The 56,399-nt window shown below is 66.0% G+C and carries 49 protein-coding genes; 21 read left to right on the top strand and 28 right to left on the bottom strand.

The annotated features are described in order from the left end of the window. Positions 1-48 precede the first annotated feature (48 nt). The 3 genes from D7Y61_RS05865 to purE all read right to left on the bottom strand — a co-directional run bounded on the left by D7Y61_RS05865 (position 49) and on the right by purE (position 2,150). The gene (locus D7Y61_RS05865; RefSeq protein WP_004152082.1) at positions 49-390 is read right to left on the bottom strand and encodes a carboxymuconolactone decarboxylase family protein; all 342 of its coding nucleotides are present in this window, start codon (positions 388-390) and stop codon (positions 49-51) included. Between the two features lie 111 nt (positions 391-501). Further along, positions 502-1,650 (bottom strand): 5-(carboxyamino)imidazole ribonucleotide synthase, encoded by a 1,149-nt coding sequence (locus tag D7Y61_RS05860; protein WP_180865504.1) that lies wholly within the window; start codon positions 1,648-1,650, stop codon positions 502-504. Next, positions 1,647-2,150 carry a 5-(carboxyamino)imidazole ribonucleotide mutase gene (gene purE / locus D7Y61_RS05855; protein WP_005412808.1) on the bottom strand — a complete coding sequence of 168 codons (504 nt, stop codon included), beginning with the start codon at positions 2,148-2,150 and terminating at the stop codon, positions 1,647-1,649. Before purE ends, D7Y61_RS05860 begins: the two co-directional genes overlap by 4 nt. 58 nt (positions 2,151-2,208) lie before the next feature. Here purE and D7Y61_RS05850 point away from each other — a divergent pair, with 58 nt between their 5' ends. The 4 genes from D7Y61_RS05850 (at position 2,209) to D7Y61_RS05835 (ending at position 4,909) form a co-directional block, all read left to right on the top strand. Then, positions 2,209-2,478 (top strand): Trm112 family protein, encoded by a 270-nt coding sequence (locus D7Y61_RS05850; RefSeq protein ID WP_005408847.1) that lies wholly within the window; start codon positions 2,209-2,211, stop codon positions 2,476-2,478. Next, a complete protein-coding gene (nadC, locus tag D7Y61_RS05845; RefSeq protein ID WP_180865503.1) occupies positions 2,475-3,326 on the top strand; it encodes a carboxylating nicotinate-nucleotide diphosphorylase in 852 nt (283 codons plus the stop codon). The genes D7Y61_RS05850 and nadC overlap by 4 nt, the downstream gene beginning before the upstream one ends. Before the next feature lie 181 nt (positions 3,327-3,507). Further along, entirely contained in the window at positions 3,508-4,491 is a 984-nt protein-coding gene (locus tag D7Y61_RS05840) for a DUF2272 domain-containing protein (RefSeq protein ID WP_180865502.1), read from the top strand. 67 nt (positions 4,492-4,558) lie between these two features. Further along, positions 4,559-4,909 carry a DUF3301 domain-containing protein gene (locus D7Y61_RS05835; RefSeq protein ID WP_180865501.1) on the top strand — a complete coding sequence of 117 codons (351 nt, stop codon included), beginning with the start codon at positions 4,559-4,561 and terminating at the stop codon, positions 4,907-4,909. 104 nt (positions 4,910-5,013) lie between these two features. Here the strand turns inward: D7Y61_RS05835 and D7Y61_RS05830 are convergent, their stop codons facing one another. From D7Y61_RS05830 to D7Y61_RS05800, 7 genes are all read right to left on the bottom strand, one after another. After that, positions 5,014-5,466 carry a ClpXP protease specificity-enhancing factor gene (locus D7Y61_RS05830; RefSeq protein WP_164146652.1) on the bottom strand — a complete coding sequence of 151 codons (453 nt, stop codon included), beginning with the start codon at positions 5,464-5,466 and terminating at the stop codon, positions 5,014-5,016. Positions 5,467-5,548: 82 nt separating this feature from the next. Beyond that, a complete protein-coding gene (locus tag D7Y61_RS05825) occupies positions 5,549-6,184 on the bottom strand; it encodes a glutathione S-transferase N-terminal domain-containing protein (RefSeq protein WP_005415948.1) in 636 nt (211 codons plus the stop codon). Between the two features lie 134 nt (positions 6,185-6,318). Next, the gene (locus D7Y61_RS05820; RefSeq protein ID WP_057503585.1) at positions 6,319-7,068 is read right to left on the bottom strand and encodes a cytochrome c1; all 750 of its coding nucleotides are present in this window, start codon (positions 7,066-7,068) and stop codon (positions 6,319-6,321) included. Continuing rightward, entirely contained in the window at positions 7,061-8,320 is a 1,260-nt protein-coding gene (locus tag D7Y61_RS05815) for a cytochrome b (RefSeq protein ID WP_180865500.1), read from the bottom strand. The genes D7Y61_RS05820 and D7Y61_RS05815 overlap by 8 nt, the downstream gene beginning before the upstream one ends. Further along, complete coding sequence (gene petA, locus D7Y61_RS05810) at positions 8,320-8,940, bottom strand: ubiquinol-cytochrome c reductase iron-sulfur subunit (RefSeq protein ID WP_004151998.1); 621 nt, start codon at positions 8,938-8,940, stop codon at positions 8,320-8,322. Before petA ends, D7Y61_RS05815 begins: the two co-directional genes overlap by 1 nt. A gap of 195 nt (positions 8,941-9,135) precedes the next feature. Beyond that, positions 9,136-10,056, bottom strand: coding sequence for a lytic transglycosylase domain-containing protein (locus D7Y61_RS05805; protein WP_180865499.1), 921 nt, complete (start codon positions 10,054-10,056; stop codon positions 9,136-9,138). A gap of 46 nt (positions 10,057-10,102) precedes the next feature. Further along, complete coding sequence (locus D7Y61_RS05800; RefSeq protein WP_180865498.1) at positions 10,103-11,071, bottom strand: helix-turn-helix transcriptional regulator; 969 nt, start codon at positions 11,069-11,071, stop codon at positions 10,103-10,105. Between the two features lie 80 nt (positions 11,072-11,151). Between D7Y61_RS05800 and D7Y61_RS05795 the strand changes: the two genes are divergently transcribed. Both D7Y61_RS05795 and miaB read left to right on the top strand, forming a co-directional pair. Beyond that, positions 11,152-11,772, top strand: a complete 621-nt coding sequence (locus D7Y61_RS05795) for a glutathione S-transferase family protein (protein ID WP_180865497.1) — start codon at positions 11,152-11,154, stop codon at positions 11,770-11,772. A gap of 165 nt (positions 11,773-11,937) precedes the next feature. Continuing rightward, the gene (gene miaB / locus D7Y61_RS05790; protein WP_180865496.1) at positions 11,938-13,356 is read left to right on the top strand and encodes a tRNA (N6-isopentenyl adenosine(37)-C2)-methylthiotransferase MiaB; all 1,419 of its coding nucleotides are present in this window, start codon (positions 11,938-11,940) and stop codon (positions 13,354-13,356) included. An 80-nt stretch (positions 13,357-13,436) separates the two neighbouring features. Here the strand turns inward: miaB and D7Y61_RS05785 are convergent, their stop codons facing one another. From D7Y61_RS05785 to D7Y61_RS05750, 8 genes are all read right to left on the bottom strand, one after another. Beyond that, positions 13,437-14,549: an ABC transporter permease gene (locus D7Y61_RS05785; protein ID WP_180865495.1), complete on the bottom strand. Its 1,113-nt coding sequence runs from the start codon at positions 14,547-14,549 to the stop codon at positions 13,437-13,439. Continuing rightward, positions 14,546-15,469, bottom strand: a complete 924-nt coding sequence (locus D7Y61_RS05780; RefSeq protein ID WP_180865494.1) for an ATP-binding cassette domain-containing protein — start codon at positions 15,467-15,469, stop codon at positions 14,546-14,548. The genes D7Y61_RS05785 and D7Y61_RS05780 overlap by 4 nt, the downstream gene beginning before the upstream one ends. A 20-nt stretch (positions 15,470-15,489) precedes the next feature. Further along, entirely contained in the window at positions 15,490-16,446 is a 957-nt protein-coding gene (locus D7Y61_RS05775; RefSeq protein ID WP_180865493.1) for an HlyD family secretion protein, read from the bottom strand. A 119-nt stretch (positions 16,447-16,565) separates the two neighbouring features. After that, entirely contained in the window at positions 16,566-17,369 is an 804-nt protein-coding gene (locus D7Y61_RS05770; RefSeq protein WP_180865492.1) for a hypothetical protein, read from the bottom strand. A gap of 67 nt (positions 17,370-17,436) precedes the next feature. Next, on the bottom strand, positions 17,437-19,047 hold the full coding sequence (locus D7Y61_RS05765; protein ID WP_180865491.1) for a hypothetical protein: 1,611 nt from the start codon (positions 19,045-19,047) through the stop codon (positions 17,437-17,439). Between the two features lie 225 nt (positions 19,048-19,272). Next, positions 19,273-20,826 carry a hypothetical protein gene (locus D7Y61_RS05760; protein WP_180865490.1) on the bottom strand — a complete coding sequence of 518 codons (1,554 nt, stop codon included), beginning with the start codon at positions 20,824-20,826 and terminating at the stop codon, positions 19,273-19,275. Next, entirely contained in the window at positions 20,823-24,131 is a 3,309-nt protein-coding gene (locus D7Y61_RS05755; RefSeq protein WP_180865489.1) for a phospholipase D-like domain-containing protein, read from the bottom strand. Before D7Y61_RS05755 ends, D7Y61_RS05760 begins: the two co-directional genes overlap by 4 nt. After that, positions 24,131-27,313 carry a type VI secretion system Vgr family protein gene (locus tag D7Y61_RS05750; RefSeq protein WP_180865488.1) on the bottom strand — a complete coding sequence of 1,061 codons (3,183 nt, stop codon included), beginning with the start codon at positions 27,311-27,313 and terminating at the stop codon, positions 24,131-24,133. The genes D7Y61_RS05755 and D7Y61_RS05750 overlap by 1 nt, the downstream gene beginning before the upstream one ends. 417 nt (positions 27,314-27,730) lie before the next feature. Here D7Y61_RS05750 and D7Y61_RS05745 point away from each other — a divergent pair, with 417 nt between their 5' ends. The 6 genes from D7Y61_RS05745 (at position 27,731) to D7Y61_RS05720 (ending at position 33,069) form a co-directional block, all read left to right on the top strand. Then, positions 27,731-28,717 (top strand): PhoH family protein, encoded by a 987-nt coding sequence (locus D7Y61_RS05745; RefSeq protein ID WP_180865487.1) that lies wholly within the window; start codon positions 27,731-27,733, stop codon positions 28,715-28,717. After that, complete coding sequence (ybeY, locus tag D7Y61_RS05740; protein ID WP_032130232.1) at positions 28,714-29,199, top strand: rRNA maturation RNase YbeY; 486 nt, start codon at positions 28,714-28,716, stop codon at positions 29,197-29,199. Before D7Y61_RS05745 ends, ybeY begins: the two co-directional genes overlap by 4 nt. A gap of 99 nt (positions 29,200-29,298) precedes the next feature. Continuing rightward, on the top strand, positions 29,299-29,847 hold the full coding sequence (locus D7Y61_RS05735; RefSeq protein ID WP_180865486.1) for a hypothetical protein: 549 nt from the start codon (positions 29,299-29,301) through the stop codon (positions 29,845-29,847). A gap of 64 nt (positions 29,848-29,911) precedes the next feature. Continuing rightward, a complete protein-coding gene (locus tag D7Y61_RS05730) occupies positions 29,912-30,793 on the top strand; it encodes an HlyC/CorC family transporter (protein ID WP_005408827.1) in 882 nt (293 codons plus the stop codon). Continuing rightward, a complete protein-coding gene (locus D7Y61_RS05725) occupies positions 30,790-32,040 on the top strand; it encodes a DUF4105 domain-containing protein (RefSeq protein WP_180865485.1) in 1,251 nt (416 codons plus the stop codon). Before D7Y61_RS05730 ends, D7Y61_RS05725 begins: the two co-directional genes overlap by 4 nt. Before the next feature lie 6 nt (positions 32,041-32,046). Further along, the gene (locus D7Y61_RS05720) at positions 32,047-33,069 is read left to right on the top strand and encodes a magnesium and cobalt transport protein CorA (RefSeq protein WP_180865484.1); all 1,023 of its coding nucleotides are present in this window, start codon (positions 32,047-32,049) and stop codon (positions 33,067-33,069) included. Between the two features lie 104 nt (positions 33,070-33,173). Here D7Y61_RS05720 and D7Y61_RS05715 read toward each other — a convergent pair whose 3' ends face one another. The 4 genes from D7Y61_RS05715 to D7Y61_RS05700 all read right to left on the bottom strand — a co-directional run bounded on the left by D7Y61_RS05715 (position 33,174) and on the right by D7Y61_RS05700 (position 37,509). Further along, a complete protein-coding gene (locus tag D7Y61_RS05715) occupies positions 33,174-34,538 on the bottom strand; it encodes an NAD-dependent succinate-semialdehyde dehydrogenase (RefSeq protein ID WP_180865483.1) in 1,365 nt (454 codons plus the stop codon). A gap of 66 nt (positions 34,539-34,604) precedes the next feature. Next, positions 34,605-35,447: an ABC transporter permease subunit gene (locus tag D7Y61_RS05710; RefSeq protein ID WP_180865482.1), complete on the bottom strand. Its 843-nt coding sequence runs from the start codon at positions 35,445-35,447 to the stop codon at positions 34,605-34,607. Further along, positions 35,444-36,376, bottom strand: a complete 933-nt coding sequence (locus D7Y61_RS05705) for an ABC transporter permease subunit (RefSeq protein ID WP_180865481.1) — start codon at positions 36,374-36,376, stop codon at positions 35,444-35,446. Before D7Y61_RS05705 ends, D7Y61_RS05710 begins: the two co-directional genes overlap by 4 nt. Continuing rightward, complete coding sequence (locus D7Y61_RS05700) at positions 36,373-37,509, bottom strand: ABC transporter ATP-binding protein (protein ID WP_010486163.1); 1,137 nt, start codon at positions 37,507-37,509, stop codon at positions 36,373-36,375. Before D7Y61_RS05700 ends, D7Y61_RS05705 begins: the two co-directional genes overlap by 4 nt. Before the next feature lie 271 nt (positions 37,510-37,780). Between D7Y61_RS05700 and D7Y61_RS05695 the strand changes: the two genes are divergently transcribed. Next, the gene (locus tag D7Y61_RS05695; protein ID WP_180865480.1) at positions 37,781-39,181 is read left to right on the top strand and encodes a flavin-containing monooxygenase; all 1,401 of its coding nucleotides are present in this window, start codon (positions 37,781-37,783) and stop codon (positions 39,179-39,181) included. A gap of 37 nt (positions 39,182-39,218) precedes the next feature. On the opposite strand, the gene D7Y61_RS05690 is transcribed toward D7Y61_RS05695, so the two are convergent. From D7Y61_RS05690 to D7Y61_RS05680, 3 genes are all read right to left on the bottom strand, one after another. Beyond that, entirely contained in the window at positions 39,219-40,328 is a 1,110-nt protein-coding gene (locus tag D7Y61_RS05690) for a polyamine ABC transporter substrate-binding protein (protein ID WP_180865479.1), read from the bottom strand. A gap of 91 nt (positions 40,329-40,419) precedes the next feature. After that, positions 40,420-41,817 carry a glutamine synthetase family protein gene (locus D7Y61_RS05685; protein WP_180865478.1) on the bottom strand — a complete coding sequence of 466 codons (1,398 nt, stop codon included), beginning with the start codon at positions 41,815-41,817 and terminating at the stop codon, positions 40,420-40,422. Further along, positions 41,814-42,575, bottom strand: a complete 762-nt coding sequence (locus tag D7Y61_RS05680; protein ID WP_180865477.1) for a gamma-glutamyl-gamma-aminobutyrate hydrolase family protein — start codon at positions 42,573-42,575, stop codon at positions 41,814-41,816. Before D7Y61_RS05680 ends, D7Y61_RS05685 begins: the two co-directional genes overlap by 4 nt. A gap of 161 nt (positions 42,576-42,736) precedes the next feature. Between D7Y61_RS05680 and D7Y61_RS05675 the strand changes: the two genes are divergently transcribed. The 3 genes from D7Y61_RS05675 (at position 42,737) to D7Y61_RS05665 (ending at position 47,437) form a co-directional block, all read left to right on the top strand. After that, on the top strand, positions 42,737-44,014 hold the full coding sequence (locus tag D7Y61_RS05675; protein WP_180865476.1) for an FAD-dependent oxidoreductase: 1,278 nt from the start codon (positions 42,737-42,739) through the stop codon (positions 44,012-44,014). 51 nt (positions 44,015-44,065) lie between these two features. Beyond that, the gene (locus tag D7Y61_RS05670; RefSeq protein ID WP_180865475.1) at positions 44,066-45,670 is read left to right on the top strand and encodes an MASE1 domain-containing protein; all 1,605 of its coding nucleotides are present in this window, start codon (positions 44,066-44,068) and stop codon (positions 45,668-45,670) included. A gap of 186 nt (positions 45,671-45,856) precedes the next feature. Then, the gene (locus tag D7Y61_RS05665; protein WP_258010253.1) at positions 45,857-47,437 is read left to right on the top strand and encodes an MASE1 domain-containing protein; all 1,581 of its coding nucleotides are present in this window, start codon (positions 45,857-45,859) and stop codon (positions 47,435-47,437) included. A gap of 112 nt (positions 47,438-47,549) precedes the next feature. On the opposite strand, the gene D7Y61_RS05660 is transcribed toward D7Y61_RS05665, so the two are convergent. Continuing rightward, complete coding sequence (locus tag D7Y61_RS05660) at positions 47,550-47,996, bottom strand: hypothetical protein (RefSeq protein ID WP_345776226.1); 447 nt, start codon at positions 47,994-47,996, stop codon at positions 47,550-47,552. Positions 47,997-48,330: 334 nt separating this feature from the next. Between D7Y61_RS05660 and D7Y61_RS05655 the strand changes: the two genes are divergently transcribed. Both D7Y61_RS05655 and D7Y61_RS05650 read left to right on the top strand, forming a co-directional pair. Next, positions 48,331-49,674 (top strand): diguanylate cyclase, encoded by a 1,344-nt coding sequence (locus tag D7Y61_RS05655; protein WP_097049187.1) that lies wholly within the window; start codon positions 48,331-48,333, stop codon positions 49,672-49,674. An 85-nt stretch (positions 49,675-49,759) separates the two neighbouring features. Further along, positions 49,760-50,221, top strand: coding sequence for a bacteriohemerythrin (locus D7Y61_RS05650; protein WP_004151683.1), 462 nt, complete (start codon positions 49,760-49,762; stop codon positions 50,219-50,221). On the opposite strand, the gene D7Y61_RS05645 is transcribed toward D7Y61_RS05650, so the two are convergent. After that, positions 50,202-51,503, bottom strand: coding sequence for an MFS transporter (locus D7Y61_RS05645; protein WP_180865473.1), 1,302 nt, complete (start codon positions 51,501-51,503; stop codon positions 50,202-50,204). The genes D7Y61_RS05650 and D7Y61_RS05645 overlap by 20 nt on opposite strands. Before the next feature lie 147 nt (positions 51,504-51,650). Between D7Y61_RS05645 and D7Y61_RS05640 the strand changes: the two genes are divergently transcribed. After that, positions 51,651-52,292 (top strand): hypothetical protein, encoded by a 642-nt coding sequence (locus D7Y61_RS05640; protein ID WP_180865472.1) that lies wholly within the window; start codon positions 51,651-51,653, stop codon positions 52,290-52,292. 145 nt (positions 52,293-52,437) lie between these two features. Here the strand turns inward: D7Y61_RS05640 and D7Y61_RS05635 are convergent, their stop codons facing one another. Then, positions 52,438-53,934, bottom strand: a complete 1,497-nt coding sequence (locus D7Y61_RS05635; RefSeq protein WP_180865471.1) for an aldehyde dehydrogenase — start codon at positions 53,932-53,934, stop codon at positions 52,438-52,440. Between the two features lie 104 nt (positions 53,935-54,038). Between D7Y61_RS05635 and D7Y61_RS05630 the strand changes: the two genes are divergently transcribed. Beyond that, a complete protein-coding gene (locus tag D7Y61_RS05630) occupies positions 54,039-55,391 on the top strand; it encodes an aspartate aminotransferase family protein (protein ID WP_180865470.1) in 1,353 nt (450 codons plus the stop codon). A 63-nt stretch (positions 55,392-55,454) separates the two neighbouring features. Then, positions 55,455-56,333: a plasmid replication/partition related protein gene (locus D7Y61_RS05625; RefSeq protein WP_032127886.1), complete on the top strand. Its 879-nt coding sequence runs from the start codon at positions 55,455-55,457 to the stop codon at positions 56,331-56,333. Positions 56,334-56,399 lie beyond the last annotated feature (66 nt).

Raw genomic sequence — 56,399 nt, 5'->3', positions numbered from 1 at the left:
TCGGCTGTCCGGCCAGCCGAGCATGGGCTCGGCTCTACAGATCAGGCATCACGCGCTCTCGTGCGCAGCCACGGCGTCCATCACCCGCGCCGAGTACACCAGCGCCGCACCGGCATTGAGCGACACTGCCACACCGAGCGCCTCGGCGATTTCCTCGCGGCTGGCGCCGTGCTTCAGCGCGGCATCCACGTGCACCGTGATGCAGCCGTCGCAGCGGGTGGTCACTGCCACCGCCAGCGCGATCAGCTCGCGGGTCTTCGCATCGAGATGGTTGGTCTGGGCACCGGCATTGGCCAGCGTGGCGTAGCCCTTCACCGTGTCCGGCGAAAGCTTGCCGATCTCACCGATGCGGCCCTTCAGTTCCTTGCGGTAGGCATTCCAGTCGAGCATGGGGTGACTCCTGTGAAAGGAGCTCCACGCTACCACCGGCAGTGTTGCGCCGATGCCTGCACCGGCGCGTCACAGCGTTGCACTGCCGGCCAGCGGCGGGCACTACCGGGCTCAGCGATTGCGCAGCGCGTGCACTGCGGGTGCGACCTGGGCCTGACGGTCCAGCTCCAGGCCAACCTGGTCCAGCGCATCGGCCAGCGCGGCAGCATCGTCATCACGCAACGTGGCGTGGCCGACCTTGCGGCCTTCGCGCGCTTCCTTGCCGTAGTCGTGCCAGTGGCCGCTGGCCTGACCCAGCACCGGCGCCGGATCGGGCATCGCGCCCAGCCAGTTCAGCATGCAGGCATGGCCGAGCATGCGGGTGCTGCCCAGCGGCAGGCCCAGCACCGCACGCAGATGGTTCTCGAACTGCGAGGTCTCGCTGCCTTCGATGGTCCAGTGGCCGGAGTTGTGCACCCGCGGCGCCATCTCGTTGGCCAGCAGTTCGCCATCGCGGCAGAACAGCTCCAGCGCGAACACACCGACGTACTGCAGGTGTTCGGCGACGCGACGGGCATAGCCGATCGCGGCCTGCTGCTCGGCGTCGGACAGCACGGCCGGGGCCACGCTGGCCGACAGCACGCCGTCGACATGCCAGTTGCCGGTGACCGGCCAGGCCTCGAAGCTGCCATCGCGGCCGCGCACGGCGACCACGCTGACCTCGCGCTGGAAGGCCACGAAGCCCTCCAGGATCAGGCCGGTACGCTCGACCTGCGCACCCAGTGCATCCCACGCGGCGTCGATGTCGGCTTCGCTGCGCAGGCGGAACTGGCCCTTGCCGTCGTAACCGAGGCGGCGGGTCTTGAGGATGCACGGCAGGCCGAACTCGGCGGCCTTCGCGGCCATCTCGTCACGGCTGCGGATGTCAGCAAAGGCGGGCAGCGGAATGCCCAGCTGCTGGAACAGGGTCTTTTCGCTCAACCGGTCCTGGGCCACCGCCAGCGCAGCCGGCGGCGGGTAGACCGGCACGCGAGCGGCCAGGAACTGCGCGCTGTCGGCCGGCACGTTCTCGAAATCGAAGGTGACCACATCGACCTTGGCAGCGAAGTCCGCCAGCGCCTGGCGATCATCGAAGGCGCCGACGGTGAGCGGCGCCAGCGGGCCGCTGCAGGCGTCGGCCGCCGGGTCATACAGCTCGAAGCGTAGCCCCAGCGGCGCACCGGCCAGGACCATCATGCGGGCGAGCTGGCCGCCGCCCAGGATGCCGACGGTCAGGCTCATTGGCGCGGATCGTCGTGGGCCATCACGTCTTCGGTCTGGCGTGCACGGAAGGCGTCGAGCGCCTGCCCGATCGCCGGCTGGTCGCTGGCCAGCATCGCGGCGGCGAACAGCGCGGCGTTGGACGCGCCGGCATTGCCGATGGCGAAGGTGGCGACCGGGATGCCGGCCGGCATCTGCACGATCGACAGCAACGAATCCATGCCGTTGAGGGCCTTGGACTGCACCGGCACGCCCAGCACCGGCACGGCGGTCTTGGCGGCGATCATGCCCGGCAGGTGCGCGGCCCCGCCGGCACCGGCGATGATCGCGCGCAGGCCACGCGGGCCTGCCTGCTCGGCGTAACTGAACAACACATCCGGCGTCCGATGCGCGGACACCACCTTCACTTCGAACGGAACACCCAGGGCTTCAAGCTTCTGGGCGGCGTGCTGCATGGTTTCCCAGTCGGAACGGGAACCCATGACGATGCCGACAAGCGGCGCGATCGGGTTGGGGGTCATTGGCCGTCACCTGCCTTAAAGACGTATTCTAGCCATCTTCCACGCAAGACGAAGAACCATGGATCGCAAGCTGCTCGACCTGCTGGTGTCGCCGGACACCCGCCAGCCCCTGTCCCTGCTGGATGGCAAGGGCCTGGAAGCCCTCAACAAGGCCATTTCCGCCGGTGCGGTGAACAAGGCTGATGGCAACCCGCTGGCGCAGCCGCTGCGCGAAGCGCTGGTCACCCGCGACCGCAAGCAGGTGTTCCGCGTCGACGACGGCATTCCGGTACTGCTGGCCGAGGAAGCCATTCCCACCGCCCAGATCGCCGACTTCCCGGCCGCATGAGCGCGCTGCCGACGCCGGATGCGGCCGTTGTCGCCGCCGATGTCGCGCGTGCGCTGGCCGAGGACCTGGGCAGCGGCGACGTCACCGCCGCCCTGCTGCCCGACCAGGCCGACAGCGCTTACCTGCTGTGCAAGCAGGACGCGGTGATCGCCGGCCGCCCCTGGTTCGACGCCACCCACCGTGCACTCGATCCGGACGTGCGCATCGAATGGCGCATCGAAGAGGGGGATGCGGTCGCCGCCGGTAGCGTACTGGCCCTGCTGCACGGGCGCAGCCGCAGCCTGGTCAGTGCCGAGCGCACCTCGCTGAATTTCCTGCAGACGCTGTCCGGCACCGCGACCAGCACCGCCCGCTATGTGGCGGCGGTGGCCGGCACCGGTACGCGCATCCTCGACACCCGCAAGACCCTGCCCGGCCTGCGCCTGGCGCAGAAGTACGCAGTGCGCTGCGGCGGCGGGGAGAACCACCGCTTCGGCCTGTACGACACCGTGATGCTGAAGGAAAACCACATCCGCGCTGCCGGTTCGCTGGCCGCGGCCGTGGCCGCCGCACGCCGTCAGTGGCCTGCCCTGCCACTGGTGGTCGAGGTCGAGGATCTGGCGCAGCTGCGCCAGGCACTGGAAGCCGGTTGCGAGCGCATCCTGCTGGATGACTTCAGCCCGGACCTGCGCCGCGAGGCCGTGCGCATCACGGCCGGCCGCATTCCGCTGGAAGTGTCCGGCAGCGTCGGCCTGGGTGGCCTGCGTTCGATCGCCGAGGACGGCGTGGACTGCATCTCCATTGGCGGCCTGACCAAGCACGTGCAGGCGATTGACCTGTCGTTGAAGCTGGGCCCGCCGCCAGGTTGAGGCCTACGGGACCTTGTAGAGCCGAGCCCACGCTCGGCTGCCTCTCGATCTGCAGCGAGCCCCGCACGCGCTGCGCGCGATGAGCCGAGCACAGGCTCGGCTCTACTGCATCCGGGGCGCCTTCACGGCTCGGCCACGCCTGCCTCTGCGACGCTGCCGGCATCCCCCACAGGAGCCGCGCATGCGCCGGATGCTCTTGCCTGCCTGTCTTCTGCTCGCGGCAGCCCCCTTGTCCGCAGCAGCCGCCGAAGCCTGCGATGTACCGCCCCGCTTCGGCCTGAGTCCGCTGGCGGTGGCCATCCGCAACACTGCTTGCAACGAGCACCGGCTCTGGTACCGGCCCTTCATCGACCGCGATGGCCGCGCCGCCAGCCTCAGTGTCACCGAAGCCGAAAGCGATCACCTGGCCGACAACGGCCTGATCGCCTGGCAGCGCGTGGCCGGCTACTGGCGCAACAGCGGCACGCTCAACGCGATGGGCAGCATCGTCGGCGCCAGCAGCTGCCTGGCACCGCTGGGCACGCGCTACACCGACAGCGACTGCCGCGCGTTCCTGATCGACAACCCGTGGTCAGCCGCCTTCATTTCGTGGGTGATGGTGCAGTCCGGCGTGCCCGGCTTCAACACCTCGCCGCGCCATATCGACTACATCCGCGCCGCTTACCAGGGTGGGCCTTCGGGCGTGCCCTACCGGCTGGTCGACCCGGCCACCGCCAAGCCCACACCGGGCGACCTGCTGTGCTTCCTGCGTGACCGCAGCACCACGCTCAGCTACAGCGGGCTGGTGCAGGCGCTGGGCAACGGCTCGGTGGGCCACTGGAAATCGCATTGCGAAGTGGTGGTGGCGGCCAACCTGGGGGGCGACCAGACCCTGTACCTGGTGGGTGGCAACGTGATGAACACCGTGGCGATGCGGTTGCTGCCGCTGGACCGCACCGGGCTGATCAAGTTGCCGCCCGCACGCGAACGCAACAGCACCGGCATCGACCCCAGCTGCACGCCCGGCCGCGAGGACGAATGCAGCTTCAACCGCCAGGACTGGGCAGCGCTGCTGCAGTTGACCGCCACATCACCGCTGGTGATGCCTTCGCCCACTGCCACGCCGCCGCAACCGACCCTCGTCCCGGCACAGCCTGCGTCGGGCGAACCTCGATCGACACGCTGATGCCGGCGCTTGATCCAGCGCGCGTTCGCCGCCATCTTTGCAGGATCGATACCTGACGGCTGACGCCATGCCCACCCTGCTGCTGTTGCTGATTGCCGGCGGAATCATCTATTTCTTCTGGAATGCCGCACGTTCGGCCGCCGAGCGCGCGGTCGAACTGGGCCGCAATGCCTGCCGCGCCGCCGATGTGCAATGGCTGGACCAGGCGGTGCACGCCACCGGCCTGCGCCTGTCACGCGGCGAGAATGGTCGGCTCGGTTTCGAGCGCACTTTCAAGTTCGAGTATTCCTACGATGGCATCGATCGCCACGTGGGCCGCATGGTGCTGCGCGGCGACCAGCTGATCTCGTTCACCGGCCCGGGGGCGGCGCGGATCAGCCAGATCCGGCCGGATGTGGATGATGCTGAGGATGTGTAAGGGCTGAAGGTGTGCCGGCCAACGGTCGGCACCCACACAATCCCGGCACCCACCGGTGAATCCTGCAAAGGAAAACGCCGCCCATCGGGGCGGCGTCGGAAACATTACTTGACCACGCGCAGGTTCGGGCGACCCTTCGGCGGCGGGCTGGCCGGCGGCGTATCGTCCGGCGGCGTGCCTTCCTCGTGCAGCAGCTCATCGCTGGTCGGAGCGGTGTCGTTGCCCGGAATATCGTCCGGCAGCGCCATGCCCTGCCCGGTCTCTCGGGCGTACACGGCCAGCACGGCGCTGATCGGTACCTGCACCGGATAGCTGGTGCCGGAGAAGCGCGCCGAGAAGCTCACCATCTCGTTGTCGATCATCAGCCGTACGACGGCACGCTCGGCGATGTTGAGCACGACCCGGCCATCCTTCACCGCCGAAGGCGGGACCTGCACGCCGGGAACGCCGGCGTCGACCAGGATGTGCGGGGTCAGCTGGTTGTCGTTGATCCATTCCACCAGCGCCCGCAGCAGGTACGGGCGGTGGCTGGTCATGTGGAAGAAGTCTTCGGTCATGCGTGAAGTGTACGCGCCCGGCGCCCCGCCGGGGCGGATCGCCTGCACGCCGGTCGGCGTGCAGACGGGTAAATCCCCCGGATCAGACCGGCAGATCGCGCAGTTTCTTTTCCTGCTCGGTCAAACTGCGCACGAAACCGGGGTGGCGGAAGATACGGTTGCCGTAGTCTTCGATCGCCTTGCCGTCCTTCGGCAGCGGTACGTCCAGCGACTGCAGGCGCCAGATGATCGGCGCCATCGCGCAGTCGGCCAGGCTCATTTCCGGATTGAGGAAGAACTTGCTGGCCTTGAACAACGGCAGCGAGGCGGTCAGCAGTTCCTTCAAGCGCTTGCGCCCGGCCTCGGCCTGGGTCTTGTTGCCCAGCTGGATGGCCTGCACCTGCGGCACCCAGTCGTGCTCGATACGCAGCATCGCCAGGCGGATGCGTGCGCGTGAGAGCGGATCAACCGGCATCAGCGGCGGATGCGGATAACGCTCATCCAGGTACTCGCTGACCACCGATGCGGCGTACAGCACCAGCTCGCGTTCGACCAGGGTCGGCACCGAATGGTACGGATTGAGGTCGATCAGGTCTTCAGGCGGGTTCTGCGGATCGACCGGAACGAAGTCGAACGTGACCCCCTTGGCCGCCAGCACCAGGCGCACACGGTGGCACAGCACATCGTCGTTCGAGGAAAACAGCGTCAGTGTATTGCGCATGCGTACGCTCGCCGCCATCAAAGGCTCTCCCACGACAGGAGACCGCCTGCCGCATCGGCGCCGCCGGCACCGTGCCAGCGATCGACTCCTCCCCGAGTGTGCAACCGACCATCACAAAAGCCAATAGGCCCGTGCGATGGTCGGCGGCAGAATCAGTGAACGTCCTTCCAGTATTCCTTCTTCAGCAGGTACAGCAGGAAGGTCAGCAGGGCCAGGAACAGGATCACCCACACGCCCAGCTGCTGGCGCTTGAGCGCGGCCGGTTCGCCGGCGTATTCGAGGAAGTTGGTGATGTCCCGCACCGCCTGGTCGTACTGGCCAGCGTCGACCGAACCCGGCGTTTCGATCTTCAGGCCGGTCACCGGCGGGTCCATCCCCGGCGCTTCAGGCTTGCCGTGCACGGCATGCTGCAGGCCCTGCATCTCCCACAGCGGGTTGGGCATGGACGCGTTGGCGAACAGCGCGTTGTTCCAGCCCAGCGGCCGGCTGCTGTCCAGGTAGAACGACTTGAGGTAGGTGTAGACCCAGTCGCTGCCGCGTACGCGCGAAATCAGGCTGAGGTCCGGCGGCATCTTGCCGAACCACTTCTCGGCATTCTCCTTGGGCATCGCCACCGGGATCGGGTCGCCGATCGCCGAGCCGGTGAAGTTGAGGTTGTTCATCACCTCTTCTTCGGTCAGGCCCAGGTCCTGCGCCATCCGCGAATAGCGCAGGTACTTCAGCGCGTGGCAGCCGGAGCAGTAGTTCATGTACAGCTGCGCGCCGCGCTGCAGCGAGGCACGGTCACCGAGGTCGTTGCCGGCCTGCAGCAGCTTGGTGCCACCTTCGGCGGCGGAGGCCAGGAAACTGCCCAGCATCAGGGTGGCCGTCAGGGCCAGCCGGACCATCCAGCGATCAGTCATGGGTGGTCACCCTCTCCGGTACCGGCTTGGTCTTGTCCAACCGTGTCCATAGCGGCATGGTGATGAAGAACGCGAAGTACAGGAAGGTCAGCACCCGCCCGATGTAGGTCTCGTGCACGTCCGTACCCGGGCCGGAGCCGATCACGCCCAGCCACACGAAGCACACCGCCAGCACGCCCAGCATCACCTTCGAGATCCAGCCGCGGTAGCGCACCGACTTCACCTTCGCCTTGTCCAGCCATGGCACCAGGAACAGGATCGCGATGGCCGAGAACATCACCAGCACGCCACCCAGCTTGTTCGGCACCACCCGCAACATCGCGTAGTAAGGCGTGTAGTACCAGACCGGCTTGATGTGTTCCGGGGTCACCAGGCGGTTGGCCTCGGTGAAGTTGTCGTGCTCCAGGAACAGGCCACCGAAACCGGGCGCGAAGAAGATGATGAAGGCGGCGATGATCAGCAGGAAGCCGGCACCGACGCCATCCTTGAGCGTGTAGTACGGGTGGAATGGAATGCCGTCGGCCGGCGCGTTCGGCGACCAGCGGTTGCCCTTCGGCCCCTTCTTGATCTCCACGCCATCGGGGTTGTTCGAACCCACTTCGTGCAGCGCGCCCAGGTGCAGCACCACCAGCAGCAACAGCACCAGCGGCAATGCGATCACGTGCAGCGCGAAGAAGCGGTTGAGCGTGGCGTCACTGGGCAGGTAGTCGCCCATGATCCATTCGGTCAGGCCGTTGCCGATCACCGGTATCGCACCGAACAGCGAGATGATCACCTTGGCGCCCCAGAACGACATCTGGCCCCACGGCAGCACGTAACCCATGAAGGCCTCGGCCATCAGCACCAGGTAGATCAGCATGCCCAGGATCCAGACCAGCTCGCGCGGCTTCTGGTAGCTGCCGTACAGCAGGCCGCGGAACATGTGCAGGTAGACCACGATGAAGAACAGCGAGGCCCCGGTGGAGTGCATGTAGCGGATCAGCCAGCCCCACTCCACGTCCCGCATGATGTATTCAATGGAACCAAACGCCTCGGCGGCGTTGGTCTTGTAGTGCATCGTCAGGAAGATGCCGGTGACGATCTGGTTGACCAGCACCAGCAGCGCCAGCGAACCGAAGTAGTACCAGATGTTGAAGTTCTTCGGCGCGTAGTACTCGCTCACATGCTTGCGGTAGACCGGCATCAGGCCAGGCGCGCGGGCATTGACCCAGTCGGCGACGCCGCTGGCGGTACGGCTGAGGATATTGGCCATCAGGCAGCCCCCTGCGGATCGACACCGATGATGATGGTGTTGTCGTCCTGGTAGTGGTGCGCGGGCACCTTCAGGTTGATCGGTGCCGGCACGTCCTTGAAGACACGACCGGACATGTCGAAGCGCGACTTGTGGCAGGGGCAGAAATAGCCGCCCTTCCACTGCGGGTCGTAGGGTTCAGGCCGGATCTCGGCGACCATTTCCGGCGAGCAGCCCAGGTGCGTGCACAGGCCGACCAGCACGGAGATGTCCGGCTTGATCGAGCGCAGCTCGGGATTCTGCTTGAGCACGTAGTCCGGCTGCTGGTCCTTCTCGCCGGACTCGGGGTCCTTGAGACGGCCATCCAGCCCGTGCAGCGCATCGAGGATCGCCTTGGACCGCTTGACGATCCAGATCGGCTGGCCACGCCATTCCACGATCAGGCGTTGGCCTTCCTGCAGGGCGCTGATGTCGGCCACCACCGGTGCGCCGGCAAGCTTGGCGCGGGCACTGGGGTTCCAGGATTTGATGAAAGGAACTGCGGTGAATCCGACGCCGACGGCGCCCACCACGGCTGTGGTGGCAGAAAGAAAACGCCGACGTCCGGTGTTGACTGGATCGTGTACCCCATCGTTGGCCATCCGGCACTCCGATATTGATTAGGTAGCTTTAAGGCTGCCAGCGGATCCGGTGGGGGCCAGAGCCGCATTGAATCATGGGCGAGTGTAGCGGAACCGTCGCGCGCCACACAACGCATTGCAACAACATTGAATTGCGGGGTTGCCGGCCAGCGGCCGGCACTACCATTCAAACGCGTGCCGACCAACGGTGGGCACCTACTGGTGACTCAGTGCGGTGCGGTAACGCTCGGCCAACTGACCGACCCGGCGCACGTAGTACTGGGTCTCGCTGTAGGGCGGCACGCCGCCGTGGCGGTCGACCGCGCCCTCTCCAGCGTTGTAGCCGGCCGCGGCCAGGGTCAGGTCGCCATTGAAGCGCTTCAGCAACCACGCAAGATACTGAACGCCGCCGCGGATGTTCTGCCCGGCGTCATAGGAATCGCTTACGCCGAAGCGCGCGGCGGTCGGCGGCATCAGCTGCATCAGGCCCTGTGCACCGGCACGGCTGAGCGCGGTCGGGTTGTAGGCCGACTCAGCATGGATGATGGCGCGCACCACCGCCTCCTCCACGCCGAACTCGCGCGCAGCCGACGTGATCTCGGCCTGGAAGGCCGAGGTGTTCAACCGTACCGTGCCGAAGTCCACGCGCGGGGTGACACCGCAGGCGTAGCAGCGCTCCATGAAGCTGTAGCGGATGGTCCGCACCGGGCCAAGATTGGCCACCTGGGTCGGGCGCGCACTGGTGTAGTGCCGCACGCCGTCCTTCATGAAGGAATAGACCTGGCCGCTGACCATGCGCCCGGTCCGCGAGGGCGTCGGTGCGGCGACGGGTGCTGGCGCAGCCGGCGTCGGTGCGACCTGGGGGGGCGCAGCGGCGCTGGCGGCTACGGCGACCGGATTGCGTTCGATGCTGGCGACAGTGGTCGGCGCAGGCTTCGGTGCAGCCACCACCGGGCGCGGTGCCGGGCGGGTGTCACGGGTATAGCTGATGGTGCTGCAGCGCGCGCCGGCCACCCGCTTGCTCACATAACTGGTGACGCCGTCAGCGCCCTGGCACTTGTACAGGGTCCCGGCGCTGGCCGGCGCAGCGGTCAGCGCAGCGATGATGATCGCCGTTGTCCCCAGTATCCCCTTCATGGCGGCGAGTGTCCCAGCTTCGCCGGGGCTTGCCAAGCGATGTGGCTCAGCCTGTGACCGGCGGCACAGCCAGCAGCTGGCCGAGGCCCGCCAGGCGCTGTGCCAGTTCGTCGCGCAGGCCTGGCGGGGTGGTCCAAAGCGCCACCGGTATGTGGTCCAGGCTGAGGATCTGCGCCAGCATCATGCCGCGGCTCTCGGCGCCCATGCGCAGCAGGCAGTGGTCGGCACCATCCGCTTCCAGCACCCCGCACCACGGCGGGATGTGGCCTTCCAGCTCGGAATGGCTGCCGGCCAGGCGGAGGATGGCCTGCAGCGCGAACGGCGCCTGGCTGACCGCCTGCCGCACCATCACGTCCGGGGGCGCTGGCGTGCGCCGATGCAGGCCGGGCCCGGAACATTCGCGCACCGCGCCCATGCGGTCCACGCGCAGGGTGCGCCAGTCCTGGCGTCCCAGGTCCCAGGCCAGCAGGTACCAGCGCCGGCCATAGTTGACCAGGTGCTGGGCCTCGACTTCGCGCTGGGTGACCGCGTCCTGCGCACTGCGGTACTCGAAGGCCAGCCGCGACGCCTGCCTGCAGTGCTGCGCCAGCCGCCCCAGCAGGCGGGCGTCGGTGGCGGGCAGATCCGACAGGGTGGCGGTGGCGGCATGCACTTCGCCGGCCTGCTGGCGACGGCGGGTGGGCACCAGCGGATCCAGCTTGGACAGCAGGCCACGCGCGGTGTCGTCGATGCCGGCAACGGTGGCCGACGCCGCGCGCAGGGCGATGGCCAGCGTGGTCGCCTCTTCTTCATCCAGCAGCATCGGCAGTACCGGTGCTCCCGACCCCAGCTGGTAACCGCCCCCTACCCCGGCCGAGGCCTGCACCGGGTAGCCAAGTTCGCGCAGGCGCTCGATGTCGCGGCGGATGCTGCGCCGGCCCACGCCCATGCGCTCGGCCAGCTCAGCGCCGGACCACTGCCGGCGGGCCTGCAACAGGGCGATCAGGCGCAGCAGTCGATGGGCGGTATGGCGCATGAAGGATCGAGGACAGAAGTCGTCCGCAATAGTGCCTCAGGATGGGCTCCAGTTCACCACCCACTGCAAGGAGCACTGCCATGACCTCTCGCCAGATCACCCTGTACCACGCCGCCCGTTCCCGCTCGAGCGGCGCGGTGGCCCTGCTCGAAGCGCTCGGTGCCGACTACCGCATGCAGGTGCTGGACCTGAAGGCCGGCGCCAACCTGGCCCCGGCCTACCTGGCCATCAACCCGATGGGCAAGGTACCGGCCATCGTCCACAACGGTGCGCTGGTCACCGAGCAGGTGGCGATCTACCTGTATCTGGCCGACCTGTACCCGGAAGCGGGGCTGGCCCCGCCGATCGGTGATGCCCTGCGCGGCCCCTACCTGCGCTGGATGGCCTTCTACGGCGCGTGTTTCGAGCCGGCGATGATCGACCGCGCGATGCGTCGCGATCCCCCGCCGCATGCTTTTTCGCCTTACAACGACGCCGATACCGTGCTGCAGGTGATCGAGGCGCAGCTGGCGCAGGGGCCCTATCTGCTGGGCGAGACCATGAGCGCGGCGGATGTGCTGTGGGGCAATGCCCTGCAGTGGACCACGGCCTTCGGCCTGGTGCAGCCGGCGCCGGCAACGGCCGCGTTCATCGCCCGGATGGCGGAACTGACCGCATTCGACCGCTCGCGGCAGATCGATGCGGAGCTGGTGGCGGCGTAAGAGGCACCCGCCGGGCTTCCCTTGTAGCGCCGAGCCCGCGCTCGGCTGGTTTCAATAGAAGCGGGAAGAGCAGCCGAGCGTAGGCTCGGCGCTACAGGGGCGCGGCGGGGCGCAGGATGCGGGTAGAATTGCCGCCTTTCCCGCCACCCGAATGGATTAAGCGCCATGACCGGGACGCCAGACGTCTTTCCGCCCGCCACGCCGGGCGGTACCCCGCTCGTTGCCCTGCCCACTGGTCCGCGCAAGCCCGACCAGGTGAAAGGCAAGCTGTACATCAAGACCCACGGTTGCCAGATGAACGAGTACGACTCGGCCAAGATGGCCGACGTGCTCGCTGCCAGTGATGGCCTGGAACTGACCGATACCCCGGACGACGCCGACGTCATCCTGGTCAACACCTGCTCCATCCGCGAGAAGGCGCAGGAGAAGGTGTTCAGCCAGCTGGGCGTGTGGAAGGGCCTGAAGAACAAGGGCCGCGAGGTCATCATCGGCGTCGGCGGCTGCGTCGCCTCGCAGGAAGGCGAAGCGATCATCAAGCGCGCGCCGTTCGTGGACCTGGTGTTCGGCCCGCAGACCCTGCATCGCCTGCCGGAACTGATCCGCGCGCGCCGCGAGCAGAAGCGCCCGCAGGTGGACATCAGCTTCCCCGAGATCGAGAAGTTCGACCGCCTGCCGGAGCCGCGCGCCGAAGGTGCTTCGGCGTTCGTGTCGATCATGGAAGGTTGCTCCAAGTACTGCTCGTTCTGCGTGGTGCCCTACACCCGCGGCACCGAGGTCAGCCGCCCGTTCGAGGACGTGGTGGTGGAAGTGGCCCAGCTGGCCGCGCAGGGCGTGCGCGAGATCAACCTGCTCGGCCAGAACGTCAATGCCTATCGCGGCCCGTATGGCGACGGCGAGTTCGCCGACCTGGGCCTGCTGATCCGCACCATCGCCGAGATCGACGGCGTCGGCCGCATCCGCTTCACCACCTCGCATCCGCTGGAGTTCAGCGATTCGCTGATCGATGCGTTCCGCGACGTGCCGCAGCTGGCCAACTTCCTGCACCTGCCGGTACAGGCCGGCAGCGACCGCGTGCTGTCGGCGATGAAGCGCGGCTACACCGCGCTGGAATTCAAGTCGAAGATCCGCAAGCTGCGCGCGGTGCGCCCGGACATCTCGATCAGTTCGGACTTCATCGTCGGTTTCCCCGGCGAGACCGATGCCGACTTCGAGAAGACCATGAAGCTGATCGAGGACATCGGCTTCGATCACAGCTTCTCCTTCATCTATTCGCGCCGCCCGGGCACGCCGGCTGCGGATCTGGAAGACACGATCAGCGATGCCGAGAAGCACGCGCGCCTGTCGCGCCTGCAGGAGCGCATCAATGCACACGCCGCCGGCATCTCCGAGAAGATGGTCGGCACCGTGCAGACGGTGCTGGTGGAAGGCCCTTCGCGCAAGAATCCGAACGAACTGACCGGCAAGACCGAGAACATGCGCTCGGTGAACTTCCCGGCGCCGGCGCGCTTGATCGGCCAGTTCGTGGATGTGGTGATTACCGAAGCACTGACCAATTCGCTGCGCGCGCGGGTGGTGGCGGAGTAAAGTCAGGGTGTGCCGACCAACGGTCGGCACCCACCGGAAATGATGCCGGCCAGCGGCCGGCACTACCGGATGGCATGCCTTCAATCCAGGCGCTTGCGGAAACGCAGGATCGCCAGCGTCATCATCACCACGATGAAGGCCAGCAGCGCCAGCGCGTCGTGCCACAGCTCCCACAGCGAGGCGCCGCGCAGCATGATGCCGCGCACCAGGCGCAGGAAGTGGGTCAGCGGCAGCACTTCGGCCAGCCACTGCACCGGCCGTGGTATGCCGGCGAACGGGAACATGAAGCCGGACAGCAGGATCGACGGCAGGAACAGGAACAGCGTCATCTGCATCGCCTGGAACTGCGAGCGCGCGCGCGTGGAGATCAGCAGGCCCAGCGCGAGGTTGGCCAGCACCAGCAATACCGCAGCCAGGTAGATATCCAGCAGGCTGCCGCGGATCGGCACCTGGAACAGCCAGGTGCCCAACACCAGCACCAGCGTGGTCTGCAGCAGGCCAATGGCCGCATAAGGCAGCACCTTGCCCACCATCAGTTCGCTGCGCGAGACCGGCGTGGCGATCAGCAGCTCCATGTTGCCGCGCTCGCGTTCGCGCACCACCGCCACCGCCGTGAACATCACCAGGGTCATGGTCAGGATCACTCCGATCAGCCCCGGCACGATGTTCACCGCCGAGCGCCGCTGCGGGTTGTAGAAACTGGTCACGCTGACCTGGCCGCTGGCGATGCTGCCTTCGCGCAGCGGCCGTGTGTTGCTGGTCGGGCGCGTGTCGAGCGGCACCTGCGCCAGCTGGATCGCCGCACTCTGCACCACGGTGTCGCTGCCATCGACCAGCACCTGTACCGCTTCGCGCCCATCGAAACGGCGACGCTCGAAATCTGCCGGCACCACGATGCCGACACTGATCTCGCCGCGGCGCAGCGCCTGCATCAGCTGGTCCGGACTGTAGGCTTCGCTGCGCGGGGTGATCACACCGGTGGCGACCATGTCCTGCACCAGCGCGCGCGAGGCTGCGCTGTTGGCCTGGTCGGCCACACCCGCATCAAGGTGGCGCAGGTTGAGATTGATCGCATAGCCGAACAGCAGCAGCTGCATCACCGGAATGCCGACGATCATCGCCAGCGTGATGCGATCACGGCGCAGCTGCCGCAGTTCCTTGAGCATGATCGCCCACAACCGACGCAGGTTCATGCCGCCGGCTCCCGGTCACGACCGCGGGTGGCGGCGACGAACACGTCTTCCAGATTCGGCGCCACCGCCTCGATGCGCGCCTGCGGATCGGCACCGGCCAAGGCGCGCTGCAAGGCGGCCATGTCGGCCGCGTCTTCACTGCACAGTACGCGCAGCTGCGTGCCGATCTGCGCCACGCTCAGCACCCCGGGCAGTTCGGCCAGCGCGCGGCTGGCCTGGCGTGGCTGCGAAGAGGTGACCTGCAGCGTGCGCCCCTGCAACCGCGCGCACAGTTCGGCCGGCGTGCCATCGGCCACCAGCGCGCCGCGATCGAGGATCGCCAGCCGGTGGCAGCGCTCGGCCTCGTCCATGTAGTGGGTCGAGACCAGCACCGTGGTGCCGGCGTCGGCCAGTTCGAACAGCGCCTCCCAGAAGTCGCGGCGCGATTCCGGGTCGACCGCACTGGTCGGTTCGTCGAGGAACAACAGTTCGGGCCCATGCACCACCGCACCGGCCAGGGCCAGGCGCTGCTTCTGCCCGCCGCTGAGCGTGCCGGCCAACTGCGGCTGCCGGTCCTGCAGCCGATACTGCTGCAACAGTGCATCGACGCGCTGCCGGGCCTGCGCGCGCGGCAGATCCTGGATGGCGGCCAGGAACTCCAGGTTCTCGCGCACCGACAGGTCTTCGTACAGCGAAAAGCGCTGGGTCATGTAGCCGATGCGCCGACGCAGCGCTTCGGCCTGTTCGGGCACAGCGAGGCCGAGCACCTCGATCTGACCCGCACTCGGTTCCAGCAGGCCGCACAGCATGCGGATGGTGGTCGACTTGCCCGAGCCGTTCGGGCCGAGGAAGCCATAGACCTGGCCACGCGGTACCGTCAGGTCGACATTGTCCACGGCCAGCAGATCGCCGAAGCGCCGGGTCAGGCCCTGCGCACGCACGGCAATGTCCTCGCCGGTGTTCAGAAGCTCACCCGCACCGGCAACCCGGCCGGCAGTTTCTGCATGTCGGTCGCCTCGTCCACTTCGATCTCGGCCAGGTAGCTCAGCCGCGCGACGTCGTCGCCGGTCAATGCGTAGTACGGCGTAAATGAAGGCTCGCTGCGGATCGAGCGCACATGCCCCTTCAACGCAGCGCCCTGCCCTTCCAGATGCACCTGCGCGGCCTGCCCGACCTTGACCTGCAAACGTAGCGGCTGCGGCAGGTAGACGCGCGCATAAGGACGCTCGCCAACCAGCATCACCGCCAGTGGGGCACCCACCGGGGCCTGGTCGCCCTGCCGGTACGGCAAGGCATCGACCACGCCATCGCGGGGGGCGCGCAGCTGCAGCTTCTGCAGGTTGACGCCCTGCACCACCTGCTGTGCCTGCGCAGCGTCCGCCGCCGCCTGGCCCTGCGCGATGTCCTGCGCGCGGCTGCCATGCACCAGCTCCAGCCAGGCCTGCTCGGCGGCGCGCACGCTGGCCTCGGCATTGCCGGCGGCCGCCCGCGCGCGGTCCAGCTCGGCGGCGGCGATCAGGCGCTGGCGTGCCAGCGGCTGCACCCGCCGGTAGTAGGCACTGGCCTCGACGGCCTGCGCGCGCAGTGCGGTCAGCTGCGCCTGGGCTTGCGCGATCTGCTCCTGGCGCGGGCCGATCTTCAGTTCTTCCAGCTGCGCCTGCGCACGCGCGGTGTCGGCCTGTGCGGCGGCGAACTGGGCGTCACCGCGGGCCGGGTCCAGCTGCATCAGCACGGTGCCGGCCTTGACCTGCTGGCCTTCTCGCACCTCCACCGCTGCAATCACTTCGGCCGCCGGGGCCGGCACGGTGACCCGGTCCCATTCCAGCGTTCCCAGTGCAGTCGGTGGCGCCTGGCCACAGCCTGCCAGCAGGGCCAGGCCCACCAATCCGAACCCACGCATGCCGTTGCCCATGTCCATCCCCTCCAGCGACGGCGCTACGGTGCCATCTGCCCCGTGCACCCGCGATGATGCCGATCCGCCCTGGCGGTTTTTTCGCCACGCCCTGGCAGGCCTTGTGCCGTCAGGGTCTGGTCCACCTATCCACAGGTTGATTCGGCATCATTCCACAGCTGGTGTGGAAAAGCGGCAGGAGGATGGCCGGATTGCTCGCTTGGCAATGGAACGTGCGCCGGCGGCAGGATGGATCGCGCAGCGGCGGAGCCGGTCAATCCTTGCAACAGGGTCTGCTGCACCCAGTACTGCTGCTTCAGCACGGCACCGTCGAACAGGCTGCCTTCCGGATGCACGGGCAAGGTGATGTACACATGGAAGCCCTGTCCGGCCACGATGGCGCGACGGATGCGCGCGGCGATGGCCGCCACCAGCGGGTTGCTGGCCGCCGTCTTCACGCCCTGCTTGCGCTTCACCAGGTCCTGCACGACGCCGGTTTTGCCGATCCGGCCACTCATGGCCACGCCCTTGTCGACGTAGCCGACCTTCTTCTTCTCCGCTTCGGTCATGGGCCGCCGTTCGCCGCCCTTGATCGCCGTCTCCACCGTCCTGCCCGCTTCAGCGTCGGACCAACCGCATTCGGAAATCAGGAACTGGGTCTCGAGGTAGACAAAAGCGCGCGCCGAGGCGATGCAGTTGACCATCGCATCAAGGATGGAGTGCATTGGCTGGTTGCGCTCCCAGTACGGCTGCAGGCAGCTGGCATCGTCCAGGTTCAGGCCGAGTTCCTTGCAGCCCTTCTTCTCCAGCGCATGCAATGCCGTGCCCGAGGAACGCACGATCTGTACGGTGACGTCGCCGGCTGTGCCCGGCCGGGCCAGGTTACCGAACAACGCCTGCATGCCGCCCATCGACTGCAGCCATTGATCGCTCAACGGCGTCAGTTCCATGCCACGTGCCAGCGTGGTCTGCTCCGGCAGGCCGGCGCCGTCACGAGTTCGGGATAGAAGTCTCGCCCTACTCGCCCGGCAACCCCAGCTTGGTCGTCCCAAACCCGTACTTGGTTTCCATCAGCTTCTTCACCGGGCCCATACCCTCCACGCTCATCTTCCCGTCCGGCGTGCCGCAGCGAGTGCCGACCTGCGTCCTGGCGTACTGCAGTTCGGCTTCACGACTGCGCTTGGGCCGAGGATCGGGCTCCCACCAGGGGAAATGGGCGTAGGGCTTGTTGGTCGAGACTTCGTAGCGCCAGCACACGAACGACAGGGTCTCTCTACCGGCAGCGTCATAGTCGTACACGCGGTAAGAGCTGTAACCACTGGTGAGGGGCGTGAGCTTCAAGATGCCCTTGTCGGCGTAGGCGCGCAGGTTTTCGGTGTAGCCGCCATCATTGGAAACCGGACCGGACAGAATCACCCGCGTAAGCTTGCCCTTTGCGTCGTAGTTTTCCTGACGATTCAGGTCCAGCGTACGCCACTGGCGTTCACGGGGATACTTCGCGCTGGGAGCGAAGATCTCATAGATCTCGCTCCCGGTGCGATGCTGATAACTGCGCACACGTGTGTAACCACCAATTCCACTGAACTGCGCACCTGCGGCACTCAATGGTACGGCCTCGGCGGGAAACGCGTAGCGAAGCACCTCGCCTTGTGTGGAGGCTCTCTGCGAAAAAATCGGCGTCACGTCGAAGGGCGCAATGGTCGCAGAATAGCTCTTCAAGCGAACCAATCCATGCTTTTCGTTGGAATCGAAGTGAACTTCACGAAGAATCTGATCAGCGCTGCCGTCCTTCAAGTAGACCACCCCCTGCCCAGACCAAGTGCCATTGCGCTCGTCGCCGCCCGCTGGCAGAACGAGCGGCGTGCCCTTCTGTGCAGCAGCTGAACTTGGCTTGCGCATATCCATGACTTCAACGCGACCATCTGGATAGTAGGTGTACCCGGTGACCTGAGACGGCACCAATTCCATGCTGAGATTCGAACATTGGAAACCGGGCTTCAATGACACCTCCGCCCCCGGCGACCCAGAAACCATGATTACGCGACCAGCGTTGTCATAACGAACACAGGCTTCTGGAACACTCATTCGATAGAAGTCCCGGACACTGTCCTCCCGCCCGCCTTGAAACATCGGCCGGGACAACCGGACTTCCCCCAGCCTGCCCGCTGAATCGTAGGAATATGCACGAACTTCATCGAGGTAGAAGTAGGGAAAAACTTTCTTCACAACTGGGTTCTCTGGTGGCAACTCCTTCCCCGCTGGAGATAGCGCACCTGCATCTGCTACCGATCTTCTTGCCCAGTTCTCAACCCGGCAGACACGCTTCCCGCCTATACCATCCGACTCAAGATAGATGATCTGCCCACCATCCTGATCGAACCCTCTGTTACGAACCAGAGAAGCATCCGGCACAATTTCCGGAAGACTCACCCTCCTGTCTTCAGTAATCCTTGGAAGACGGTAAGTGACCTTTTCCGCGTTTGATGGCGACAGCCGCATTTCCACTCCGGCTGTAGGTGCCAGCAAAGGAGCTTCAGCATCGTTGCAAGCAGCGCGAACAGTTGCGCTGGCGGCAAGCACAGCAACGAAGAGCAACTTCGAGGAAACACATCTGCTTTCATGCTTCAAGCATTTCATCCCTGCCTTCTCTACAACTTGCCAAGTGTGCCCAACGCTGGGGCCACCGGGACAATGAATCGATGAAGATTCTTCTGATCCTTCATCGTGCCCGAGGAACGCGCAATCTGTACTGCAGCCATTGATCGCTCAACGGCGTCAGTTCCGTGCCACGCGCCAGCGTGGTCTACTCCGGCAGGCCGACGCCTGTCACAAGTTCGGGAAAGAAGTCTTGCCCTACTCGCCCGGCAATCCCAGCTTGGTCGTCCCAAACCCGTACTTGGTTTCCATCAGCTTCTTCAGCGGGCCCATACCCTCCACGCTCATCTTCCCGTCCGGCGTGCCGCAGCGAGTGCCGACCTGCGTCCTGGCGTACTGCAGTTCGGCTTCACGACTGCGCTTGGGCCGAGGATCGGGCTCCCACCAGGGGAAATGGGCGTAGGGCTTGTTGGTCGAGACTTCGTAGCGCCAGCACACGAACGACAGGGTCTCTCTACCGGCAGCGTCATAGTCGTACACGCGGTAAGAGCTGTAGCCGCTTGTGAGAGGCGTGAGCTCCAAAACGCCCTTCTCGGCGTAGGCGCGCAGGTTCTCGGTGTATGCGTCACCAGAGACCGGGCCGGACAGGATCACCCGCGTGAGCTTGCCCTTTGCGTCGTAGTTTTCCTGACGATTCAGATCCAGCGTGCGCCACTGACGTTCACGGGGGTACTTTGCGCCAGGAGCAAAAATCTCGAAGATGCGCTGTCCGGTGCGGTGGAAATACTCACGAACGCGCGTATATGCGGTTACGCCGTCAAATTGCCCCTTCAGCACATCTGGCGATACACGCTCTCCAGGGAAGGTGTAGTTCAACTCCCTACCTTCATCCCGACTGCGTTGCTCAAAGATGGGCGTCGAGTCGGATGAAGCGATGGCAAAGTATTTACTCTGAATACCAGTAAGCCCGCGCTTATCACTCATCTGAAACGAAGCACCAATGCGGTGATGGATGCTGGCACCGTTAAAGAAAAAATCCCCCTGCGCGTACCAGGCCCCATCAGTTGCCTCGGTTCCGAAGTCGACATCCTCTTGCTCTGCGCTCTCCCCAAGCTTGCGTGTAGCCTTCTTGGTCATATCCAAAGCCAAGAATCCATCAGGCCGATAAGAAAAGTATCTTGTATCTACACTTACTGGCTTATCTCGAAGATCCGAGCACTGAAAATGCGGATCCTCCGAGACGATCAACCCAGAACTCTCATTTGCCACCTCTACGCGACCATTTTCGTCATAGAGCGCACAGAACGTTGTGACCTTACGGCCCGACGTGCCGGTCTGTTGAATCGATGTCAATTGACCCGACGCATCGTAATCAAGCTCGTGCGCCTTATGCATTTCAAAGTACGGATACAGCAACTTGACTGCAGGATGCAGGCTTTGGGGAGGCGCTTCACCAATCAGCTTGGACTCCCGCCTTCTCCATTCCTCAGCACGGCAAATCCGCTGCCCTTGGCCAGTAGTTTCCAGATAGTAGACCGAACCACCATTCGAGTCGAATGGAACGTTGTTCAACTTAGCCAGATCAGGACCGGTCCTGATTCTTATGTAAGGTGCCACCTCGTTCGCGCGACTGAGGCTGGCGCCTACTGCATCTCCTCCACCATCCAAGCTTGGCGTAAACTTGACCACCATGCTGTGTCCCTGAAAGCGGCCATCCCCTTCATTTTTTGAACTGCAACCTGCATGCGCGGCTTGCACGGCGCACAGAGCACTCACTGCAATCAGTGCTTTCAGCAGCAAATACTCACTCACACCTTTTCTCCTTTACTCAAGGCAGCATGTCGAGTCGAGTATGCCAATTCACTTGACCTATCCCCCTGAACAGGCAGGGCTGCAATGATCTCGCTCGGCATCGCGGCAGCCGGATCGTCCATGCTGCTCCCCCAAAGCAGCGGCATGGTGACCCAAAAGCCCTTAATCCGCGGACGTCCTGGCTCGCCCCTGAGGAAGTCAGTCGCCTTGCGCACATCATGCCGACCGACAGCACTGGTCACATAGTCGTTCTCAACACTAGGCTCCTGCATGAAGTCTGGTTGCAGGTCTGGTGGTTGCGCATACAACATGCGCTTGACGTGTCCCTTGTCACTCAGGCCTGCTGCGGGGAACCCATGAAACACGGAATCATAGCGGGGAAACGAATCACGTGGGACATTGGTGAAGACCTGCTGATAGGCATCCGAATTAGCGTCAGCAATCTTCCTGATCCCCTGCCAAGTTCTGGCGCTTGCCGGCTGTTCGATCTGCGGAACTGGATCTACCATATGAAACCAAGGCAGATACGCCCCCGCAGCTCCAGCTGCAGAGTATGGTTTCTTCTTTTTCTCTGACAGCTCTTGAATCGCCTGCCCCAGGAACTTCTTCCAGAGATTCATCCGCAGATCCCGCGCAAACTTCCGGGTTATCACCTGCACGCCATTGCCCAGGTCCATCGACTTGGCCGCACCGTCCACGATCACTGCGGCGATCTCGGTGTCACCCGTGCCCAGCAGGCTGCGGTCGTTGCAGTTCGCACTTCCAATGATGGCCACGGCGTCGTCCACGATCAGCAGCTTGGAGTGTACGTAACACTGCTCGGTCACCACGTACAAGGGGGTGGCCTGGTCGGCGCCGATCGTATGCGGTGCGTAGTGGTTCTTGTGGTTGATGTCGGCCAGGACCCCATAACTTCTCAGGTTCATTACCGACAGGTATTCCTTCCAGCGCCCGGCCTTCACCTCTGCCTGCAGGTCGGCCTCTTCCACGCTCGCCTCGCGGATGTCCTTGTCGCGCGCGATCAGTGAACGGCAGATGCGGCGGATCAGGCTGTCGTCGCCACGCAACAGGGTCTGCTGCACCCAGTACTGCTGCTTCAGCACGGCACCGTCGAACAGGCTGCCTTCCGGATGCACGGGCAAGGTGATGTACACATGGAAGCCCTGTCCGGCCACGATGGCGCGACGGATGCGCGCGGCGATGGCCGCCACCAGCGGGTTGCTGGCCGCTGACTTCACGCCCTGCTTGCGCTTCACCAGGTCCTGCACAACGCCGGTTTTCCCGATGGGCCCACTCATGGCCACGCCCTTGTCGACGTAGCCGGCCTTCTTTTTTTCGGCTTTGGTCATGGGCCGCCGCTCGCCGCCCTTGATTGCCGTCTCCACCGTCCTGCCGGCTTCAGCGTCGGACCAACCGCATTCGGAAATCAGGAACTGGGTCTCGAGGTAGACAAAGGCGCGCGCCGATGCGATGCAGTTGACCATCGCGTCAAGGATCGAATGCATCGGCTGGTTGCGCTCCCAGTACGGCTGCAGGCAACTGGCATCGTCCAGATTCAGGCCGAGTTCCTTGCAGCCCTTCTTCTCCAGCGCATGCAATGCCGTGCCCGAGGAACGCACGATCTGTACGGTGACGTCGCCGGCCGTGCCCGGCCGGGCCAGGTCACCGAACAACGCCTGCATGCCGCCCATCGACTGCAGCCATTGATCGCTCAACGGCGTCAGTTCCATGCCACGTGCCAGCGTGGTCTGCTCCGGCAGGCCGGCGCCCGTCCAGTCGTTGGCACCGCGGATGCCACGGTTCAGGACCTTGCGCACCGCCGTGCCGATTTCACGGTCACCGCGCTGGTTCTGCCAGACCATCGCGTTCCAGCGGTGCATGAAGTTGCGGCAGATATCGAACACCGCCGGGCCCTGCAGGCGCGCGTGCACGTCCTGCCACGGCATGCGCGGCTGGCGGCCACTGTCGAGCAGGCGCTGGATGCGATCCACCGGCTCGTTGATCCACTTCACCAGCGATTCCCACGCCTGTTTGGCCTTGTTGAACTTGGCCTCGATCTCGTCATATTTGGTCTTGGCATCCTTGACCAGCGAGTCAGGATCGCGCACGTATCCCACAACGGTGGTGGCCGTCTTGATCGGGCCCAGAATGACGTCCTTGATCGCGGCCTTGCGCTCATCGACCCACTCGCCGAACTTCTTCGCCTGGATCTTCGTGAAGCCTTCCACCGCACGCCCGGCGGCGGCAGCCGCCTCGCCGACGTTCAGCTTGACCGCTTCGTCGGCGGCCCGGTTGGAGGCGGCGATGACGTCGGCGTATTCCTTTTCGATCTCGGTCAACCACCCTTGAATGGCCAGGAAGGTCTTGGCGACCGAACGCTGTACCTTCACGGCTTCTTCCATGCCCGGAATGACCATCTCGGCAAGCTTGCGGATGCCTTCGCGCTCCAGCGCGTCGGGCACGCCCAGCTTATCCGCATAGTCCTGCAGTTCGGCCAGCGCGGCGCCGGCATCCCACTGCGCCTTCATCCGGTCCAGCGCGATGGCCAGGCCCGGCACGTATGCCTGGGCAAAGCCGGGGCGGACACGGCCGACCGCGTCCGGGCTGGTATCAGGCTTGTCCAGGGTCAGGTCCTGCTCAGCCCTCGTCATGCCCCGAAACTTGCTCAGGCAATTGTTGTAGTGGTCATTGAGCACATGCAGCGTCGGGTCGCAGACCACGTCGAAGTTGCCGTCGTCCCAGCGCCCGTGGGCGATGTCCAGGCCGCCGACGAAGGCGATCTTCCCGTCCACCACCAGGATCTTCTGGTGGTGCGAGAAGGCGATGTTGAAGGCATCGGTGCGGCCGGTGGCCGGGTTGTGCAGGCCGACCTGCACCTGCCCCGGCGTATTGGCATCCTGCATCTTGTACAGGGCCGTGCGCGCCTCGTTCTCGTGGGTGTAGGCCGCCGCCTCGACACTGTCGTAGAGCAGCACCCGCACGTCCACGCCGCGCTGGTTGATGGCATCGAACAGCAGTTCGCTCAGGCGGCTGACGTGGGCACCACCGCGGCTGTCCAGCTCGGTGTCGAAGTTCATCTGCCAGTCGGCGATGAAGATGAACTTCTGCGCGCCGCGGATGGCATCGGCCATCGCCTTCATCGCGGAGCGGCCGTCGGTGTAGGCGTCAACCTTGTTGCCGCTCCGCACCGGTGCGAACTGCCGGTCCGGCGGCGCGTAATAGTCGCCGCTGGTGGTGCCCTTCTGCCCGTCCAGGCAGGTCAATGCGTTATGCGGGACGCTGCCCAGCTTGGTGCCGTCTGCCATCACTGGATCTCCTTGCGCTGGGCCGGGTCGGCGTCGATATGCGACTGGAATTCGTACTCGGCGCGCTGCCGGTAGGCATATAGCGCCGCGTCATCCGGAAGGTCGGCCAGGGTCTTGCCGTAGTTGATCGCTTCGAGCGTGTCCATGGTGGCGCGCACGCCCGGCGAACTGCTGTAGGGGCGCGGACGCTGCAGGGGAATCACGTCGATCCCATGCACCAGGAACAGGCGCCCCGGGAACCGGCCGGCATCGTTCCAGATCTTTGCGCACAGGTTGTCATCCAGGCTGACGTCGCCCTGCTCGTCGGCCTGCCCTTCGGCAAGGGTCTCGGCCCAGTTGCCCGGTACCAGCGCGCCATCACGCATGTCCTCGTCCAGCGCCTGGCGGGTACGCACGATCTTCCAGGGCTGGCCTGCCAGCGGATGCCCCTGTGGTCCCGGAATGTCCTGCAGGCGGAAGGCCAGCTTCGGAATCTGCTCGCTGAGGGTGCTGGTCGGCATGTCCGGGAGCGCGTAGCTGAGCTGCGCAGGCCCGACGAAGGATTTCTGTCCGGCATGCACGGTGATGGTGCCGGGACAGTTCACGACCAGGTTGCCGCCCTCCAGGGTGAGGCTGGCACCACCGGCGGTGGCGATGTGCAGGGTGCGCGGCGCGGCCAGCTCGACAGCGGCCTGGGCGCTGGCGGCACGCAATGCCGCCCGCGACTGCACGGTGATCGCTGCGGACTGGGCGCGGACGTCCAGCGCTGCCTGCCCCGCTACCACGGTCAATGCCGCATCGCCGGCAAACCTCCGACCGCTGGCGGCCAGCAGGCCGACCGCCTGCGTCGCGTGCAGGCGCGCGTTGCCGGCCACGCTGGCATCACTGTGCTGGCCACTGGCCAGGACCACCTGGCAGGCGCTGCTCCAGTGCAGGCCCTGACCGGTGACCATCGCCAGCCCCGCGTGGCCATGCAGCCCCAGCGTGGGTTCACTGGTGTGCGGGATGTTGCCGTCCGTGGCGCGGTCATCGCCGCCCGCGCGGGCCTGGCCATAGGTCTGCCCTGGCACCATGGCGCGGGCGATCCGCTGCAGGCCAGCCAGACCGGCGCTGTCGTCCGGCGGCGCATGACTGGCCAGGCCGACGGTATGCTGGACCGCGGCCACGTTGTGACTGGAGGCCGCCAGCGTGGTGGCCTGCAGCAGCAGCGCGCCTGCGGGCACCGCTTCGCCGGCCGGCGACAACGCGGTATGCGGGCGTGCGCTCAACCAGGCGCCACGTTCGGCGCGCAGCGCCCCCCAGGCATCGCTGCGCAGTTCCACGCCCTCACCGCGCAGGGAACCGCGATGGTTGTCGGCCTGGTGCAGCAGGTGCCCCAGGTTCAGTTCGCTGTGGGCCTGGCTGCTGGCCAGCTGCAGGCGCAGCTGCGCATCGGTATCGTCGAAGACCAGGCGGTTGTAGCCACTGCCGGACCATTCCCGTGACTGGATGCCCCACAACGCACCGGCATGCCGATGCTGGTCGTCACCGGCGGCCATGGCATGCCAGGCCGGCGCGTGTCCGCCGGCCGCGTTGCCCTGCGCGCTAGGACGGGTGTCGGCGGCCTGCTTGAACAGGCCGCTGCCACTGTCCGTCGCGGCAGCGCCGGCAGGCGTGGGGGCGATACCGGCGTCGCCACGACCGTTGTAGAGGGCACCGAGCACCAGCGGCCGGTCAATGTCGCCCTCAAGGAAACCAACCAGCACCTCCTGGCCCACGCGGGGCAGGAACTGCGCCCCTACACCCGGCCCAGCATAGCGCTGAGCCACCCGCATCCAGCAGGTGGCGGCCGCATCGGAGGCTCCCTGCAGATGCAGGCGGACCCGTATCCGGCCCTGGCTGTCGGCATGCAGGTCGGTATCGTCACGACCTGCGCCGGCCACCACCGTGGCACTCTGGTAGCCCGGCGCGATCGGTCGCGGGTTCAGACGTTCCCCGGTGCCGTCGGGCAGGACCGGACGCCAGCGCTGCTGCTGGTCGACGGCACGGAACCGGTTGGCGTAGCCCCTCGCCGGGCTTGCTTCCAGCGGCGCACCGGGCAACGTGGCGCTGGCGGACAGCCAGCGTGCCGGCGGCGCAGCTCGCGCCTGATCGCGCCCTTGCGCGACGGGTAGCGGGTTGCAGCCATGATGGAGTATCTCGGTGGGCAGGATCACCGGCGCCGGACCGGTGCCCATGGCCAGCACGCGGATGAACCGGCCCGCCTGCAGGCTGCGGACAGTGCCCGCCCCCCACCAGCCTCCCAACCCGGCTTCATGGGCTTCGGCGGCCAGCCGTGCCCGACGCTGGCCATCACCGGCGTCGGCAAACGCATGCGCACCGGCGGGATCGTAGACCTCGCGCGGGCTGTGACCGGCGCCCTGCAACGGCAGCTGCGCATGGCGCACCAACGGTCCCTTGTAGTCGCTGGTGACCAAGGACAGTCGGTTGCTGCCCAGCTGCCGACGCGTGCCCAGCACCTGCAGGGTATCGGCCTGCTCGGTGCCGTCATGGCGGTGGAAGCGGATGCCGCCGTCGCGGGCTGACTGCGGATTCTCCGGCTGCGCGCTGCTGTCGGAGAACAGCACAAGCGTCAGTGCGCCTTCATCGTCGCTTTCGAACGCACCGGCAATCCCCTCTTCGGCCAGCAGACGCCGCACGAAGGCCAGGTCCGATTCCCGATACTGCACGCAGTAGCCGCGCACGGGTGCGGCGGCCAGGTCGGCCACCGCGTCGTCGCTCCAGCGCCACTGGGCCAGCCCGGCATGCCCGCCCAGCACGTCCTCGACGATCTCGCGCACGCTGCGCGCCTGGTACACACGGCTGTGCCGGGCATGCGCCAACAACCAGGTCCACGGCACGCAGCGCAGGCGGTAGCGCGCCAGCCCTCCGTCGGTATCCAGCAGGCGCATCGCGGCGATGTAACCGCAACGGACATGGTCCTGACCGTCATCCAACCGGGTGATCAGCGTCGCCTTGCGCCCGGGGCCCTCGCTGATGGGCAGGCCGGCATCCACATGCAGCACATCCACCCAGTAATCGAATCCGTCGCCGAGGCGCTCGTGCCCCCACCATTGCTCCACGAGCAGCGGGGGCAGGCCCTCGGCCTGCAGACGGTGCAGCTGGAGCTCGGGCTCCAGCCCGGCCAACGAGGCGAGTACGACTCGCGCGTGTGAAGCATCCATGACGTCTCCTGGGCCAGGCACTCCTGTCCTGGCGATGGCTTGCCTGCCACTTCCACCCTGGTGACCCGACTCCTGCGTTCGGGAGCGGGCCGCACGGGCGGCCCGCGCACAGCGCTGGCCTGGGTGGAAGACCCTGTTTCCTTGGGGCTCGGGTCGATACTCGTTGCTGCACTGGGCTACCGTCAAGTTTCCGGCACCCCACCCTTCCCGGCCGTCGTGACGTTTTTTTCACCACCGGCTCATACAGCTTGTGGCACAAGCATTGGCGAGGTCTATCCACAGGTTTGCGCAGGTACCGTCCACACCCGGTGTGGAGAACTCCATCGCGCGCCCGTGCTGGCCGTCCGCGCACCCGCGCGCTACCCTTGTTTCCCCTTGAAGACACTGCGGTGGAAGGCGTCCGCCCCACCCCGAGCAATGAAAAGCATCGAGCACCGAGACTTCACCCTGTCGCCGGAAGACAATGAGCGGCTGGCCAACCTGTGTGGCCCGTTCGACGGTCATTTGCGACAGATCGAACTGAAACTGGGCGTGGAAATCGCCAACCGTGGCTTCGTGTTCCGTATCAGCGGGCCCGGCGAGGCCATCGCCGAGGCACAGAAGCTGGTCGAAGCGCTGTATGCCGAGAGCGCCGAGACCACGTTCGACAACCACGCCATCCATCTGCGCCTGGCGCAGGCCAATGTCGAGCAGATCGCCGAGCGCTCGTATGAAGCGCAGGACGTGGCGATCAAGGTCAAGCGCGGCACGGTGCGTGGCCGCGGTGCCAACCAGGGCCGCTACCTGCACCAGATCGCCACCCATGACATCAATTTCGGCATCGGCCCGGCCGGTACCGGCAAGACCTTCCTGGCCGTGGCCAGCGCGGTCGAAGCGCTGAACGAATCGCGGGTACAGCGCCTGATCCTGGTGCGCCCGGCGGTGGAAGCCGGCGAGAAGCTGGGCTTCCTGCCCGGCGACCTGAGCCAGAAGGTCGACCCCTACCTGCGCCCGCTGTACGACGCCCTGTACGAGATGATGGGCGTGGAAAAAGTGGTCAAGCTGCTGGAAAAGAACGTCATCGAGATCGCGCCGCTGGCCTACATGCGCGGCCGCACGCTCAACGATGCGTTCGTGATCCTGGACGAAGCGCAGAACACCACCATCGAACAGATGAAGATGTTCCTGACCCGCCTGGGCTACGGCTCGACTGCCGTGGTCACCGGTGACCTGACCCAGACCGACCTGCCCAAGCATGTGAAGTCCGGCCTGCGCGATGCCATCGATGTGCTGCGCGACGTCGAAGGCGTCAGCTTCACCTTCTTCGAATCCCGGGACGTGGTCCGCCATCCGCTGGTGGCGCGCATCGTCAGCGCCTACGATCGCCGCGACCTGCATCAGATCCAACCTGGAGCAACTCCATGACCCGTGGTCCCGTGCGACTGGACGTCGCCGTCAGCTATGCCCTGCCGCGTGCCGGCCTGCCGGCCGCGGTGAGTTTCCGCAAGTGGGTGGCCGCCGCGCTGAAGGGCCGGATCCGCGAGGCCGACCTGGCCATCCGCGTGGTCGACGCCAAGGAAGGGCAGTCATTGAACCGGCATTACCGTGGCAAGGACTACGCCACCAATGTGCTCAGCTTCCCGGCCGAAGTGCCTGAAGGCCTGCCCAAGGGCGTGAAGTTCCCGCTGCTGGGCGACCTGGTGATCTGCGCGCCGGTAGTGGCCCGCGAGGCTGACGAACAGGGCAAGGCGCTCAATGCCCACTATGCGCACCTGACCGTGCACGGTGTGCTGCATCTGCTCGGCTGGGACCACGAGGACGACAAGGAAGCCGAGGCGATGGAACAGCTGGAGCGCGAGATCCTGGCCGAGCTCGGTATCGCCGATCCGTATGCCGGCGAGCGCTGAGCGGACCATTTCAACGCCGGGCCTGCGCTCGGCGGCTCCCACCGGACTTGACCGAAATGCAGCCGGGCATGGGCTCGGCTCTACAACGGAACCCCTTTCGTGCCGCTGCGTACTGCCCTGCCCCTGTTGCTTGCCGTGTCCGCCCCTGCCGCGGCGCTTGACCTCCCGGCCCTGATCGAATGCCGCCAGGGCGTGGCCGACCACGCCACGCTCGCCCCGCTGCTGGCCGACCCATTGAAGGCCGTGGCACAGGCCCTGCAGCCGCTGCCGCAGGGCAACCCGTTCATCAGCGAGTACCGCCTGGCCCAGCCGATCAGCGTGTTCGGCGTGAACACCGAGCGGGTGGCGGTGGCCGGCGCCAGTGTGATGGCGATCCTCGACCTGCCCGACCCGCGACCGCTGGCCAAGCGCCTGGAACTGGAGACCGGCTACGACCAGGACGGCAAGTTCATGGCCGGCCGCGAAGTGGTCAGCCGCGACGTGACCGACTCGAAGACCGGCGAGGCCCGGATCGAGTCGATCATCCTCAGCGTCTCCACCGTGGCCTCCCACCCCGGCAAGACCCTGGCCGGCTGCACCTACAGCCTGGATCTGCCCGAGGAGGCGGCAACCCCGGGCGCCTCTGCCCCGGCCACCAGCAGTCACTGACAGGCCGCCACATCCTGCTAGACTTGGGCCAACGCCCGGCCTGCCGGGTGCCTTTTTTCCAGAGATGTCAGAAGACGACAGTAGTAGCTCCCCTGCGGAGCACAGTGAAAAGAAGCGCGGCTGGCTTGAACGCCTGACCTCCGCCTTCTCCGGCGAACCCCATACCCGCGACGAGCTGGTCGCTGTCCTGCACACCGCGCAGGAAGAGGGTCTGATCGCCGCCGATACCCTGAAGATGATGGAAGGCGCCATTTCGGTGGCCGAGCTGACCGTGGGCGACGTGATGATCTCGCGCTCGCAGATGGTCTCGCTGCCGGTTGAGGCGCCCTTCCTGGAACTGATGAAGCAGGTGGTCGAATCAGGCCATTCACGCTTCCCGGTGCACGGCGAGAACAAGGACGACATCCTTGGCATCCTGCTGGCCAAGGACCTGCTGCGCGGTGTGGTGGCCGACAACGGTCCGGCCAACGTGCGCGAGCTGCTGCGCCCGGCGGTGCTGATCCCGGAAGCGAAGAAGCTCAACGTGCTGTTGAAGGAATTCCGCCTGTCGCGCAACCACATGGCCATCGTGGTGGACGAGTACGGCGGTGTCGCCGGCCTGGTCACCATCGAGGACGTGCTGGAGCAGATCGTCGGCGAGATCGATGACGAGCATGACGAAGCCGAGGATCCGTCGGCGCAGATCGCGATCCAGTCCGATGGCCAGTACGTGGTCGACGCGCTGACGCCGATCGGCGACTTCAACGAACGCTTCGGTGCCACCTTCTCCGACGAGGACTACGACACCATCGGCGGCCTGGTCACCGAGGCCGTGGGCCACCTGCCGGAAGTCGGGGACGAATTGGCGCTGGACCGCTTCATGTTCCGCGTGGCCCGCGCCGATGCGCGCCGGGTACAGGCCTTCCACGTGACCGTGCTGCCGCCGGACGCGCAGGACGACGCTTGAAGCGCCGCGGCCTGATCCTCATGGTGTGGCTGGCACTGTGCGTGCTGGCCACGGCCCTGCCGCTGGCCGCCTTCGCGCAGCCGGCGGCAGCCACGCCTGCCGTACCCGCGACCAACGCCGAAGCCCCTGCTCCGCGCATCGGCGTGGTGACCATGCAGCCGGGCACGGTGTTCTTCGAACGCTTCGGCCACGACGCCATCGTCGTGCTTGATCCGGTCAGCGGCGAAGCGACCTCGTACAACTTCGGCTACTTCGATCCGTCCGAAGACGATTTCATCAGCCGCTTCGCACGCGGCGACATGATGTATTACCTGGTGGCGCTGCCGCTGCAGCAGGACCTGTCGTACTACGACGAGACCGGCCGCGGTGCCAGCGTGCAGTGGCTGGACCTGCGCCCCGACCAGGCACGTGCGCTCGCTGCCGATCTGGCCGAGCGGGCCAAGCCGGAAAACGCGCGTTACCACTACGACTACTACACCGCCAACTGCGCCACGATGGTGCGCGACACGGTGGACAAGGCACTGGGTGGTGGTCTGCAGTCGCAACTGGCCGGTCGTTCGCGCGGCAACACCTACCGCAGTGAATCGGTGCGCCTGGCGTCGCCGGCACCGTGGATGTGGCTGGGCTTCGATGTAGGCCTGGGGCCGTTCGCCGACCAGCCGCTGTCGCGCTGGCAGGAAGCCTTCGTACCGATGCGCCTGGCCGATGCGCTGCGCCAGGCACGTAACAGCGATGGCCGTCCGCTGGTGCAGTCCGAACAGGAACTGCTGCCGCACCGTATCGATCCGGAGCCGAAGGAATTCGCGCGCCGCTGGTGGCCGTGGCTGCTGTGCGGCCTGGTGATCGCCGCCGGCGTGCTGGCGCTGCGCCGCCGTCCGCGCCTGCTGGCCGGGCTCGCCCTGCCATTCTGGCTGCTGTGTGCGCTGTTCGGCGGCGTGCTGGCGTTCCTGTGGGGCTTCAGCATCCACTACGCCGCCTGGGCCAACCGCAACCTGCTGCTGCTTTCGCCGCTGGCCGTGCTGCTGCTTCCGGGTGCGATCGCCATGCTGCGTCGGCGCGTGCCGGGGCGCATGTTCAGGGTGGTGCTGTGGCTGCTGGCGGTGCAGGCCGTGGCCGCGCTGGTGCTGCACTGGCTGAGCCTGCAGGCACAGTACAACGTGCAGTGGATCGTGCTGCTGTTGCCGGTGCACGTCGCCCTGGCGTGGGTGCTGGGGCGTCGTCCTCACTTGTCCGAAACACGGCCCTGACGCACGATGGCGGGCATGTCATTGCCCGCTACCGCTTCGGCCCCTGCTTCGGCCAACCCGACCTGCGTCATCAACTGCGTCCATTACGATGACGAGGGCAAACGCCACGACATCAGCCTGGACGCCATCAGCGATGTCATTGCCAGCGGCAACGGCTTCGTCTGGGTCGGCCTGTACGACCCCAACGAAGACGTGCTGCTGAAACTGCAGGAGGAATTCTGCCTGCACGACCTGGCCATCGAGGATGCGCGCAACGCGCACCAGCGGCCCAAGGTCGAGACCTATGGCAATTCACTGTTCGTGGTGGTGACCACCGCGCAGATGGTCGACGAACGCATCCAGTACGGCGAGACCCATGCCTTCCTCGGCCCACGCTTCCTGGTGACGGTGCGCCATGGCGCCTCGCTGTCCTACGCGCCGGTACGCGCGCGGGTCGAGCGCGAGCCGCAGCTGCTGAAGATGGGCCCGTCGTACTGCCTGTATGCGGTGACCGACTTCGTGGTCGACAACTACCTGCCCATCGTGCACCGCTTCCGCGACACGCTGGACCTGCTGGAAAAGGACATCTTCGCCGACACCTACAAGCGCAGCACGGTGGTGCGGCTGTACGAGCTCAAGCGCGAACTGAACAAGATGCGCATGGCGGTGGCGCCGCTGCAGGACGTGCTGGCCCAGATCCGGCGCTACCAGGGCGATCTGATTCCCGACGAAGTGAAGCTGTACGTGCGTGACGTGCATGACCATGCGGTGCGCATCAGCGATGTGATCGACACCCTGCGCGAGATGCTGGGTACCGCACTGAGCGTGAACCTGTCGCTGGTGACGCTGGCACAGGGCGAGACGGTGAAGCGATTGGGTGCCTGGGCCGCGCTGCTGGCGGCGCCGACGCTGATCACCAGCTGGTACGGCATGAACTTCAGCCACATGCCGGAGTTGAACCAGCCGTGGGCCTATCCGCTGATGATCGTTGGCGTGGGCGGCGTGTGCGTGGGCCTGTACCGGTTGTTCAAGCGTTCGGGCTGGCTGTAGAGCGTATCGACCGTGGATCCTGGCGCATGACCCGCTTCTGGTAGTGCCGGCCGCTGCTCGGCAACCAGGCAATGCCGGCCMGCGGCCGGCACTACCGCTCGGTATCAAGCCACGTAGACGGTCTTGATGTTCATGAACTCATGGATGCCATGCTCGGCCAGTTCACGGCCGAAACCCGACTGCTTGCTGCCGCCGAACGGCAGCCGCGCGTCACTCTTGACGATGGCGTTGACGAAGGCGGCGCCGCACTCCATTCGCTGGGCGAACCGCTCGCCACGCACCGGATCACCGGTCCACACGCTGCCGCCCAGGCCGAAACGGGTGTCGTTGGCCACGCGCAGGGCCTCGGCTTCGTCCTTGACCCGGATCACCGCCGCCACCGGCCCGAACAGTTCCTCGTCGTAGGCCGGCATGCCCGGGCCCACCTGGTCCAGCACGGTGGCCGGGTAACCGGCGTGCGTGCCGTCGATCGGTTCACCGCCGATCAGCACCCGTGCACCCTTGGCGACGCTGGCCTGCACCTGCTTGTGCAGCTCGTCACGCAGGTCAGCGCGCGCCATTGGCGCCAGCGTGGTGCCGCGCACATCGGGATCGCCGTACTGCCGCTCGCCTGCTGCCTCCACGAAGCGACGGGTGAATTCATCGGCCACCGCCTCGACCACGATGAAGCGCTTGGCCGCGATGCAGGTCTGCCCGCTGTTGTCGAAGCGTGACTTCACTGCCGCCGCCACGGCCTTGTCGAGGTCGGCATCGTCGAGTACCACGAAGGCATCGCTGCCGCCGAGCTCCATCACCGACTTCTTCAGCTGGCTGCCTGCATTGGAGGCGATCGAGCGCCCTGCCCGCTCGCTGCCGGTCAGCGTCACCGCCTTCACCCGTGCGTCGCGCAGCACGTCGGCGGCCTGGTCGTTGTCGATGTGCAGCACGTCGAACACGCCGTCCGGCAGGCCACCATCACGGCACACGGCCAGGATCAGGTCGGCACACTGCGGCACGTTGCTGGCGTGTTTCAGCAGGGCCACGTTGCCGGCCATGAACGCCGGGGCGAGGAAGCGGAACACCTGCCAGATCGGGAAGTTCCATGGCATCACCGCGAACACGCAGCCGATCGGCTCGTAGCGCACGTAGCTGCGCTGGGCTTCGGTGTCGATCAGCTGCGGCTTGAGATAGTCGGCAGCATGATCTGCGTAGTACTCGCAGGCGGCGGCGCACTTGTCGACCTCGGCCAGTGCCTCGGCCTTGAGCTTGCCCATCTCGTGGGTCATCGCCTGCTGCAGATCGTCGCGGCGTGCGCGCAGCTGTGCGGCGATCTGGCGCAGGATCACCCCACGTTCCTGCAACGAACGCGCGGCCCAGTCGGGGAACGCATCGACGGCGCCCTGCAGGCGCTGCTCGATGTCGGCAGCGCCCATCAGTTCATGGCGGTACGTCACCTGTCCGGTGGCCGGGTCGACGATCTCGACAGTCATGGGGGATCTCCTTCTGGAAGATCCCCATTGTGCGCCGTCGGCCGTGAGCCGGGCGTGGCTGCGGCGTCAGCCGTTGTCCTGCCGCGCCAGCTGCAGGTCGCGCTGGCGGCGCTTTTCCGCACGCGCATTTATGTACCAGCCGATCACCGCTGCAATCGACACCGCCGATACCAGCAACGTGGCCAGTGCGTTGATCTTCGGGCTGATGCCCATGCGCACCGAGGCGAACACCTTCATCGGCAACGTGGTCGAGCCCGGCGTGGCCACGAAGCTGGCCACCACCACGTCATCCAGCGACAGGGTGAAGGCCAGCAACCAGCCGGCCACCAGCGCCGGGGCGATGATCGGCAAGGTGATGCGGGTGAACACGGTCAGCCGGCTCGCCCCCAGGTCCATCGCCGCTTCTTCCAGCGACAGGTCCATTTCCTGCAGGCGCGAGGACACCACCACCGTGACGAAGCACAGGGTGAAGGTGACGTGCGCGATCCAGATGGTGGCCAGGCCACGTGTCGGGAAGCCGGGAATCGCGCCCATCGAGGCCAGCAGCGCCATCAGCGAGAAGCCAAGGATCACGTCCGGCATCACCAGCGGTGCAGTGACCAGCGCGCCGAACAGCGGCTTGCCGCGGAAGCGCTTGAAGCGGGTCATCACCATCGCTGCCAGCGTGCCCAGCACGGTGGCCGTGCAGGCGGTCCAGAATGCGACCACCAGGCTGGTCCACATCGCATCCATCAGCGCGCGGTCGGCGAACAGGTCACTGTAGGCGCGGGTGGAGAACCCGGCCCAGACCATCGCCAGCCGCGAGCTGTTGAACGAATAGAACATCAACAGCAGGATCGGCAGGTACAGGAAGGCGAAGCCGAGCAGCAGCACGCCCAGCCCCAGGCCCTTGGCAGTGCGCGGGCTCATGCCTGCTTCCCTTCCAGCAGACGCTGCTGGGAACGGTTGAACAGCAGGATCGGCACCAGCAGCAACAGGATCATCGCCACCGCCATCGCCGAGGCGCCCGGCCAGTTGCGGTTGTTGAAGAACTCGTTCCACAGCTGGCGGCCCACCATCAGCGTCTCCGAGCCGCCCAGCATTTCCGGGATCACGAATTCACCGATCGCCGGAATCATCACCAGCATGCAACCGGCGATGATGCCCGCCTTCGACAACGGCAGGGTAATGCGCAGGAACGCCTGCCACGGCTTGGCACCAAGGTCGTAGGCGGCTTCCAGCAGGCGGTGGTCATGCTTGACCAGATTGGCGTACAGCGGCAGCACCATGAACGGCAGGTAGCAGTAGACGATGCCGATGTAGGCGGCGGTCGGCGTATCGATCAGCTGCAGCTTGGGCAGGCCCAGGCTGGTCATCAGCGTTTGCAGGCCGGTGAACTGCAGGAACTGGTCGAGCAGGCCATTGCGGTCCAGGATCGCCTTCCACGCATACACGCGGATCAGGAACGAAGTCCACGACGGCAGCACCACCAGCATCATCGCCACGTTGCGTGCGGCCGGGGACAGGCGGGCGATGGCATAGGCCATCGGGTAGCCGATCAGCAGGGTCAGGAAAGTAGAGATCGCCGCAATCCTGATCGAGCTCAGGAAGGCCTGGGCATAGATCGAATCGCGGAACAGCGCCAGGTAGTTTTCCAGGTTCAGCTTCAGCGAGAAGCCGCCGTCGGCGTACTGCAGCAGCCAGGTATACGGCGGCGAGCCGACCCGGCTGAGCGAGAAGCTGATCATCAGCACGATCAGGAACGGCACTGCGAAGAACAGCAGCAGCCACAGGTACGGAATGCCGATCACCGTGGCACGCAGCCCCGGCAGCCAGCGCTTCAGGCCGGCGACGCTCATGAGGTGAGCACCACGCCGTCGTTGTCGCGCCAGTGCACCCACACGCTGTCGCCCCAGGTCAGGCCGTCGCTGGCCCAGCGCTGCGAGTTTGCGAAGTTGGCCAGCACCTTGGCACCGCTGGGCAGGCGCACGTGGTAGACCGAGTGGCTGCCGAAGTAGGCGATGTCCTCGATCACGCCCTGCGCCTTGTTGGTGTGCCCTTCCGGCTCGTCCTTGCCGATCATCACTTTCTCCGGGCGCAGCGCGAACGCGACCGGCTGCCCTTCATAGCCGGTGATGCCGTGGGCGATGTAGATCGGCGCCGGGAACAGCGGCGAGCGCACGGTCACGTACTCGGGCAGGTCCTCGTCGATCACCCCGTCGAACAGGTTGACCGAACCGATGAACTCGGCGACGAAGCGGTTGGCCGGCTGCTCGTAGACCTCGTCGGGCTTGCCGACCTGCTGGATCCAGCCCGCATCCATCACCGCGATGCGGGTAGCCATGGTCATCGCTTCTTCCTGGTCGTGGGTGACCATCACGCAGGTCACGCCCGACGATTCGATGATGCTGACCAGTTCCAGCTGCATCTGCGAGCGCAGCTTCTTGTCCAGTGCGCCCATCGGCTCGTCCAGCAGCAGCAGCTTCGGCCCCTTGGCCAGCGACCGCGCCAGCGCCACGCGCTGCTGCTGGCCGCCGGACAGCTGGTGCGGCTTGCGCTTGCCCAGGTGGCCCATCTGCACCAGGTCCAGCATCTCGCCGACGCGCTTGCTGATCGCGTCCTTGCCCAGGCCATCCTGCTTCAGGCCGAAGGCGATGTTCTGCTCGACCGTCATGTGCGGGAACAGGGCATAGGACTGGAACATCATGTTGACCGGCCGCTGGTACGGCGGCAGCGCGTCCAGGCGCTGGCCATCGAGGGTGATGCTGCCCTTGGTGGGCGTCTCGAAGCCACCCAGGCAGCGCAGCAGGGTCGATTTGCCACTGCCGGAGCCGCCGAGCAGGGCAAAGATCTCGCCCTTGCGCACGTCCAGGTTGACGTCGTCGACGGCGACGAAACCGTCGAATTCCTTGCGCAAATCACGAATGGAGAGATAGCCGGGCGCACCGGTCGTGTCGACGACGGCGGCTACCGGCTGGGCTTCAACGGGCATGGGGGCTCCGGGAGCGGGCGGTGGACAGCGGCCGCCATTCTACCGGCCGGGGGGCGCAGGGGATATGACGGGAGCGGGTGGCAGGGCCGGCGGGCGGCTTTGGGGCCTCGTCAGATGTCGGTTTTCCCCTGCAATCCTCGCTTGCCAGCGAAAGGGTCCGGCATCCGCTGACCCGCGGCCGGCCGCTCCAGCCTGACACCCCGGGGGTCAAGGCCATCTGCAACACTTTTAGGAGCGGGATCTCTTGAATGCCCGGAGCTTCCCCTGCGCAATGCCCCGGATCGAGGCTTTGCATGGATCCACTCTGGTGATTTCCCCTGACAGCTCCGCCCTCCCCGCCTGGCGTCCGCCGGGTCCTCTGCCCCACCGGGTACCGTTGGTCATCATCGGCGCCGGCCAGGCGGGGCTCTCACTCAGTGCCGTCCTGCAGGAGGCCGGTGTCGAACATCGCGTACTGGAATCGGAGACGGTCGGTTCCAGCTGGCGGCGGCGGTGGGATTCGTTCCAGACCAACACCGCCAACGCGACAATGGCGCTGCACGGCCATCCCTATGCGGGCGAAGACCCGGACGGCTTCATGGGTGCCCCCGAGGTGATCGAGCGGCTCCGGGGGTACGCCCGCGAGCGGTCACTACCGGTCCATGAAGGCTGTGCGGTGCACCGGGTCAGCGCCGGTCCCGACGGCTACATCATCGACAGCGCCCAGGGGCCGACCCACGCCTGCGCCCTGGTGGTCGCCACCGGGGAATACCGTCGCGCGCGGATGCCGCGGGTGCCGTTCGCGCCTCCCCCCGGTATCGCGGTGCTGCACTCGGGTGACTACCGCAATCCCCGGCAGCTGCCGGAAGGTGGGGTGCTGGTCATTGGTGGCGGCCAGTCCGGCGCGCAGATCGCCCAGGACCTCAATGACAGTGGTCGAAGCGTGTACTGGTCACTGGCGAAGCGTCATTCGCATACCCGCCGGCTGCGCGGGAAGGACTCGATGACCTGGTGGGACATGGCCGGGCGCATCCATCAGCACGTGGGCCAGACGGCCGGGGTACTGGCCGGCGAACCGGATGCGCTGCGCAAGGCGCGCACTGCAGAGTTCCCGCTGATCTCCGGCAAGGGAAACGCCGGCCGCGGCAGCTCCATCAGCCTGTTGGCCATGCATCGCGACGGCATCAGGCTGCTGGGCCGGTTGCAGGACCTTGATGGGTTCGTTGCCCGCTTCGCCGATGTCCGCCCACAGCTGCAGGCCGCGATCGAGGCGACACGTGTCGAATATGCCTATCTCGATTCGCTGGCCAGCGCGTACTACGCCACGCGGCCCGAACCGCGTACCGACGATGCCCGCTACATTCCCGAAGAGGTCTATCTGCACTGGGAGCCGGAACCGTCGCCATGCGAGCTGGATCTGCAGGGCGCAGGCATCCGCTCGGTGGTGCTGGCCACTGGTTTTGTCGCCGAATGGCCCTGGCTCGACGTGCAGGGCGCGCTGGATGCACACGGCTATCCGCTCGGGCAGTTCGGCGTTTCACCGCAACCTGGGTTGTTCTTCATCGGCATGCACAACCTGCAGCGGATGAGCTCATCGTTCCTGTGCAACGGCGGCCGTGATGCACGCGACCTGCTGCCGGCCATCCTGCGGCACCTGGGCCAAAGCGGGCGTACCGGCTCCGGTGCAGAGTAAGGAGCCGCCGGGCATGACCCGGCGGCGCCAGAACGGCTTAACGGCCGGTCTTCACCTCGGTCCACAGCCGGGTGTAGAGCTTGTCGGTCTCCGGCGTGTTGATCGAATAGGTGAACATCTTCTCGGCCACGTCGGCCGGCGGGTAGATGGTCGGGTCGGTCCGGATCGCCTCGTCCACCAGCGGGGTCGCGGTCGGCACCGGGTTAGCGTAGTGGATGAAGTTGGTGTTGGCCGCGGCAACCTTCGGCTGCAGCAGGTAGTTGATGAACGCGTACGCGGCTTCCGGGTGCTTGGCGTCCTTCGGGATCGCGAGCATGTCGAACCACTGCGGCGCGCCTTCCTTCGGGATCGAATAGGCCACGTGCACGCCATTGCTGGCTTCCTCGGCTCGGTCACGGGCCTGGATGATGTCACCCGACCAGCCGACCACCAGGCAGGTGCCGCCATTGGCCAGCGAACCCACGTACTGCGAGGAGTGGAAGTTCTGCACATACGGGCGGATCGACTTCAGCAGGTCGGCGGCCTTCTGCAGCTCGGCCGGGTCACCGCTGTGCGGGTCCAGGCCCAGGTAATGCAGCGCGATCGGGATCATGTCCGCCGGCGTGTCGAGGATGGTCACGCCGCAGTCCTTCATCCTGCTGATGTTCTCCGGCTTGAACACCAGGTCCCAGCTGTTGGCGATGTCGGTGCTGCCGCCAAAGCGCTGCTTCAGCATCTCCACGTTGTAGCCGATGCCGGTGGTGCCGATCATGTACGGCACGCCGTACTGGTTGCCCGGATCCTGGGTGGCGATGCGCTTCATCACCGACGGATCGAGGTTGGCCAGGTTCGGGATCTTGCTCTTGTCCAGCGGCAGGAACACGCCGGCCTGGATCTGGCGGCCGAAGAAGTTCAGGGTCGGCACCACCACGTCGTAGCCGCTGTTGCCGGCCAGCAGCTTGGTCTCGACCATCTCATCACTGTCGAACACATCATAGGTCACCTTGATGCCGCTCTCCTTCTCGAAGGTCGGGATGGTGTCCTCGGCGATGTAATCGCTGTAGTTGTAGACGTTCAGGACCTGGCTGTCCTGCGCGCCGCCGTTGCCACCGCTGCAGGCGGCGAGCATGGCGGAGGCCAGGCCGAGCGTGAGGATACGCAGCTTCATCGGGTGCTCCAGAATGCGGAAAGGGGGGCCGGCGGGGCCGGCAACGGGTGCCAGCCTACCCCCCGGCGGCGGATTTTTCTATTCCAGGTGCTCAGACGTTCAGCAGCAGGAACTCGCGCTCCCACGAGCTGATGACACGGAAGAAGGTCTCGTATTCCTTGCGCTTGACCGAGATATAGGCGCGGCAGAAGCGCTCGCCCAGCAACGCCTGCAGCTCGCTGCACTGTTCCAGCCCGTCCAGCGCTTCGCCCAGCGAGCGCGGCAGGTTGTAGCCCAGTTCCTTGGCACTGCCGGTGACCGGCGCGTCCGGTGCCAGCCGCTCACGGATGCCCAGCAGGCCGCAGGCCAGGGTCGCCGCCATCGCCAGGTAGGGATTGGCGTCGGACCCGGCGAAACGGCTTTCCACGCGCATGTTCTCCGGCGTGTCCAGCGGCACGCGCAGCCCGCAGGTGCGGTTGTCATAGCCCCAGTGCACGTTGCTCGGCGAGACCTCGCCGAACACCAGCCGGCGGTAGGAATTCACGTTCGGCGCGAAGAAGGCCATCGCCTGCGGCACGTACTTCTGCAGGCCGCCCAGATAGTGGCCGAACACCGGACTGAACTCACCTTCGGCATGGGTCTCGCCGGCGAACACGTTGCTGCCATCGCTCACCCGCACCAGGCTCTGGTGGATGTGCATCGCACTGCCCGGTTCGTTCTCCATCGGCTTGGCCAGGAAGGTGGCATACACGCCGTGGCGCATCGCCGCCTCGCGCATGGTGCGCTTGAACAGGAACACCTGGTCGGCCAGGTCCATCGCATCGGCGTGGGTGAAGTTGACCTCCAGCTGCGCTGCGCCGGATTCGTGGATCAGCGTGTCCACGTCCAGCTTCATCGCATCGGCGTAGTCGTACATCAGGTCGAGGATCGGGTCGAATTCGTTGACCGCATCGATCGAGTACGACTGCCGCGCCGTTTCCGGGCGCCCGGAGCGGCCGGCCGGTGGCAGCAGCGGGAAGTCCGGGTCGGTGTTCTTCTGCACCAGGAAGAATTCCAGTTCCGGTGCCACCACCGGGCGCAGGCCCAGTTCGGCATAGGCGGCCAGCACGCGGCGCAGTACGTTGCGCGGGGCCAGCTCGTGCGGCTCGCCGCTCTTGGTGTAGCAGTCATGGATGACCTGCGCGGTGGCATCGGCCGCCCATGGCACCATGCGCACCGTGTCCGGGTCCGGGCGCAGCATCATGTCCGAGTCCGACGGCGAAGTCAGCTCGTAGTAGTCGTCGGGGAACTCGCCGGTGACGGTGGTGGCGAAGATGCCCTCAGGCAGGCGTGTACCGTAGTCGTGCGAGAACTTGTCGGCGGGAATGATCTTGCCGCGCGCGTTGCCGGTAATGTCCGGCACCAGACATTCGACCTCGGTGATGCGCCGCTCCTTAAGCCAGCGCAGCAGGCTGCTTTCCTGCGGTGCGGGGGGCGTGGCCGTCTTGCGCGGGCGCGTTCGGGAACTCATCGGGAATCCAGTCGGTTCTGTTGGTGCTGCCGGCAAGCTTGGCCGAACGCACGGAAAATAGCGTGATAGAACGGCGCCTGCATGACACGCCACTCCGGGTGCCACTGTACGCCGAGCACGAAACCATGGTGCAGGCTGCGCGCCGCCTCGACCAGTCCATCATCGGCAACGGCCTCGACCTGCAGGCCCTGCGCGAGGCGGGCAATGCCCTGCCCGTGCACCGAATTGACCTGCGTCCGGTCACTGCCGTGCCACTGCGCCAGCCAGCCATCGGCGACCAGTGTGACCGCGTGGGCCGGCCCGTACTGCACCTCCACCGCCGCCTGCGGGTCTTCGCGATGGTCGGCCAGGCCGGGCACCGCGTGTACCTGCGGATGCAGGCTGCCACCCAGCGCGACGTTCAGTTCCTGGAAGCCGCGGCAGATCGCCAGCACTGGCAGGTCCTGCGCCAAAGCCTCACGCAGCAACGCGAACGCATTGGCATCACGGGCCGGGTCATGCGGATTGCCCGGCCAGCTGCGACCGCCCTCGTAGTGCTGCGGTTCGATGTTGCTGACCGCGCCGGTCAACAGCAGGCCATCGAGGCCGTGCAGCCAATCGGCGGACGGCAGCGGTGGCTGCAGGCTGGGCAGTATCACCGGGGTGACTTCTGCCGCCTCAGCCAGCGCACGCGCGTACTTCTCACCCGCCATCGCGAAACGATGATGGCCGAGCACGGTACTGTCGGTGGGCAGGCCCACCCAGGGCAGGCGGCGCATGGAAAAACTCCTTGACGTGCCGACACGTTACCCGTCGCCCGGCGAAGGCGGCAAGTCGGTGCCGTCACACCATGGCGGTCACGCATCGGCGAAACTACGCGGGTGAATGCTGATCGTCCTCTCCCGCTGCCCCCTCCCGCACTTCGCCCGCGAGGCCCCCGGTGAGCGCCGCCTTCCCGCCCAGCTGGTATGCCGCCAGCCTGCCCGAACCGCCCGCACTACCTCCGTTGCAGGGTCATGTGCAGGCCGATGTCGCAGTGCTCGGCGCGGGTTATACCGGCCTGACCGCCGCATTGGAACTGGCTACGCGTGGCCAGCGCGTGGTGGTGCTGGACGCACAGCGGATCGGTTGGGGCGCGTCCGGTCGCAACGGTGGCCAGGCGCTGGTCGGCTATGGCTGCGAGGTGGACGAGCTGGAGCGTCAGCTCGGCCATGATGATGCGCGCCACCTGTTCAACTGGTCACGCGACGCGGTGCAGGCAATGCGCACACGCATCGATCGCCACGGCATCGACTGCCATTGGGTGGAAGGCCACGCCAGCGTCGCCATCCGCGAACGCCATGAGCGCGACCTGCGGGCCAACTGCGAGCATCTGCACCGCCACTACGACTACCCCATGCAGTGGTGGGACCGTGATGCCCTGCGCGCACAGCTGGACAGCCCGCGCTACCGCGCCGCGATGTTCGATCCGCTCAGCGCGCACCTGCAGCCCCTGGCCTATGCCCGTGGTCTCGCCGATGCAGCGCGCGCGGCCGGCGTGGTGATCCACGAGAATTCGCCGGTAACCCGCGTGCAGCGCGGACCGCAGCCCACCCTGCATACCGCGCAGGGAAGCGTGCGCGCCGCGCATCTGGTGGTGGCCGGCAACGCCTTGCTGCAGGGCCTGCTGCCCGAGCTGGAACGGCGGATCATGCCGGTCGGCACCTATATCGGCGCCAGCGCGCCGCTGGGTGCCGAGCGCGCCCGTGCCCTGATCGGCAACAACATGGCCGTGGCCGACACCGCCTGGGCACTGGATTACTTCCGTCTCAGCCACGACCACCGCCTGCTGTTTGGCGGCCGTGCCAGCTATTCAGCACTGCCCCCACCCGGCCTGCGCGGGGTGATGCAGCGGCGCATGCACCAGGTGTTCCCGCAGCTGGCCGACGTGGCACTGGAGCAGGTCTGGGGCGGTTATGTGGACATTACCCGCAACCGCGCCCCGCACTGGGGTCGGCTGGACGGCAACCTGTACTTCGCGCAGGGGTTCTCCGGCCATGGGGTGGCCGCCGCCGGGCTGGCCGGTGAGGTGATCGCCGCTGCCATTGCAGGCCAGAGCCAGCGCCTGGACGTGTTCCAGCGCCTGCGGCATGCCCCCTTCCCTGGCGGCCGGCTGCTACGCACGCCGCTGCTGGTGGCGGCGATGTCGTGGTACAAGCTGCGGGATGCGTTGTGGTAGCGGGACCCTTCCCAGCCACATAATCGGTGCAGGAGCTGGGGGAGCACGTGGATGCAGTGGTGGAAAGACGGCCTGCTGGTGAGGATACGGGTCAGCCCCGAGGGGCTGGCGCTGGCACTCGTCTATGCCGCCGCCTGCTGGGGTGCGCGCAAGCTGTCATTGGACCAGTTCTTTCTGCCTGCCGGCGTACGGGTGGCCGCATTGCTGTTGTGCCCGCCTCGACTGTGGCCCTACCTGCTGATCGGTGAATACGCCTACTTCGCGCATCTGCGCATCCCCCTGATCAGCAAATACAACCTGACCTGGGTGATCCTGGCCTCGGTGTTCCTGATGCCTGCCGTGATGCTGATCGTGCGCCTGCACCGGAAGCTGCTGGCACGCACCACGATCCTCGGCGTGATCTCCATCGCGATATGCGCCGCGACGATCATCAGCCTGCTCAACCTGGGAATCTCGTACCTGCTCTGGGAACCGTTGCAGAACGCGTCATTTATCACCAACTTGCTGCGCTATGCGCTGGGCGACTTCACCGGCATCCTCATTCTGGCGCCACTCGCTCTGCTCTGGATCCGTCGCGCCGAGGAACAATGGACGCCCCGGTCCGTTGCTGCCGTGGCAGGAGCACTCGCAGTCATGCTTGTCGTTGGCCTGCAGGCGACGCCGGTATCTGCCTCGATCACGGCGCCTGGCTCGCTGCAGTTGTTGTTGATCCTGCCTATTCCCGCAATCGCCCTGACCTGCCTGCTGGGATGGCGCGGTGCGGCCATCGGTGTCGCCGCCGTGAACACCATTCTTGGTCTGAGCACCCCTGCCGACCATCCGACGGCGTTCGACCCGGCTACCTTCGCTACCCAGCAGGCCATGGCCATCGCCAGCATCGCCCTGCTGTTGCTGGGCGCGCGCATCACCCACTTCCAGAACCAGCACCGGTTGCGCGAAGAAGATGGCAGAGCGGCGCTGCAGCTTGCGCGGAATTCACATCTGGCCAGCGAGATGGACCTGCGTGAGCGCGCGGCCCACCTGCGCCAGCTGGGCGATGGCATGGACCTGTCGCTGAACGAAATGGTGAACTGGCTGCATGCGCAGGGCCATCACGCTGTGGCAAACAGCCTGCGGCATACCTCGGAGGTGCATTCACGCCTGTTCCGGGCCCAGGCCAGCATGATCTATCCCGCCGCCCTTGAACGACTGGGCTTGTACGTTGCCTTGCAGGCGGGTGGAGTGCGTGAGTCATGGAACGCCACCCAACGAATCGGGCAACCCAGGTTGATGGGGGATCCCTGCGCGCTCGGGGTCGGCCTGCAGCTTGCTGCCTACCGGCTCGTGGTTGACGCCGTATCACTTCTACTGAGATGCGAATCCGGACAGATTTCGGTCAGTATCCGCTGCGGATATTTCGGCCGAAAGTCTGGTGTATTCATCTGCGTAGCCCTCGTGGGTCGGAACGAATCTTTGGGAATCCGGACCACGGAATTGGCAAATGAGCAGTTGCTGGGCCGAATTCTTGTGCATGGTGGCCACATGGACATGAGTGGCAACAGACTCAGGATCGTGTTGACGGAAGCAACGGGAGATTCCAGCCAAGCGAGCGCTACCGAAGCTTTGGGGGGGCTTACACGCTCCATCGATCCAGGTGCTGCCGGGGCCGCGACCTGACATTCCATAGAAACGAGATGCAGATCACTACTCGAGGGTGATCCTCGTTCGCCCCCCCCTTGCCTCCCGCCAAGGCGGTCCAGCTCGTGTTATTGCGCGCCCGTGCTTCTATGGATACTGTCACCCAATGGCGCGTTCAAACATGCAATGGGGCCGCCGCCATGTCACGAGCAATGGAGGCTTGGGTTGAATTGGTGGAAAAGGGGAATTGAACTGACGTTCCGCGTGCGGCCCTTGGGGCTGGCGATTGCCGCGATATACGCGATTACGTGTTGGGCCGCTTGGCGGGTCTCACTGGACCAGTTTTACCTGCCTGCCGGCATTCGTGTAGCAGCTTTGCTTGTGTGTCCACCTCGCCTCTGGCCCTACCTGCTTATTGGTGAATACGCGTACTTCGCACAACTGCGCTACCCGTTGATAGATGAGTATGGTCTGGCATGGGTAATCCTGGGTTCGGCATTCCTGCTGCCAGCTGTTGCTCTGGTTGTGTATGCGCATCGAAAATTCATGACTGCCAGGGCAGATGGATGGCTGCTTTCGGTCGCAGTGTCAGCCGCCGTGATTGCCACTGCCTTGAAGCTTGGACTGTCTCACCTGCTTTCAGAGAATCCTTCAAGCGTGCCAGTTGCGACAAGGGCCGTACGCTTCGTCCTTGGTGACTACATCGCCATCCTGACGGTTGCGCCACTGGCAGTTCTCTGGAGCAGGCGCCATGCAATGGACGAATGGGGACGCTGGCGCTCTCCTCCAACAGTCGCCGCTCTTGCAGTAATGCTGGGGCTGGGTCTGATTACCGCGATGGCCCCGGGCTTGTCGGATGCAAGCAAGACAAGTCTGCAGTTGACCATGGCGCTGCCCGTGATCGTGTTGACATGTATTCATGGCTGGCAGGGAGCAGCCATTGGCGTTCCCCTGTTGAACATTCTCATTGCGGTGGTTACTCCTACATCCGGCCTCCTTGGCTCATACGATGAACGAACCTTCACAACACAGCAGCTGATTGCCATTGCAGGAACCGGGCTGCTGGCACTCGGCTCACGCATCAGCCGGCACTATCATCAGCGGGGGCGTAGAGACGTAGACGGGCACCAGGCCGCTCGACTTTCAAGGTCCGCTCATATGGCGAGCGAAATGGATCTACGGGAGCGTGCCCTGGATCTCAGGAGAATTGCGGATGGCATTGAAGTTTCCTTGAACAAGACTGTCGACTTGTTGAAGACACACGGCCATCACTCGCCGGCGTTGGATCTGCTTCTCACGTCCACCACGCATTCCCGCCAGTTCCGCGAATTGACCAGCATGGTATATCCGACCGAAGTCGAGCACGTCGGGCTCTACCTGGCTCTGCAGGTCAGTGGCATTCGTGAAAGCTGGGATCAGACACACAGGGTCACATCTCCCATCCTGACCGGGGATCCGTGCAGATTGAGCATTGCCTTGCAACTGGCGGCCTATCGCACGCTCACCGAGGCCGTTTCATTGTTGCTCAAACAGGAACAAGGACAAATCCAGATACATGCTCGTTGTGGGAGACTGAAAGGGCAACAAGGAATTCTGCTCAGAATTGCTCTACTGGACCGTGATCGCGAGCTGCTCGTCGACACCACAAGATTGGCTATTGAACGCCTGAGTTCGCGTGCACAAGCCTATGGGGGAAAAGTGCACTGCGAACGGAACCGGGTACGTGTGTTGCTTCTGGAAACAGCGACCAGCAGCGCGCAAAGCAGCATGCAAGTTGCCTGGACAAGCCGAGTGGACATCGCCTGACTGCCGCCAGCCACCAGAACGCAAGGCCTGGACGATCAGATCATCGCAGGAGCCGGCTCCCCGGCTCCTGCTTCGTCGATGTGCCCCGTCAGGGCGCCCACGAGGAGCGTGCTCAGCCTGCAGCATCCACGGATTCGACAACCCATACAGCGCTCGTGCCTTCCCCATAGACAACCAACGAGAACTGGGCACTCTGGAACACCACGCGTCGGGCACCCTTTTCGGGCAGACGCAGTCGATGCGAAGGCAAAGATACCTTTGCAGCGCTATTGCCCGCTGGAAGCGTCCAGAACGTGGCATCGACATTTCCCACGATCAGGACGACCTGTCCCGAGAGATCGTTCACCTGGTAGTAACTGATCCCATCACGTTCAAATCCATAAACAAGCCAGTTTGGGTTCGAACTCAGATTCGTGGCTACCGGCAGAGCCTCCCCCAGACCGCTCTGAGCCATATGGATCCCGTTGTCGCCACTCGGGCAACACGCCGATGCGCTGAAAGCGGACATGGAAAGCAGGACAGCGGCAGGAAGCAACACTCGCAATTCAGAAAATCTCACGCTCACCCCCATGGATGGTTGGAAAGACAGCTCCAGGCAATTCCGTTTCGCCACCCCACGACTGGATGGCGCTCGACCTCGCTTGAAGGGTTCCTTCGTTCGACGCAGCCGTGTCCAATGCACCAGTAGGGGTGGCGCGACCCAGCATAACCATGCCGCACCGTAAGCGCCATGAAGGGAGCGCGTTCGAATCTCATCCTGTTTTCCCAGAGATTCCCGGTGAACTGCCCCCAACCAGGCAGGGCAGATATGTCCACAACCGAGAGCTCCGGCTAAAGTTACTCCCGAAACCGCCGCTATCCGTGCCGAGCCCTCCTTCGTGAGCCACCGCATCATGCCCGTCCTGCCGCAGGTCGCCGTCGATGGCGACCTGGCCGATCCGCTGCCACAGCGGATCCTGCTGGTCGAAAACTCCCGTGCCTTCACCGGCATGCTGCGCGAGGCGATCGAGCAGCGCCTGGAACTGCCGGTGGTGATCGCCTCCACCCTGGCCGAGGCCGACCGCCTGCTCAGCGAAGGCGGCGGCTGGTTCCTGGTGCTGACCGGGCTGGTGCTGGCCGACGGCGACCGAGATGCGGTGGTCGAGTTCTTCCTCAAGCGCGACCTGCCAACGGTGGTGGTCAGCGGCGTGTACGACGAGGACCTGCGCAAGCGCGTGCTGCAGCAGCAGATCATCGACTACGTGCTGAAGAACACTCCCGGCAGCATCGACTACCTGGTCTGGCTGGTGCAGCGGCTGGAACGCAACCGTCGCATTGCCGCCCTGGTGGTGGACGATTCGCCGTCCGCGCGTGGCTATGCTGCGGCCCTGCTGCGCATGTACGGCCATGAGGTGCATGAAGCCGCCGACGGCAACGAGGGCCTGGCTGCAATCGAGGCGCACCCGGCGATCCGCCTGGCGGTGGTCGACCAGGAAATGCCCGGCATGCAGGGCGTGGAATTCACCCGTCGCCTGCGCACCCTGCGCTCGCGCGACAAGGTGGCGGTGATCGGTATCTCCGGCAATACCGATGCCTCACTGATCCCGCGCTTCCTGAAGAACGGCGCCAATGACTTCCTGCGAAAACCCTTTTCGCGCGAGGAATTCTTCTGCCGTGTCTCGCAGAACGTGGATCAGCTGGAACTGATCGGCACTCTGCAGGATCTGGCCACCCGCGACTTCCTGACCGGCCTGCCCAACCGCCGCTGCTTCCTGGAGCAGAGCCAGCGCCAGCTGCCGCAGCTGCAGCTGCACGGCCAGTGCGTGGCGGTGGCGATGATCGACATCGACCACTTCAAGCACATCAATGACACCCATGGCCATGAAGCCGGCGACGATGCATTGCGTGCGGTGGCCGGCGCGGTGGCCGCACATGCGCGCAGCCAGGACCTGATCGCACGTTTCGGTGGCGAGGAGTTCTGCCTGCTGGTGCCGGACATGGAACAGGACGAGGCGCTGCTGTACTTCGAGGAACTGCGCCAGCGCATCGCCGCATTGGAAGTGGACATCGGCACCGCCACCCTGCGCATGACGGTCAGCATCGGCCTGTGCTGCCTGCGCCCGCAGCGCGATGCGCTGCACCGGTTGATCTCCGAGGCCGACCGCCAGCTGTACCTGGCAAAGGCCGGTGGCCGCAACCGGGTCAGCTGCACCACGGTGGCCAGCCCGCTGCGCCCGCGCGAGCCTGCCCTGCCCTGACCGGCCCGCTTTGATCCAGATCAACGCCGCACCCGCGCGGCAGTTCTACAGTCGGCCCCGACATACGCATGAAGGGGAGCCGGGGATGGCACTACTGGTCTGGCAGGACGATCTGAACATCGGCATCGATGTGATCGACCAACAACACCGCCGCATCATCGAGATGCTCAACCACCTGCACGTGGCCCAGGCCAGCATGCAGCGCGCGGCGGTGGGTGAAGTGATCGACGAGGTGGTGGACTACACCATGTCGCACTTCGCGTTCGAGGAAGAGTTGATGGAAGAAGCGGGCTACCCGTTCTGTGCCGCGCACAAGCGCGTGCATGAGGTCTTCATCAAGCGGGTATCGGAATACCGCATGCGCTTCCAGGCCGGCGAGGACATCAGCGATGAACTGCGCACCATGCTCTCGCGCTGGCTGTTCAACCATATCCGCGGCGATGACCAGGCCTACGCCGAGCAGGTCAAGGCGCACCTGAACCAGTTCGCCCGCGAACACCAGGGCGGCGGCTGGCTGGGGCGCACGCTCAAGCGCTTCTTTGGCTGACCCGCAGGGCGCGCCGGTGCAGTGCCACCAGCGCGCACAGGGTGGCAACCGCGGTCAGGCACAGGTAGTAGCCCACCGCGACCAGGCCGAAGCGTTCGGCCAGCCAGGTGGCCAGGTACGGCGCCGGTGCCGCACCGAGGATGCCGGCCAGGTTGAATGACAGCGACGCGCCGGTATAGCGCACCTCCACCGGGTAGATCTCGGCCAGGAAGGTGCCGCAGGGGCCGTAGGTCAAGCCCATCAGGAACAGGCCCAGGCATAGGAAGCCAGTGACCAGCCACGGGCTGTGCGGCTGGAACAGCGGCGCGAACAGCACACCGAAACCGACGATCAGCACGCTGGCGACGATCATCGTGCGGCGCGTGCCCCAGCGGTCGCCATAGCGCGCCGACAACGGAATACCCAGTGCGAAGAACAGCATGCCGGCCATCTGCATCAGCAGGAACTGCTCCCGGCTGTAGCCCAGCACCGCAGTGCCATGGCCCAGGCTGAACACCGTCATCAGGTAGAACAGCACGAAGGTGGCGAACGCGCCCAGGGTGCCCAGCAGCATCGGCACCGGATGGTCACGCAGCACCGTCCACATCGGCAGCCGTACGGGTGCCTTGCGCTCCAATGCCTTCTTGAAGTCGGGCGTCTCGTGGATGTTCAGGCGCACCCACAGTCCCAGACCCACAAGCAGCGCGCTGGCCACGAACGGAATGCGCCAGCCCCACTGCAGGAAGTCGTCCTGGCTCAAGCAGCGGCCGAGCACGAGGAAGATGCCGGCCGACAGCAGAAAGCCGAGCGGTGCGCCCAGCTGCGGGAACATGCCGTACCAGGCGCGCTTGCCCGGCGGTGCGTTCTCGGTAGCCAGCAGCACCGCCCCGCCCCATTCCCCCCCCAGGCCCAGGCCCTGGCCGAAGCGGCACAGTGCCAGCAGCGCCGGCGCCCACAGCCCGATCTGGGCATGGGTGGGCAGCAGCCCGATCAGCACCGTGGACAGGCCCATGGTCAGCAGCGCGGCCACCAGCGTGGCCTTGCGGCCGATGCGGTCACCGAAGTGGCCGAACACCGCCGAGCCGACCGGGCGCGCGATGAACGCCACCGCAAACGTTGCCAGCGACTGCAGCAGCGCCGCCTGCTCGCTGCTGTCCGGGAAGAACAGGTGCGGGAACACCAGCACCGCCGCCGTGGCGTAGATGTAGAAATCGAAGAATTCGATGGTGGTGCCGATCAGGCTGGCCAGCAGGACTCGGCTGGGGGAATTCACGGGCGGAGCGGCAGCGGTGATCGTCGACATCGGCAACACGGGTAACGGCGAATCGCCCGATTCTGCCACGGGCCGGTGGCCGCACGGGGCGATGGTTTCAGCCGACACCGATGCCAACGGAATTTTTCGGGCCGCCCGCTAGGCTGCGCCACTGGTCCCTGCATGGATGCTTTGCCGATGACTGCGGTCGCGCTGTCGTGGTCCGATTCGCCGAAGCTGCCGCGCATGGCAGCCTGGCTGGTGGTGTTGCTGGTGCATGGGCTGTTGGCGCTGTGGTTGTGGGGTAGCGGCCGGATCGTGCTGCGCGGTGACAATGGCGCTCGGATCTCGCTGCGTTGGCTGCCGCCGGAGCTGTCGGCGTCGGTGCCGTCACTTCCGGCGTTGCCCTCCACACCGGTGACGCGCCCGGCTGCGGCGGTGAAGCCGCGCCCTGCCCTGGTTGCGTCGGCAGAAGCCAATGTGCCTGCGGTGGAGGCACCGAGCGCTGCGGCACCGCTGATCCTGGGGTTGTCTGCGGGCATTATCGACGGTGGAGATGGCATCAGTGCCGCGGGTGTTGCCCCTCGCCTGATCGGTCGGCGCGAGGTCCATCCCGCGTTCGGGCCGCGCCGCAATTACTTCCGGATCCGTCAGCAGATGACCCCCGAGCAGATCGTGCATGGCGTGGCGCAGCTGCTGGGGTTGTGGCCACCGGGGTACATCGTCGACCCGTGCGAGCTGGGCAAGCAGGACATGGACTATTTCCAGAACGCCGTCGAAGAAGCCGATCGCGACATGCTGCGTGCGGCAGTGCTGCAGGTAAGTACCCGCTGCCGATAGCGGGCACGCCTTTGCAGAGTCGAGCCATGCTCGACTGCTCCTGGCGAGATGCAGCCGAGCATGGCTCGGCGCTACAGAAGGGCGAACGGCAGTCGAGCATGGCTCGACTCTACAAAGAGCGAACAGCCGTCCAGCAATCACGTCGTTACAACTGGATCCAGGTAGCCTTGATCTCGCTGTACTTGTCGAACGCATGCAGTGACTTGTCCCGCCCATTGCCGGACTGCTTGTAACCACCAAACGGGACGGTCATGTCGCCACCGTCCCAGCCGTTCACCCACACGCTACCGGCACGCAACTGGCGTGCGACGCGATGGGCACGGCCCAGGTCGCGCGTCCACAGCCCTGCCGCCAGTCCATAGCGGCTGTCGTTGGCCAGGCGAACGGCCTCGGTCTCATCCTCGAAACCAAGCACCGCCAGCACCGGACCGAACACTTCTTCGCGTGCCAACGCGTGGTCTGGACGCACCTGGTCGAACACCGTGGGCTGCACATAGCAGCCGCCGGACTCCACCTCAGCCCGATGGCCACCCAGCAGCAGACGCGCGCCTTCGCCTTCGGCGCGTGCGATATCGGCCAGCACCTTGTCCACGTGCGCGGCGTCGACCAGCGCGCCCATCGGTGCATCGGCGTCCAGCGGGTGCCGGGGCTGCATGTGCTGGCCGTAGGCAATCACCTGGTGCACGAAATCCTCGCGGATCGAGCGCTGCACCAGCAGCCGCGAGCCGGCGGTACAGACTTCGCCCTGGTTGAAGAAGATGCCCTGCGCCACGCCCTTGGCCGCCGCATCCAGGTCCGGGGCGTCGGCGAACACCACGTTCGGGCTCTTGCCGCCGCATTCCAGCCAGACCCGCTTGAGATTGGATCGCCCCGCGTACTCCAGCAGCTTCGCGCCGGTGGCGGTGGAACCGGTGAACGCAAGCACGTCCACGTCCATGTGCAGGGCCAGTGGTTCGCCAACGCGCGCGCCATGGCCGGGCAGCACGTTCAGTACGCCGTCCGGCAGTCCCGCCTCGGCGGCCAGTGCCGCCAGCCGCAGCGCGGACAGGGGCGAGCGCTCGGACGGCTTGAGCACCACCGAGTTGCCCATCGCCAGTGCCGGCGCGATCTTCCAACAGGCCATCAGCAACGGGAAATTCCACGGCACGATGGCCGCCACCACGCCAGCGGCTTCGCGGGTGACCAGTCCGAGTTCGTGCGGGCCAGTCGGCGCGATCTCGCCATACAGCTTGTCCACCGCTTCGGCGGTCCAGGTCAGGCACCGCACCACACCGGGCAGGTCGATACGGCGTGCGTCACGCACCGGCTTGCCCATGTCCAGGGTTTCCAGCAGCGCCAGTTCATCGATGTGCGCTTCCACCAGCGCGGCCAGCGCCAGCAACACGCGCTTGCGATGCGCCGGGCTCGCCTGCGACCAGTGGCCCGCCTCGAAGCTGCGCCGCGCGGCCAGTACCGCGCGTTCGACATCCTGCGCGTCGCAGTCGGCAACCGCGCCCAGCACGCGACCATCGATCGGGCTGATGCAGTCGAAGCGGGCGCCGCTGGCGGCATCGACATAACGGCCATCGATGAAGGCCTGGCCCGGCATCGAGAGCTGAAGGGACAGCGCCTGCCAGTGGCTGCGGTCGGGGAAATCGGCCATGGGAAGCTCCAGCGGTCAACGAGCTTTGGTTATACCGGGACCGCCGCGACTCCACCGTGACGCGGCTGCGCTACATTCGTCGCATCGGACCCGATGGAGCTGGCATGAAGCGTCCCGAAAGCGACCTGCACGACCTGGCCACCCAGCGCCCCGAGTCACTGGACGCGTACTGGATGCCGTTCACCGCCAACCGCCAGTACAAGGCCGCGCCGCGCATGCTGGTACGCGCCGAAGGCATGCACTACGAGGACGTCGACGGCCGCCAGATCCTCGACGGCACCGCCGGCCTGTGGTGCTGCAACGCCGGCCACGCCCGCCCGCGCATCGTCGAGGCCATCGTCGAGCAGGCACGCACGCTCGACTATTCGCCGGCCTTCCAGATGGGCTCGCCGCCGGCCTTCGCACTGGCGCAGCGGCTGGCCGCACTGGCGCCTGCCCCGCTCAACCATGTGTTCTTCACCAGCTCCGGCTCCGAGGCGGTGGATACCGCGATGAAGATCGCGCTGGCCTATCACCGCCAGCGTGGCGAGGGCCAGCGCACCCGCTTCATCAGCCGCGAGAGGGCTTACCACGGGGTCGGTTTCGGCGGCATGGCGCTGGGTGGGCTGCCCAACAACCGCAGGGCGTTCGGCCTGCAGCTGGGCGGCGTGGACTACCTGCGGCATACCCTGGACCTGCCGCGCAATGCGTTCAGCAAGGGCCTGCCACGCCAGGGCGCGGAGCTGGCCGACGACCTGGAACGGCTGATCGCGCTGCACGATGCCTCGACCATCGCGGCGGTGTTCGTCGAGCCCATTGCCGGTTCGGCCGGGGTGATCCTGCCCGCGCCGGGCTACCTGCAGCGCCTGCGCGAGCTGTGCGACCACCACGGCATCCTGCTGGTGTTCGACGAGGTCATCACCGGTTTCGGCCGGGTCGGCATGCCCTTCGCCGCGCAGCGCTTCGGGGTCACCCCGGACCTGCTGACCTTCGCCAAGGCGGTCAGCAACGGCGCGGTACCGCTGGGTGGCGTGCTGGCCAGCGACGCCGTGCATGCAACCCTGATGCAGGCACCGCCGCAGGCCATCGAGCTGTTCCATGGCTATACCCATTCCGGCCATCCGCTGGCCTGCGCCGCAGCGCTGGCCACGCTGGAGGTCTATGCCGAGGAGCGCCTGTTCGAGCGTGCCATCGAGCTGGGCGAATACTGGCAGGAACGGCTGCACGCGCTGCAGGGCCTGCCCAACGTGATCGACATCCGCAACTTCGGGCTGGTCGGCGCGGTCGAGCTGGCGCCGCGCCGCGATGCCCCCGGCAGCCGTGGCTACGAGGTGTTCCGGCGCTGCTTCCAGGACGGCCGGCTTCTGGTGCGCTGTACCGGCGACATCATCGCGCTGTCGCCACCTCTGATCGTGGACAAGGCACAGATCGACCAGATCACCGGCACCCTGGGCGAGATGATCCGGGCCACCGCCTGAGCCCGGGCCGGCGGTGGCGAGCGGGTACAATGGGCGGTTCCGCTCCTGCTCGCTGCCGTGCCCATGGATATCGTCGTCAAAGAAGAACTCAAGGCCTACATCGACCCGCTGACCGCGGACGAACATGACGCGCTGGAGCGCAGCATCCTGGCCGAAGGCTGCCGCGATGCGCTGGTGCTGTGGGGCGATGTGCTGGTCGATGGCCACAACCGTTTCGGCATCTGCCAGAAGCATGGCCTGCCCTTCAACACCGTGCAGAACACCCGCTTCCAGAGCATGGAAGACGTGCACCTGTGGATGATCGAGCAGCACCTGGGCCGCCGCAGCGTGTCCGACTTCCAGCGCGGCGTGCTGGCGCTGCGCAAGCGCGACATCCTGGCCGCCCGCAAGCAGATCGAGCAGGCGCAGCTGCAACGCGAGAGCGACGGCACCGCCGAAGCCATCGAGGACGCGGGTGAGGACAGCCCGCCGTGGGAACCGGCACCGAAGATCAGCCGCGCCGAGCTGGCCCGCGAGGCCAAGCTGAGCACCAGCCAGGTCGGCATGATCGAACGCATCCACGCCCAGGCCGCGGCCGAGGTGGTGGAAGCGGTGAAGGCCGGCGTGATCTCGATCAGCGCTGCTGCTGCCGTGGCCGACCTGCCGGAAGACGAGCAGCGCGCCGCTGCCGCCGGTGGCAAGGATGAGCTGAAGCAGGCCGCCAAGCGCGTGCGCGAGTCCAAGCGCAAGCCGCGCGCACCGAAGCCGGAAGCAGCCGAGATGGACTTCGAGGAAGCGGACGAAGAGCAGATCGCCAGCCGCGACGCCGAGGTGCTGTCGGCACTGGAGCAGCTGGGCGAGGATGCCCCGGCGCTGCGCCGCCGCGTGGTCGCGCTGACCCGCGAGAACGACACCCTGCGCGCGCAGCTGGCGGCGTTGCGCAAGCAGCTCGAAGCGCTCTGAGCCAGCGGGTAGTGCCGGCCGCTGGCCGGCAACCCCATGGACGTTCCGGGTGCGTTGCGGATGCCG

This window comes from Stenotrophomonas maltophilia (assembly GCF_013464485.1).
In the GTDB taxonomy this organism is placed as follows: Bacteria; Pseudomonadota; Gammaproteobacteria; order Xanthomonadales; family Xanthomonadaceae; genus Stenotrophomonas; species Stenotrophomonas maltophilia_AW.
Note: the sequence above shows the minus strand (reverse complement) of the source record. Positions and strands in the feature narration are given on the sequence as shown.

What these genes read in the sequence shown, in the direction of transcription:
- purE (WP_005412808.1), bottom strand. Translation starts at nt 2,150, where the DNA reads ATGACCCCCAACCCGATCGCGCCGCTTGTCGGCATCGTCATGGGTTCC.
- D7Y61_RS05755 (WP_180865489.1), bottom strand. Translation starts at nt 24,131, where the DNA reads ATGGCAGACGGCACCAAGCTGGGCAGCGTCCCGCATAACGCATTGACC.
- D7Y61_RS05720 (WP_180865484.1), top strand. Translation starts at nt 32,047, where the DNA reads ATGGCGGGCATGTCATTGCCCGCTACCGCTTCGGCCCCTGCTTCGGCC.
- D7Y61_RS05825 (WP_005415948.1), bottom strand. Translation starts at nt 6,184, where the DNA reads ATGGCGGCGAGCGTACGCATGCGCAATACACTGACGCTGTTTTCCTCG.
- miaB (WP_180865496.1), top strand. Translation starts at nt 11,938, where the DNA reads ATGACCGGGACGCCAGACGTCTTTCCGCCCGCCACGCCGGGCGGTACC.
- D7Y61_RS05690 (WP_180865479.1), bottom strand. Translation starts at nt 40,328, where the DNA reads ATGAAGCTGCGTATCCTCACGCTCGGCCTGGCCTCCGCCATGCTCGCC.
- D7Y61_RS05655 (WP_097049187.1), top strand. Translation starts at nt 48,331, where the DNA reads ATGCCCGTCCTGCCGCAGGTCGCCGTCGATGGCGACCTGGCCGATCCG.
- D7Y61_RS05805 (WP_180865499.1), bottom strand. Translation starts at nt 10,056, where the DNA reads ATGAAGGGGATACTGGGGACAACGGCGATCATCATCGCTGCGCTGACC.
- D7Y61_RS05795 (WP_180865497.1), top strand. Translation starts at nt 11,152, where the DNA reads ATGACCTCTCGCCAGATCACCCTGTACCACGCCGCCCGTTCCCGCTCG.
- D7Y61_RS05670 (WP_180865475.1), top strand. Translation starts at nt 44,066, where the DNA reads ATGCAGTGGTGGAAAGACGGCCTGCTGGTGAGGATACGGGTCAGCCCC.
- D7Y61_RS05650 (WP_004151683.1), top strand. Translation starts at nt 49,760, where the DNA reads ATGGCACTACTGGTCTGGCAGGACGATCTGAACATCGGCATCGATGTG.
- D7Y61_RS05745 (WP_180865487.1), top strand. Translation starts at nt 27,731, where the DNA reads ATGAAAAGCATCGAGCACCGAGACTTCACCCTGTCGCCGGAAGACAAT.
- D7Y61_RS05715 (WP_180865483.1), bottom strand. Translation starts at nt 34,538, where the DNA reads ATGACTGTCGAGATCGTCGACCCGGCCACCGGACAGGTGACGTACCGC.
- D7Y61_RS05710 (WP_180865482.1), bottom strand. Translation starts at nt 35,447, where the DNA reads ATGAGCCCGCGCACTGCCAAGGGCCTGGGGCTGGGCGTGCTGCTGCTC.
- nadC (WP_180865503.1), top strand. Translation starts at nt 2,475, where the DNA reads ATGAGCGCGCTGCCGACGCCGGATGCGGCCGTTGTCGCCGCCGATGTC.
- D7Y61_RS05635 (WP_180865471.1), bottom strand. Translation starts at nt 53,934, where the DNA reads ATGGCCGATTTCCCCGACCGCAGCCACTGGCAGGCGCTGTCCCTTCAG.
- D7Y61_RS05865 (WP_004152082.1), bottom strand. Translation starts at nt 390, where the DNA reads ATGCTCGACTGGAATGCCTACCGCAAGGAACTGAAGGGCCGCATCGGT.
- D7Y61_RS05770 (WP_180865492.1), bottom strand. Translation starts at nt 17,369, where the DNA reads ATGGAACTGACGCCGTTGAGCGATCAATGGCTGCAGTCGATGGGCGGC.
- D7Y61_RS05775 (WP_180865493.1), bottom strand. Translation starts at nt 16,446, where the DNA reads ATGGACATGGGCAACGGCATGCGTGGGTTCGGATTGGTGGGCCTGGCC.
- D7Y61_RS05685 (WP_180865478.1), bottom strand. Translation starts at nt 41,817, where the DNA reads ATGAGTTCCCGAACGCGCCCGCGCAAGACGGCCACGCCCCCCGCACCG.
- D7Y61_RS05625 (WP_032127886.1), top strand. Translation starts at nt 55,455, where the DNA reads ATGGATATCGTCGTCAAAGAAGAACTCAAGGCCTACATCGACCCGCTG.
- D7Y61_RS05700 (WP_010486163.1), bottom strand. Translation starts at nt 37,509, where the DNA reads ATGCCCGTTGAAGCCCAGCCGGTAGCCGCCGTCGTCGACACGACCGGT.
- D7Y61_RS05695 (WP_180865480.1), top strand. Translation starts at nt 37,781, where the DNA reads ATGCCCCGGATCGAGGCTTTGCATGGATCCACTCTGGTGATTTCCCCT.
- D7Y61_RS05820 (WP_057503585.1), bottom strand. Translation starts at nt 7,068, where the DNA reads ATGACTGATCGCTGGATGGTCCGGCTGGCCCTGACGGCCACCCTGATG.
- D7Y61_RS05705 (WP_180865481.1), bottom strand. Translation starts at nt 36,376, where the DNA reads ATGAGCGTCGCCGGCCTGAAGCGCTGGCTGCCGGGGCTGCGTGCCACG.
- D7Y61_RS05680 (WP_180865477.1), bottom strand. Translation starts at nt 42,575, where the DNA reads ATGCGCCGCCTGCCCTGGGTGGGCCTGCCCACCGACAGTACCGTGCTC.
- D7Y61_RS05750 (WP_180865488.1), bottom strand. Translation starts at nt 27,313, where the DNA reads ATGGATGCTTCACACGCGCGAGTCGTACTCGCCTCGTTGGCCGGGCTG.
- D7Y61_RS05730 (WP_005408827.1), top strand. Translation starts at nt 29,912, where the DNA reads ATGTCAGAAGACGACAGTAGTAGCTCCCCTGCGGAGCACAGTGAAAAG.
- D7Y61_RS05645 (WP_180865473.1), bottom strand. Translation starts at nt 51,503, where the DNA reads ATGTCGACGATCACCGCTGCCGCTCCGCCCGTGAATTCCCCCAGCCGA.
- D7Y61_RS05840 (WP_180865502.1), top strand. Translation starts at nt 3,508, where the DNA reads ATGCGCCGGATGCTCTTGCCTGCCTGTCTTCTGCTCGCGGCAGCCCCC.
- D7Y61_RS05815 (WP_180865500.1), bottom strand. Translation starts at nt 8,320, where the DNA reads ATGGCCAATATCCTCAGCCGTACCGCCAGCGGCGTCGCCGACTGGGTC.
- D7Y61_RS05640 (WP_180865472.1), top strand. Translation starts at nt 51,651, where the DNA reads ATGACTGCGGTCGCGCTGTCGTGGTCCGATTCGCCGAAGCTGCCGCGC.
- D7Y61_RS05860 (WP_180865504.1), bottom strand. Translation starts at nt 1,650, where the DNA reads ATGAGCCTGACCGTCGGCATCCTGGGCGGCGGCCAGCTCGCCCGCATG.
- D7Y61_RS05830 (WP_164146652.1), bottom strand. Translation starts at nt 5,466, where the DNA reads ATGACCGAAGACTTCTTCCACATGACCAGCCACCGCCCGTACCTGCTG.
- D7Y61_RS05850 (WP_005408847.1), top strand. Translation starts at nt 2,209, where the DNA reads ATGGATCGCAAGCTGCTCGACCTGCTGGTGTCGCCGGACACCCGCCAG.
- D7Y61_RS05785 (WP_180865495.1), bottom strand. Translation starts at nt 14,549, where the DNA reads ATGAACCTGCGTCGGTTGTGGGCGATCATGCTCAAGGAACTGCGGCAG.
- ybeY (WP_032130232.1), top strand. Translation starts at nt 28,714, where the DNA reads ATGACCCGTGGTCCCGTGCGACTGGACGTCGCCGTCAGCTATGCCCTG.
- petA (WP_004151998.1), bottom strand. Translation starts at nt 8,940, where the DNA reads ATGGCCAACGATGGGGTACACGATCCAGTCAACACCGGACGTCGGCGT.
- D7Y61_RS05835 (WP_180865501.1), top strand. Translation starts at nt 4,559, where the DNA reads ATGCCCACCCTGCTGCTGTTGCTGATTGCCGGCGGAATCATCTATTTC.
- D7Y61_RS05800 (WP_180865498.1), bottom strand. Translation starts at nt 11,071, where the DNA reads ATGCGCCATACCGCCCATCGACTGCTGCGCCTGATCGCCCTGTTGCAG.
- D7Y61_RS05630 (WP_180865470.1), top strand. Translation starts at nt 54,039, where the DNA reads ATGAAGCGTCCCGAAAGCGACCTGCACGACCTGGCCACCCAGCGCCCC.